Here is a 56,852-nt window from a genome sequence, read left to right on the forward strand (position 1 = left end):
GTAATAGAAGGACCGAGGTTCAGGTGACGTGAGCCGGGCTATTGCCGACTGACGCTGGTTGGCAGGCCACCGGCCGAAGGGTGTTTGGCTCAGAGCTTGGCGAGGTGGGCGGTGTCGTTGACCGTCCGCACGGCCACACCGCCGTCGGGCCACATGTCGAGCACCGAGATGCCGGCCGCGTCCAGGAAGAGCCGGTGCAGGAAGCCATCGCCGGCCGCCAGGGCGTCGCGCAGCACCAGCTTGATCGGCGAGACGTGCGAGACGACCACCACGGTCTCACCGGGGTACGCGGTGAGCAGCCCACCGACGACGCGGTGCGCGCGCTCGGCGACCTGGGTGAACGACTCCCCGCCCGGCGGCGCGATCCGGGGTGAGGCGAGCCAGGCGTCCATCTCCCCCGGCCACCCCTCGCGCACCTCGGCGAAGGTACGCCCCTCCCACTGGCCGAAGTCGCACTCGATCAGGTCGTCCTCGGTACGCACCGGCACGTCGCCGAGCGCGCCGGCGATCGACGCCGCGGTGGCCGTACACCGGGACAACGGTGAGCTGAGCACGGCCGCGACGGACGGGGCCAGCTCAGCCACCCGGGCGGCCGTGGCCTGCACCTGGGCGCGGCCACGCTCGGAGAGCGGCACGTCGCCGCGCCCGGAGTAGCGCCGCTGCTCGGTGTACGGGGTCTCGCCGTGCCGGACCAGGATCAGCCGGGTGGCGGTGAAGGTCGGCCGGGGCTCCCAGGAGGCCGGCGCGGTCGCCGGGTCGCTGCCGGTAGCGGGCTGCCCAGCGGCAGTCGGCGCAAGGCGGCCGGGGGCAGCAGTCGGCGCCTGACGGTCGGGGGCGGCGGTCGCCGGGGGACGACCGGCGGCGGCGTCCATGGCGGCGTTGGCGAGGGCGTCGGCGTGCCGGTTCTGCTCGCGCGGGATCCAGCTGAACCGGACCGCGGTGAACCGGCCCACAAGCGCGGCGGCCTGGGCGGCGAGGGGACGCAGGCCGGGGTGCTTGATCTGCCACCGGCCGCACATCTGCTCGACCACCAGCTTGGAGTCCATCCGGACGTCCACCTCGGCGGCGCCAAGCTCGGCGGCGGCGGTCAGCCCGGCGATCAGGCCCTGGTACTCGGCGACGTTGTTGGTGGTGGTGCCGAGCGACTCGGAGCGCTCGGCGAGCACCTCGCCGGTCTCCGGGTCGAGCACCACCGCGCCGTAGCCGGCGGGGCCGGGGTTGCCCCGGGACCCACCGTCGGCCTCGACGGAGACGACGCGCGGCGCCACGACCTACAGGCCCGACTCGTTGGTGCGGACCATGATGCGCCGGCAGTCCTCGCAGCGGACCACGTCGTCGGGGGCTGCCTTACGGATCCGGGCCAGGTCGGCGCCGGACAGCTCCAGGCGGCACCCGCCGCAGCGGCCCGCGGTGAGCAGCGCGGCACCCAACCCGGTGTCCTCGCGGATCTTGTCGTAGAGGTTGACCAGATCGCTCGGGAGGTCGGCGGCGAGCGGCTGACGGGCGCCCCGCTTGAACTCCTCCTCCTTGGCGATCTCGGCAAGCGCGTCGTCGCGGCGCTGCTCGGTCGCGGCCCGCTTGTCCCGCGCCTCGGCCAGCCGCGCCTCCACACCGTCGAGGACGCCCTGCGCGGTCTCCCGCTGCTCCATCAGCTCCAACTCGGCGTCCTCCAGGTCGCCCTGGCGCCGCTTCAGCGAGACCAACTCGTGCTGGAGCGCCTCCAGCTCCCGGGCCGGCCCAGTGCCGGCGGCCAGCCGGTTCTCGTCCTTCTCCTTGCGGGCCCGGACCTGCTCGACGTCCTTCTCCAACCGGGCGATGTCCCGGTCCAGGTCGTCGACCGCCACCTGGGCGCGAACCCGTTCGTCCTCCATCGACGACAGCTCGCGGGCCAGCGACTCCAGCTCGGCCCGCTCGGGCAGCGAGCGCCGACGGTGGGCGAGCTGGGCGAGGTTGGTGTCGATCGCCTGGAGGTCGAGCAGGCGGCGCTGCACCTGAGGGTCAGCCTTCACGGTCGGGCTCCTTGTCGTCCACAACTGGTGCGGCGGCGTGCACGGTCCACGGGTCGGTGTCCAGGTCGGACACCAGCGTCTCGACGCCGAGCGCCTCCCGGAGGAAGGCGGCCAGGTCGTCCAGCCACGGTCGTTCGGTCGCCCAGTGGGCGGCGTCGATCAGAGCGGGACCATCGGCGGCGAGGTGCTCGCCGGCCGGGTGGTGCCGCAGGTCGGCGGTGAGGAACGCGTCCACCCCGGCGGCGGTCGCGGCGCCGAGGAAGCTGTCCCCCGACCCGCCGCTGACGGCGAGGGTACGAACCATACGCCCGGGATCCCCCGCCGCGCGAACTCCCCAGGACGTGACGGGGAGCACGGCGGCGGCGTGCCGGGTCAACTCGTCGAGGGTCATCGGCTGGGGCAGCTCGCCGATCCGGCCGAACCCCCGGTCGTCACCGTGCGCGGGCGAGCCGGGCGCGGGCCGCTGGAGCGGGCGTAGGTCGGTGAGCCCGAAGCGGGCGGCGAGGGCGTCCGAGACGCCCGGGGAGGCCACGTCGGCGTTGGTGTGCGCCGCGTAGAGCGCCACGCCGGCCCGGATCATCCGGTGGATGATCCGGCCCTTGAAGGTCGTCGCGGCGACCGACGACACGCCACGTAGCAGCAGTGGGTGATGCGAGACGATCATGTCCGCGTCGGCGGCGAGGGCTTCGTCGACCGTCTCGGGCACCACGTCGACCACGCAGAGCACCCGGCGGACCGGGGCGGTGGGCTCGCCGAGCACCAGGCCGACCCGGTCCCACTCCTCCGCCCAGACCGGCGGAAAGCGCCGTTCCAGCTCGGCCACCACGTCGCTCACCGTGGGGGCTGACCCGCTTGTGCTCATGGCGGGCCAGCTTACCGGCGCGGAGGCTACCGGGCGGTGACACCCGGCCCGGCCGCGTCGGTCAGGGAGAACCGCCGGGTGCGCTAGGCGGCGTTCCAGGAGACCGTCTGCAGCGCGACCAACGGCATCGCCCAGGGGAAGGCGTGCAGGTGCTGTTCCCCCGTCCCGGGCGGGTGCAGAGCGATCACGTCGTCGCCGAAGAGCACCGTGACGCCCCACTCGGCCAACCGGGCCACCCCGGCACGGAACGCCGGGTGGCAGGCCATCGCCTCGTTGGTGTACGGCACCGCGACGATGGGGACGCCCTTGCCCTGGGCCTCGACAAGCAGCCCGAGCGCCAGGGTGTCGGTTATCCCGGCTGCCCACTTGTTGACCGTGTTGACGGTGGCCGGGCAGACGATCATGGCGTCGGCGGGCGGCAGCACGTCCGGGTCACCGGGATTCTTGTAGTGCGTCCGCACCGGGTGGCCGGTCTGCCGGATCAGGGCCGACTGGTCGACGAACTTCGCGCCGTCCGGCGTGGTGACCACGCAGACGTCCCAACCGTCCCGTTGGGCGAGGTCGACCAGCCGACCGACGTGCCGTGCCAGCGGCGAACCGCAGGCGATGACGTAGAGCACCTCCCGGTGCCCGCTGTTGCGCGCTGCACCGGCCATCAGACCGGCTCCGCGCTCATACCCCTACTCCCATGTGCTCAGCCAACTCCGCTACCGGAGAAGGCGGCGCACCACGTGTGCGACGGAGGATGTCGGACATCACCTCGTGCGCGATCGGCCGGCAGCGGATCTCGGACGGGGCGAGCCGATCACCGAGCAGCAGCATCTCGCCGGCGTTCGCCACGTCGCCTATCTGCGCGTACCCGCGGGCGATGTCGAGCAGGTGGTGGGCGCGGCGCTCGGGCAGCAGCGCGTTGAAGGCGGGCTCCTTGATGCGCAGCTGGTGCACCTCCACGGCCCGCCCCCCGTCGCCCAGCTCCACCGCCGCGGCGGCCCGGTGCAGTTCGACGTTGGTCGGGCCGAACGACGTCCAGTAGTGGTTGTGGTCGCCGCCGAGCAGGGTGGCTGCCTCCTGGGCACAGTTGATCAGGTCGTCGACGCTTGCCTGGTCGCCGATGCGGGACGCGGCCATCGCGCCCTGCAGCAGCAGCATCCCGTAGACGGAGAGGCGGGCCGGGGAGACCGTGTTGCCGCCACCCGGTGCCAGCCTGTTGGCGATCTGCACGTTCAGCTCCAACGCCGGACGGGCCCGCCCCATCGCGACCAGGGCGTTGCACACCCGGGTGGTGGCGATCCCGGCCAGCAGCGGGTCGTCGGCCCGCTGCGCCACCGCCATCGACCGGTCGGCGGCCAACCAGGCGAGCTCGCACTCGCCGAGCTTACGCAGCACCGAGGAGGCGATCTGGTAGACCTGGCCGAGCAGGTGGGCCGCCTCGGCGGCCTGGTCACCGCCGTAGGCGGCGTCGGCCGCCTGGGCGTCGCGCAGGAGCTTGGGCAGGGCCCGGGTGAGCATCCCGTAGCGGCCGTACTGGTAGGTGAGCCAGGCATGGTTGACGGCCTTGCGCATGTCGTCCATCGGCGGCGGGAACGGCACCGCGTCGAAGTAGGCGCTCATCGAGTCGTAGCGTTCAAGCGCCGCCCGGATCTCCTGCACCTCGATCTGGTCGATGCAGTTGAGGGCGTCGGCGCGGCGCTCCGGATCCTTGCCCATCAGCAGTTGCACGTCCATCTGGAGGATGTCGGCGATCTCGTAGAGGACGGAGAACTTGTCCAACCGGCGGACGCCGCGTTCGACCTTGTCGACCCAACTCTTGGACTTGCCGAGCCGGTCCGCGAAGACCTGCTGCGACATCTTGCGCCGCCCCCGCCAGTAGGCCACTCGCCGTCCTATGGGTAGCTCGTCCATCTCCCCATCCTCCCCTGCCACCGACGACCGATCGAGTTGCGGCGATGTCCGCGGGTGCGGCGACTGCCGTTCATGTTCAGGTTTCGGCTGGTCGCACAGGATGTGCGTCAGCCGTACAGCTGGTCCTCGTACTTTTCGTGCAAGTTGCACGGGCCGTTCGTCAACCTCAACGATCGTGGGTTACGGCAGTGACGGTGCTCGACATGCGACCTGGCGAATGCCGGGCCCGACGAGAGGATTTGGCACACATGTGGGGGAATGTCGGACCGCGCGTTGCCGAACTGTCGCCGCTGGAAAGGGTCCGGCTGCGCCGGGTCGCCATCCGGTACGCCGTACACGGCTGGGAGGTGACCCCCGGCGCGTGCCTGGCCCGCAGCCGCTTCGTGTGCGGCCGGGCCGGCTGCCCCACAGTGGGCTGTCACCCCGCCCTGGAGAACTGGGAACTCGCCGCAAGCGCCGACCCGGCCCGGGTGGCGACCTGGTGGCGGAGCCGACCACACGGGGTGCTGCTGCCCACCGGCCGGGCCTTCGACGTGCTGGAGGTGCCCGCCCACCTCGGCCGGCACGTGCTCGACGCGGTGCAGACCCACCCGGCCGGCACCGGCGTACGCGGGCCGGTGCTCATCACGCCCACCGGGCGGTGGATGTTCCTGGTCCGCCCCGGTGACCCGCTCCGACCCGAGCTGGAGCACTGCTTCCACGTGGTCCGGCACGGGCCCGGCTCGTGGATTCCCGCACCGCCCACCCGACTGCCGGAGGGCACCGTCCGCTGGGCGGTCGCACCGGAGCAGGCCCGCTGGCAACTACCGGACTCGTACCTCGTGCAGAACACGTTGATCGGGGCGCTACGGGCCGCCGGGGTGACACTCGCCCCCGACCTGCTCCCCGGTCACCTGCCGCTGCCCCGACGAGGCATGTGACACCGCCCGACCGACGATTCGATCCGGTGCCCGACAGCGTCGCCGGGACGCCGGTCCTCGTTGACAGGAGAAGAGCGCCACCGCGCGCCACGAACGGGGGACCGATGTCCAGCAACGACAGAGCGCCTCACCCCGGCGGCACCGAGCCGCCCCGGCGCAGCCACCCACGACACCGCTGGGCCGGCACCCGACCCGCCGGCTCCCGCCCCGGCCGCCCACGCCCCACCGGCTCCCGCCCAGCCGGCACCCACCGCCCCCTCCGCTAACCCCGCCCCGCTCCCCGCTCCCCGCCCCCGCCCCGCTCCCCGCTCCGCCCCGCTCCCGCCCCGCGATCTTGCACTTTCTGTCCCGACAAACTCCACGCAACGGGACGAAGAGGCATCCGAAACTGCAAGATCGCGGGCGCGAGGGGCGCGGGCGCGAGGGGCGCGGGGTCAGTTGGTCAGGGGGAGGTTTGTGGAGTGGTGTTGGCGGGCGTTGTCGGTTATCGCCGCGTGGGTGTGGTCGTCCAGGCGGGCCAGCCAGTTCAGGCCGGGGGTGCCCATGGCGAGGGCGGCGGTGGCGTACGCGTCGGCCACCCCGAGGTCGGTGCCGACCACGGTCACCGAGCGCAGCCCGCGTGCCGGCGCGCCTCTGCGGGGGTCCAGCACGTGCCGGCCGCGCTCGTACACACCGGACGTGGCTACCGCCAGGTCGGTCCCGGTGAGCACCAGGCAGGCGGCCATCGCGTCCCACGGGTGCCGGATGCCGATGCGCCACGGCTCCCGCGACGGTGAGAGGCCCCGCACCCGTACGTCGCCGCCGGCGTTCACGCAGTGGTTGACGGCTCCGGCGGCGACGAGACGGTCCGAGGCGACCTGAGCGGCCCAGCCCTTCACGAAGCCGGACGGGTCGAGCCGACCTGTGGCGTACGCGTCGAAGAACCCGTCGGTGGCGCCCCACAGGTCGGCGCAGGTCTCCAGCACGTACCGCAGGTCCGTGGACGCCTCGGAGAGCAGCACCTCGCCACGGTCGAAGCGGCACACCTCACTGTCGGGCCGGTAGGTGCTGAACCGCGCGTCCACCTCACGCATCCAGGCGAAGACGTCGTCGGCCAGCTCGCGCAGGGTCGCCGGGGGCAGGTCGTCGGCGAGGTCCAGGGTGATCGCCGTACCCATGATCTGCTCGACCCGGCACAGCCCGGGTCGGCTCAGCGTGGCCCGCACGTCAGAACGCCTGCTCGATGGCGGACCGCAGCGACTGCTTGTAGGAGTTGCTGGTCTCGGTGGCCCCGGAGACGGTGTTGAGGTTGGCGTTCTGCTTCTTCACCACCTCGCCGCCGCCGCCGTCGTAGCGGTTGCGGACGTCGCCGCTGTGGATGTCGGACTCACCTCCGCTTGGCAGCGACAGGGCGACGGCCTCGACGATCCGGTTACCCGAGACGACGATCTGGACCTGCACGTACCCGTACTCGTTCTCGAAGCCGTTGCCGGTGACCCGGCGGGTGGTCGACTGGGGTGCCTTGGTGGTGGTCCGCGGAGCGCTGGGGGCCTTCGTCGTCTTGGTGCCCGATGGACGGGCGGTGCTCTTGCCGGGCTTGGGTGACGTCGACGGCCCGGCGCTCGCCGACGCGGTCGGCGTGCCGCCCGCCGGCTCGGTGTCCGGCGCGCCGGGGGCGGCGCCGGGATCGGTGCCCGGCCCGGAGGGGTCGACAGGTTGGGTGGTGGGCAGGTTCTGGGCGACCTGGGTGGGGGCCGGTGAGCCCTTGAACACCACAAGCGCTGTGGTGCTGGCGGCCAGGCCGGTGATCGCGAGGAGCGCGCGACGCATGGAATGCCTTCCCTACAGCTCGAACGTGGCCAGGTGGATCTGCCGCCGGGGCACGCCGGCCCGCCGCAGTGCCCGCACCGACTGTTCCACCAACCCGGGCGGCCCGCACAGGTAGACGTCGCGCCGGGCCACGTCGGGCACGAGTTGACGCAGCCCGTCCGGGCTCATGAGCTGGCGGGGGCCGGGGTCGTCGCGGGAGCCGATGACGTACCAGACGGCGGTGTCGCGCTCCTGGGCCAGCCAGTCCAACTCGCGGCTGAGCAGCACGTCGGCCGGGGTGCGGGCCCGGTAGATCAGCGCGGCGCCCGGCGGTAGCTCCTCGAGCATCGCCCGGATCGGCGTGATGCCGCTGCCGCCGGCGATCAGCAGCGCCCGTTCCCGGAGCCGGTGCGCGGCGGTGAAGGTGCCCGACGGGCCTTCGGCCCAGACCCGGGTCCCGGCCTCCAGGTCGCGCAGGTCCGCGGTGTGGGTGCCGACGATCTTGACGGTGATCCGCAGCCAGCGGCCGTTGCCGGCGGCGGAGACGGAGAACGGGTGCGACTGCCACCAGCAGCCCCGGGTGAGGAACCGCCAGCGGAAGTGCTGGCCGCCGAGCATCACCAGCCGGCCGAGCCGCTCGCCGGTGAGGTAGATGGAGATGGTGTCGGTGCTCTCGGCGACCACGTCGGCGACCCGCAGCCGGTAGCGCAGGTTGAACGCCAGCGGCGCGATCACCCGACCCCAGAGCAGCGCGGCGACCACCAGCAGGTAGAGCGCGATCCAGCCGGTGCGCACCGGGCCGGGCTTGTAGAGCTGCGCGCCGTGGGTGAACTGGTGGCCGTAGCCGAGCAGCAGGATCAGGTAGCTGGACAGGTGCAGCGCGTGCCACAGCTCGTAGGGCAGCGCCCGCCGGATCGCCCGGACGCTTGTGAACCCGACGAGCACCATGATGCCGGTGGCGGCGAACGCCGAGAGCATGTCCTCGTACTCGCCGAGCAACGTGCCGACCTCGGCGAGGATCGACTGGTTACGCAGGTCCGCGTAGCCGACCAGGATCAGCGACATGTGCGCCAGCACGGTAACGAGCAGGGTGGCGCCGATGTCCCGGTGCCAGCGGGCCATGTGCTCGCCGCCGATCCACCGCTCCAGCACCGGCAGCCGGCTCATCATCAGCACCTGCACCAGCAGCAGGTAGCCGGCGACCAGGCCGGTGATCCGGCCGGCCGCGGTGACGGTGGCCGCGGTGGTGCGCAGCGACCCGGCGGGGGTGCCCAGCCACCAGGGCAGCACGCTGACGAGCAGGCCGACCAGGAGCAGCACGCCCAGCAGCCGTCGGCCGCCGGGTCCGCGCCGGGCCGGGATCTGCGGGGGTACGGGTACCGCCGACCGGCCGCCGTGCCGGGACGAGGTCCCGGTACGACGGCCGGCGGCGTGGGTGTGCGAATACGTCACGCGTACAGCTTCATCGGGGCGTACTTCTGGCGGGGGAAGACCTTGTCGACCTCCGCGTTGGTGAGCCCGAACCGGCCCTGCGCCACCGCGCCGTAGACGTTGAACATGTTGTTGTACTCCGGCACGTCACCGGAGTCCAGCTTGTCCAGACCGTTCCAGGTGCCGAGCAGCGAACCGGCGAGCTTCTTGCCGGACAGCAGGGTGACCACGCCACCGTGCCCGTGGTCGGTGCCGTTGTTGTTGGAGCCGACCCGACGCCCGAACTCGCTGGACACCATGATCGTCACGTCGGCGGCCTTCGGGCCGAGGTCGGTGAAGAAGGCGGCCATCGCGTTGGCCAGCTCGTTCAGCCGTCGGTGCAGTTGGCCGCCCTCGCGGGTGCCCTGGTTCTCGTGGGTGTCGTAGCCGCCCATGCCGACGGTGGCGACCCGGACGTTGGCGCCGCCCTTGATCAGCTGGGCGAGTTGCTGGAACGCGTTGCCGACGCCCTCGTACTTGACGCCCTCGGCGGGCTGGTACGGCTTGGCGGCGAGCTTCTGCGCGGTGGCGAGCGCGCCCATGCCCTCCTGCACGGCTTCCTCGACCGGGTGGTTGATCCCGGTGAAGAGCCCCTTGATGGCCTTCTCGGTCGCGGCCCGGAACCGCTCGTCGCCGTTGAGCCGCAGGGAGCCGACGTTGTTCAGGGACAGTGCGCCGTTGTTGCCGACGAGCGAGCGGGGCAGCGTGCTGCCGATGCCGACGCTGCGGAACGCGGTGCCCTTGCCCAGGTTGTCGACCAGACCGTCGAGCCAACCCCGACCGCCGGTCTCGTTGGGCAGCCCGCCCAGGTTGCAGGCGTCGGCCGCCTGGAAGTGGCTGCGGGACAGCCGCTCGTCGGAGACCGCCGGGATGAAGCCCAGCTGACCGGCGGTGAGCCACTTCTCCAGCGGCTTGAACGCGCTCGTCAGCTTGAAGCCGCGGCCCAGGGCCAGCGAGTCGTTGCCGAGCAGCAGGTCGGGCCGGGCCTTGTTGAGCACCGCGTCGTTGTCCGGCGCGATCAGGCTCAGACCGTCCAGCCCGCCGTAGAGGAAGACGTGGATCAGGGTGCCGGTCTTGGTCGCCGCGAACGACGCCGAGGTGGTGACGAACTGGGCGGTGGCTAGCGCGGTGGCGGTGGCCGCGGCACCGGCGACGAAGGTCCGCCGGGTCACGCCGCGACCGTCCTGCTGGGCCTCCTCCAGGTCCTCCAGGGTGCGGTACCTGTCGAACTCGGCGGCGTTCTCGGCGGCGACGATGTCCGCCTCGGCGCGCAGCAGGGCCTCGGCCGGGTTGTCGGCCAGCCGCCGCACGTCGGGGCATTCGGGGTGCAGGGGGAAAGAGTTGTACACAGTCTTCTCCATCGGGTGCCTCACCGGAGGTGGTGCTGGGGGGAAGCGAGGATCGCCCGCGCGACGGCGGTGATGGCCCCGTTGAACGTGGCGTCGACCTTGGCGGTCGCCGCCACACCGGCCACGCCGAGGATGAGGTTCTTCTCCCGCGTGCTCAACTTCTGGCCCACCAGCCGCTGGGAGAGCGCGTCCACGTACGCCCCGGCCGTCGCCGGTGGCTTGGCGACAAGCTTCTCCGCCGCCGTGTACGTGAAGGTGGTGCGGTAGCCGGCGAGGATCTCGCCCGCCTCGTTCCAACCGTTGACCATGGTGCCGGCCGAGGTCCAGGCGACGTAGACGTCCGGGTAGCCGTCCGGGGTCGGGTGACCCATCGGGGACTGGCCCAGCTCCCGCATCTTGTCGTGGATCTGGCGCAGCCCCCGGGCGTACGCGGTGCGCTTGCTGTCGCCGTTGTTGTGCTTCGGCGACGCCTCCGGCGAGACGCCCAGGGTGCGGTACGTGGCGACGAGGTACTCCATCGGCCGGCGCACCTTCTGCCCCACACCGGCCCAGAACTCCGAGGAGCAGAAGAGCGTCATCAGGACCGGCTTGATCATGCCCTTGTTCGTGGTGTACGTCTTGGCCAGCCGGTCCACCAGGGACTTCGGCGGGGTGTCCGAGACGAACCGGGTGGCCAGGCTCTGCGCCACGTACTTCGCGGTCGACGGGTGCGTCGCGATGTAGGTGATGTACGCGTCGATCGCCGCTTCGGCCTTCTTCGGGTCGGACGAGTTGTTCGGGTGGGTGAAACCGAGGATCTTCACCTTGCCGACGTAGTGCTGCTCGGGGCGGAAGACGTACTTGCCCTTGTCGTCGACGCCGCGGCCGGTCTGCAACATGGCGGCCTGCCGGACGTCCGGCTCCTTGTATCCGCCGTCGACGCCGACCGAGTAGAGCTCGAGGTTCTCCCGGGCGAGGTTCTCGTTGATCGCGTCCTTGCGGGAGTCCTTCTGGTTCAGGTAGATCAGCAGCGCCGGGTGCTTGTTCGCGGCGACGAGCATCTCCGGGTAGCTGCCCAGGGCGTGCTTGCGAATGACGTCCTGGTCGAAGGAGTTGCGGAACGACTCGCCGCCGTCGAAGTCCGCGGCGACGTGCAGGAAGTCGTTCCAGAAGTCGACCATGACCTCGAACAGTTGACGCTTGGACCAGATCTGCCGGGCGATGGTGGCGTCCACCATCTCCCGCTCCGGCTGGGCGTCCTGCTCGTTGAGCTTGTCCCGCTGGTCGCGCAACTGCTGCACGGAGAGCTTCTGGGTCGGCAGCTCGGCGAGCTTCAGCTCACCCTTGCTCGGCTCCAACTTCTCCGGGTCGAGCTGGGCGCGGATCCAGGCGTCCATGCCCTCGCGCTTGATGTCGGCGACGACTGCGGGCGTCACGCCGAAGGTGGCGCGCCGGGCCAGGTGCAGGATCGGGTCCTTGGCCAGCACCGTCTTCACGGTCACCTTGGTCGCCGCCGCGGCCGCGGCCGGGCCGGAGAAGCTCCGCCCACCGGCCGGCGCGTTCTTCTTCAGCGCCTCACCGGCCCGCGAGCCCATGTAGCTCTCGTTCTGCTCGGTGTAGGTACGCACCGTGCTGGGCTGCTGGCCGCTGGGCCGCGCCGCGGTGCCGTCGGTCACCGTGCTGCCGGTCGCGTCGCCGGCCGCCGCCTCGTCGCCGAAGAGGCCACGGATCTGCGGGGTCATGGCGAGCGCCGCGCCACCGGCGACGACGGCGGCGGTGCCACCGAGGGCCACCATCGCCTTACGTCGACCGACCTTGCGACCCGGCTCGTCGTCATCGTCGATGGTGGGCAGTCCGGTGCCGGCCGGGCGCGCCGGGGCCGGGCGGCCGAGGCCCTCCGGGCCGACCCACTGCGGACCGCGCGGGGCGGGCGCGGGCTGCCCGGCGTACTGCTCGCGCGGGTCGGCCTGCGCGGCGTAGCCGCCCTGGTAGGGGTGGGGCGAGTCGTAGCCGTAGGGCGCCGGCGTGTGGGGGTCGCCGTAGCCGTCCGCGCTGGGGTTCTGGCGTCCGTCCCAACCGCGGTCGTCCCGCGGTCGACGTGGTGGCACATTCTGGTCGGCCATGTACCAATCCCGATTTCTGATGAGCGCCGAAGACTGCTGCCGGGCAGGTGCGGCAGGTGCGGCGACTGTTGCCTGAGGGGGTTGCTACGGCAAGGTAACCAAGCCCCCAGGGCCCTTCAAGGTGGGCGGAACACCCCCGTGAGGGCACTTAAGACAGCGTTCAGTGCCAGCTCGGCGGCGGGCGGTCGGCTGGGCCTGCCCGCAGACCTTCCCAGCAGGGCGTACGCGCGGCACCCGGGGACGGATGGGACCACGCCCCCGTACGCGACGCTTTCGGCGGCGTTCACCACCAAAGGCAAACTTAAGGTGGGAGTAAGCCGGACATGAAGCGCGCTCGCGTGGCGGGAAAAGTAGCAGCAGCGGGTGAGCGTGAGCCGCCACCGTTGCGGGTATGCCGCCGAACCGCTGAACGCGTGAGGGGAAGGCAGCGCCATGCTCAGCAAAGAGGATCAGCGCAGATTCGACCAGATCACCCGTCAGCTCCGCGAGAGTGACCCGGCCTTCTTCAAGCGGCTGGATCACCGGGTCCGGGCCCGCCGAGGCCGCTACCTGATGTTGTTGACCATCGTGCTGTGGGCGTCGCTGCCGGCGATAGCCGTCTTCGCCGGTCGGATGACCGGAGCGATCTGCGCGGTGGTGCTGGTGGTCAATGCCGCGATCATGTGGCGGTTCCGCCGCCGCTGGACGTGACGGCTCGACCGCTCGACGTGACCGCTCACCTGTCGGTCGGACCGAACGCCCGGTACGCGCGGCGCAACCGTTCGAGCAGTCCCGGCCCACCGATGGCCGGGGCCGGCGCTCCGAGCTGGCGCAGCAGCAGGTCGGTGCCGGTCACCAGTCGGGGCGGCCGATCCGGCAACGGCACCGGCGCCGACCAGAACCGGTCCGCCGCTTCCGCGAGAGGCGTCGCGGACAGGCCGGCGAGCGCACGGGCGGCACCGACCGGCGCAGCGATGTCCACCACCGACGCCGCACCGTCCGGTTCGGACGGTGGTTCGACAGACGGCGGCGGTGGGGTGGCCCCGGTGGTGGCCGCGCGCCGGGCGCGGAGTTCGTCGAGCAACTCCGCACGGGACCGACCGCGCCAGTGCAGCAGCTCGAACGGGTCCGCGTCGAACGCCTCGGCCAGCAGGTAGAACGTCGCCGCGAGGTGCTTGCACGGCACCGCGAAGTCGGGGCAGTTGCAGCGCTGGGTCAGCTCGTCCACACCGGCCGGGAAGAGCGGCGCGCCGGCGGCGGCGAACAGCTCCTCCAACTCGTCGGGGAGGTCCCCGGCGAGCAGTCGGGCGCTGAAGAACGCCTGCCCGGCCAGCTCGTCCTCGATCCGGGACCAGAGCGCGGCCGGGAACGGCTTCAGCGCGATCGACACCTGGTACGGCTTCGGCCGGGAGCCCTGCACGACGGCGCTGACCCGCCCGGGTGCGATGTCGAGGGTGAGCACCTGGCCGGCCCGCGCGTACGACCGGCCCCGGGTCAACCGGGTGCCGAGCGCGAACGACTCCAGCACCTCCAGGAACCGCCGCGACCACCAGGACCTGCCGATCGCGCCCCGGGCGCTGCGCGCTCGCAGACCCCCGTCGACCCGACGGGGACGCCCGTAGTCGGCGAACCGGTCGGTGCGCTGGTCGCTCACGACGGCACTCCGCTGCGCTCCGTGCCGACGTGAGGCACCACGCGGCTGTGCCAGATGGTTCGCTCGCTCACTCCACCACCGCCCCGGCCTCCAGGGCGAACAGGTCCCGCAACTGGCCGGTGGACAGCTCGGTGATCCACTGCTCACCCGTGCCGACGACCCGCTCGGCGAGGCTGCGCTTGTCGGCGATCAGCGCGGCCACCTTCTCCTCGACCGTGCCGGCGCAGACGAACTTGCGGACCTGCACCCGTCGACGCTGCCCGATCCGGAACGCCCGGTCGGTGGCCTGGTCCTCGACCGCCGGGTTCCACCACCGGTCCACATGCACCACGTGGTTCGCGGCGGTCAGGGTCAGCCCGGTGCCGCCAGCCTTGAGGGACAGGACGAACAGCGGCGGACCCTCCGCCGACTGGAAGCGCTGCACCAGGGCGTCCCGCTCGGCCTTGCCGAGGCCGCCGTGCAGGAACAGCACCTCCCGACCGAAGCGCGCCGACAGGTGACCGCGCAGCATCGCACCGAACTCGGCGTACTGGGTGAAGAGCAGCGCCCGCTCCCCCGCCGCCAGCACCTCCTCCAGGATCTCGGTGAGCCGGGCCAGCTTGCCGGAGCGGCCCTCCAACGGTGAGCCGTCGCGCAGCAACTGGGCGGGATGGTTGCAGACCTGCTTGAGCCGGGTCATGGTGGCCAACACCAGGCCGCGTCGCTCGATGCCGTCGCTTGTCTCGATCCGGGCGAGCATGTCGTCGACCACCACCCGGTACAGCGCGGCCTGCTCGGCGGTGAGGTTGCAGAGCACCTCCATCTCCAGCTTCTCCGGCAGGTCCGAGATGATCGACGAGTCGGTCTTGAGCCGGCGCAACACGAACGGGCCGGTGATCCGGCGCAGCCGCTCGGCGGCCTCCGCGTCGCCGTGCCGCTCGATCGGCTCGGCGAACCGCTTGCGGAACGTCGCGGCCGGCCCGAGCAGACCCGGGTTGGCGAACTGCATGATCGACCAGAGGTCGGCGAGGCGGTTCTCCACAGGCGTACCGGTCACCGCCACCCGCTGCCGGGCGGGCAGCGCGCGAACCGCCTCGGCCTGCCGCGTCGACGCGTTCTTGATCGCCTGCGCCTCGTCCACCACCACCCGGTGCCAGTCGATGCCGGCCAGGTCGGCGGCGTCGCGGGCGGCCACCGAGTAGGTGGTGAGGACCAGGTCCGCGCCGTGCGCGGCCGCGGTGAAGTCCGCCCCCCGAGCCCGCTCCGCACCATGGTGTACGTGCACCCGCAGCTGCGGCGTGAACCGTGCCGCCTCCCGCTGCCAGTTGCCGACGAGCGACATCGGACAGACCAGCAGGGTCGGCCCGGCCTCCGGTGGGTCCCCGGCGAGCAGCGCGAGCAGTTGCACCGTCTTGCCCAGCCCCATGTCGTCGGCGAGCACACCGCCCAGGCCCAGCGAACGAAGGAAGGCCAACCAGGCCAGCCCGCGCTGCTGGTACGGCCGCAGCGTCCCGGTGAAACCCGGCGGCGGTTCCAGCGGGGCGAGCCGCCGCTCGACCGAGCCGGCGAGCAGATCACCGAGCGCCCCGTCGGCGGTCACCTCAAGCACCGGCAGCGCGCCGGTGGCCTCACCGTCGGCCAGACCGAGGCGGAGCAGGTCGGCGACGCTCAACTCGCCCGTGGAGCGGAGCAGGCGCAGGCCGGCGGCGAGCCGCCCCGGGTCCAGCTCGACCCACCGGCCGCGGAGCCGCACCAGCGGGGTCTTCATCTCGGCGAGCGCCGCCATCTCCTCGGCGGTCAGCGGATGGTCGCCGAGCGCGATCTCCCAGCGGTAGTCGACAAGGGCGTCCAGACCGACACCGGCATCGGTGCCGCCCACCGTGCCGGGCGCGGTGCGGCTGCGGGCCCGCAACCGGGCGCCCAGTCGCGCCGACGGCCGCTGCCACCAGGACGGCAGTAGCACCCCGAAACCCGCAGCGTGCAGCACCGGGGCGCCCGCACTGAGGAATCGGTGGGCACCCTCGACGTCCAGCTCCATCACCTCCGGTGCCGCGGTACGCAGCGCGGCGTCCAGGTCCGGCCAGAGGCGGCTGGCCCGGCCCAGCTCGGCGAGGAGTGTCTCCTGCGGACTTGTCGTACGGCCGGCCAGGCCGCCGAGCGTCTGCGGCGCGCGCCAGACCTCTCCGGCGTCGACGTGCAGGCCGGGCTCGTCGGCGGCCTGCAACCCGAACTCCAGCCGCCAGCGCCCGCCACCTGTCGACTCGACCGGCACCGGCGCGCTGTCGGCGGGCACGGCCCGGGTGGCCAGGATCGGTTCGGTGACCTCGTCGGGGGCCGGTTCGACAAGCCGGAAACTGGCCCGCACCGGGCCACCGGCGGCGTCGCGCTGCCAGGCGTCCAGTTCGGAGGAGAGGGTGGCCAGCCCGACCGGGTCGATGGTGAAGTCCCGTTGTGGGCCGGCGAGCGCGGCCAACCAGGCCGGTGCCGGGCCACCCGGGCGCAGCCCCCGGGCCAGGGTGGTGGTTGCAAGCGCGGCCCGCGCGGCGGCGTCGGTGAGCGCGTCGAGCGCATCCGCGACCAGCTCGGCCGCGCTCAGCTCGCGAGGGCCCGAACCGGTGGCCGTGGCGGCCCCGGTGGGTGGCGAACCAGCGGCGGCTGGGGACGCCGACAGCGGGGCAGCGGGGGCCCGACCAGGGAGGGCGGCGGGCGCCGACAGCGCGGCGCTGGCCGGCGAACCAGCACCGGCGCTGGGCACCGACAGGATGGCGGCGCGGGCAGCGGGTGGCAGGGCCAGCGCCAGCGACCGCGCCCAGGCGGCGTCGGTGCCGGTCAGCAACGGACGCCAGACCGCCTGAGCGGACACCGACACGGCATCGTCCGACGCGGTGACGTCACCAGTCGTCGTGTGGACGCCGGGGAGGGTGCGGCCACGGGTCACCAGATCGGCGGCGAAGTCGGCAAGTTCGGCGAGGTGTCGCAGGGTGGCCCCGGGTGCCGCCGGGATGTCGTCCAGGGAGTGCAGCAGCGGCAGGGCGGCGTCCGGGGCGTACACCAGGGTGGGGACCCGCCACCCGGCCAGGGTGAGCCGGCCGCGGGCCATGGGTGCGACGGTGGTCCGGATCAGCTCGGGTGAGTCGGTCGGTGCGCCGGCCAGGGTGGGCAGGGTGAGCAGCGCGGTGTCCAGCCGGGTCGGCTCGGCGGCCTCGGCCAGGAGCGCGGCCAGGTCGGTGTGCCCGGCGGCGAAGGGGTGCGGGCGTTCCCGGGCCGGCCGGCCCGAACGCGGCGCGGGGAGAGGTGCGGCGCTGTCCTCGGCCCAGACGGCGAGGCCGCCGGTAGAGCTGCCGCCGGGCAACCACAGCCCGTGGATGACCAGCACCTGCTCCCCCTAGTCGCCGCCCGCCCCCAGGATAGGCGGCCCGCCCGGCGAGGCCCGCGCACCCGCCGCCACCCCTGCGCGATCTTGCAGTTTGTGGTGACGTTCTGTAACGAGTGCACCTTTTGTCACCGCAGAAAATGCAAGATCGGCGGGATGGTGCGGGAGCCCTCAGATCGCGCCGCACTCGCCGTCGGTCAGCTCGCGCAGGATGTCGGCGTGACCCACGTGCCGGGCCGTCTCCTCGATCATGTGCACCAGAATCCAGCGCACCGACACCTCGCCGAGCTGCGGGTGCGGCACCACGTGGTCGAGGTCGACGCTCGCGGCGACCTCGCGGGACCGGGCACAGGCCCGCTCGTACGCCTCGACGAGCCCCACGATGGTCTCCTGCTCGCCGAGCGCGAAGCTGGCAAGCGCGTCCTCCTCCGAGGTCAGGTAGACGTCGCCGGGCTCGGGGGCCAACAGGGTCGGGAACCAGTTCCGCTCGACCATGGTCAGGTGCTTGACCAGGCCGACAAGTGTGGTCGCCGAGGGCACCAGGCGGCGGCGTGCATCGGCGTCGGAGAGGCCCCGCAGCTTGCGCAGCAGCACGCCCCGGTGGAAGTCGAGGAACGAGGTCAGGACGGCACGTTCGTCGCCGGTGCGGGCGAGCAGCGGCGCGGGCGTCGGATCGATCGTCTGCTCCATCCGCCGACCCTAGTCACGGGACGGATCCCCCGCTGCCCCGCTATCCGCTGCGGGCCGGCGCTGTGACGGGCAGGATGGGCGCATGGCTTCATCCGTGCAGATCCTTCTCGTCGGCGGCACGGCGGACGGGCAGACCATCACCGTCGAACTGGACAGCAACGGCCGCCCACCGCTGACCCACCACCACCTCGGGTCCGGCGGCCTGGCCGACGCGCAGATCTACGAGTTGGAGACCGCCCGCGAGGAGTCCCGCGACTGGCGCTACCGATGGACCGGCCCGGCGGTGTGACAGCCCACTCAGACCCGGGTGAGGGTCTGGCTGCGCAGGCTCTCCAACACGCCGCGGGTGACCTCCGAGGTGCCCCGCGCCTGGTCGCACACCTCCGCCACCCGACGTGCGGTGGCCTCGGCGCGTTGCTCACGCTCGTCCCAGAGTCGGTCGACCTCCGCCAGCAACGGCCCCTCGACCTCCCGCTCCACGCCGCGTAGCGCCGGCACACCGAGCCGTTGGGCCAGGTCGAAGACCTTACCGGCGTACGGCAGGGGCAGGAACGGCGTACCGACCATCGCCGCGAAGATCAGGAAGTGCAGGCGCATCCCGACGGCCAGGTCGAAGTGGCGCATCAGCCCGAGCACCTGCTGAGGCGAGTACGTGCCGTGCAGGATCCGACCCCGGTCGGCCGCGACCATGTGCGACAGCACCCCGTGGGCGTGCCGGATGTCGTCGCGCTCCATCGGCACGAACAGCACACACGCGTCGATCCGGTGCACCAGGAAGTCACCGATCTGGGCCAGCAACCGGTGGTAGCCGTCCACGTCGAGGCGTTCTGCGGCCCGGCCCGGCTCCCGCACGCTGATCCCGACCAGCCGCTGACCGACCGGCACACCCTCCTCGGCCAGCAGGTGGGCCGGGAACTCCTCGGGTTGCAGGAGGAACGCCGGGTCGGCGGTGACGGTGATGGGGTTGAGCAACCCGGCCTCCTCGAGCACCATCCGGGACTCCTGGTCCCGGACGGTCACCTGGGTCGCGCTGGAGAGGGTCTCCCGCACCATGCCGGTGTCCACCGCCTCGCTGAGCGGCCCCACCCCCACCGCGTACGTGATCAGCGGCAGGCCCCGCTCCTGGGCGACCCGGACGACTCGTAGGTAACGGCGGGCCTCCCGGTCGTAGAGGATGCCGCCACCGCCCAGGATGAGCAGGTCGAGCTGGGCCAGGACCAGGGCCGAGTCGGTCCGGCTCACGCCCTCCCACGGCACCGCCTCGACGTGCGGGTGGGCGGCCCGGGTGTGCTCCGGGTTCCGCGAGAAGACGATGATCCGGGCGTTCGGTTCCTGCGTGCGAAGATCGGTGAGCAGGCCGGTGAGGATCGCCTCGTCACCGAGGTTTCGCCCACCGTACGAGCCGAGCACACCGATGGTCAGTCCGGCGCCGTGCGTCATCCGTCGCTCCTCCCCAGGTGCGGTCCGCGCCGGTTTCCCGCTCGGCAGGTGAACAGTCCTGCCGAGGGGACCGTCCCGCCGTCGTCGCCGCCGGTCAGCTCGCCGGGGTCAGTGGCTTCGCCATCTGCTGCGAGGTGACCTCGAAGCCCAGACTGCGGTAGAGGCCGATCGCCACGGTGTTCGTACCGAAGACGTTCAGCCCCAGCTCGGCTACGCCGTGGTGGGCGAGTTCGACCTCGATGAGCTGGATCATCCGCCGGGCGTACCCGTGTCCCCGGTGTTCCTCGTGCACCTCGATGTTGTGGATCCACGCCTGGTTCGGGGCGGTGGCCGTCGGCAGCGTCACCCAGATCCAGCCGACCTCGGTGTCACCGACCCGCGCCACTCGCAGCAGCGCCCTCTCGGTGGCCGCGCCCGCCGGGAGCGACTCCCGGATCTGGTCGACCGACCGCTCGAGTGCCGCCTCCGGAGTCATCCCCCGGTGGGCCACCAGATCCTCGGCGTACCCCTGCTCCAGTGGCCCCCGCAGGCTGGCAAGTTCCTCAGCCGTCATCGGCGTCAACGTCAACTCCACGGCGTCCTCCCCTTCGTCGTCGCAAGCGGGTAGTGCAGCAGAACCGACCCCGAGGGTGCCACCCGGGACCCGCGCCCTTGCGGGCGCGACAGCGGGGGTGCGCGGCCCGGCGATGATGGCGACGTGCGCATCGCCCACGTCAGCGACAGCCACCTCGACAACCCGGAGGGGGTGGCGACCTCGGTCGGCACCACGGTGGCGCTGCTGCGCGCCGCCGGGCACCGGGTCGTGCTGCACTGCCCGGGCCCGCTGCTGCGGCGTCGCCGCAGGCCGGGTGAGGTGCCCTCGCTGGCGATGCCGACCCGGCCGTACCGGCTGGCTCTGCCCCGGCTACCGAGCGCGTCGGCGGACGTGGTGCACGTGCACACCACCGGCCCGCTCGGCGTCGCCGGCCTGCGGTGGGCCGCCGCGCGGGGCGTACCGACCGTGCTGACCTGGCACACCGACCTGATCGCGTACGCGGCGCACTACCCGGAGATCCCAGTCGGGGCCGCGTACGCGGGTCTGCGGCTGGGCCTGCGGTGGCGCGTGCGGGACCTGTGGGCGCTCGGCCGCCCCGGCCCGGACCGACAGGCCCGCCTGGCGGAACTCGGGCGGTGCCTGCTGGCGCACACGAGTTTCCTGGTCGCGCCGTCGGCGAAGACCGCGACGATGATGGCGGCGATGGCCGGGCGTACCCCGATCGTGGTCCTGCCGACCCCGGCCGCCGCGCCGCACGCGGACACCGACGACCGGCGGCGGCTGCGGGCCCGGCTGGGCATCGAGACGGATGCGCCGGTGCTGCTCGCGGTGGGCCGCGCCACGCCGGAGAAGAACCCGGAGCTGCTGCTGGCCGCGTTCGCCGAGGTCCGCCGGGCGTTGCCGGCGGCCCACCTGGTGCTGCTCGGGGCCCGCCGGCACCGGATCGCGATCCGCCGGATGGCCCAGCGGTACGGGGTCACCGGCGCGCTGCACCTGCTGCGCCCGGTCCCGCACGACCGGGTGGGTGCCCACTACCGGGCGGCGGACGTGCTCGCCTTCACCTCCATCACCGACACCCAGGGGCTGGTGCTCTCCGAGGCCGAGGCGTACGGACTACCGGTGGCCATGGTGGACACCACGCTGGTCGAGCGGCCCGGCACCGGGACCACCCGACCTGTCGCCGAACCCACCCCGGCGGCGTTCGGCGCGTTGCTGACCCGGCTGCTGACCGAACGGGAGCTGCGCGCTGGCGTGGTCCGCGACGGTCAAGCGTCGGTGACTGCCTGGTCCGGGGAGCGCTACCTGGCCGAGTTGGTCAGGCTGTACGCGACACTGACCCCAGCGGAGGCGACGCCGTGACGGCGGAACCGGGCCGGGACGTTCGTCGGGTCCTCCGGGTGGGCACCGCGGCGGTGGTCGCCGTCGGGCTGGTCCTCGCCTTCGTGGCCGCCCGGGACGACCCCGTCGAGCTGCTCTGCTACTTCACCGTGCAGGTCAGCCTGGCCTACCTCGTGGTGTTGCTTGCCGGTGGCGGTGACGTGTTGCGCACCGCGCTCACCGTCTACCTCGTCGGCACCGCTCTGGTCTTCGTCCTGGTGCTGGCCAACCCGTGGAGCCGCTACGCCATGGTGGCGGACGCCGACGCCCGGGGAACGATCTCCGACGCCGGCAACCTGCTGCTGCACGTCGTGGCACCACCGCTTGCCGCTGCCCACTGGCTCAGCCACCGACCCCGGGCCGTGCTGCGCCCGGTCCACGCGGTCAGCCTGCTCGGCTATCCGCTGCTGTGGCTGACCGTGATCCTGGTCCGGGGCGCGCTCGACGGTGACGAAGACCGCTACCTCTACCCGTTCCTCGACGTGCCCCGACTCGGCTATCCCACAGTCGCCCTCAACGCCCTGCTCTTCGCCGCCAGCCTGCTCGTGATCGCCCTGACCGCCGTCCGCCTGACCCGCCGACCTGCACGGTGAGGCCGCCGCCGGTCAGGGTGCCGCGAGCGCCGCCTCCAACTGGCCCGCCAACTGCGCCAGGTCGTGCAGACGCAGGTCGCCGTCGAGCCCCTTCAGCGCGGCGGTCATCGCACCGGCCGCCCGCCCGGCCCGCAGGCCGACCTCGGCGTCCTCGACGACCAGGCACCGCGCCACGGGTACGCCCAGAAGCGCCGCGCCCCGCAGGTAGCCCTCCGGGTCCGGTTTGCCGACGCTGACGTCGTCGACCGTGACGAGCACCTGCGCCCTGACGCCGGCGGCACCGAGCCGAGCCTCGGCGAGCCGCGCGTCGGCGCTGGTCACCACCGCCCAGGGCAGACCCAGCCGGGCCAGCACGTCCAGCAGGTCGTGTGCCCCGGGGGTGGCCGTCACGTCGGACAGGTCGTCGTACTGCAACGCCAACTGCCGGGCTGCGGCGGCGGTGACCGCGCTGTCATCGAGCGCGGGCAGCAGCCGACGGATGGTCCGGTCGGCGGGGCTGCCATGTGCGATCGCCAGTGCCGCCGCCGGATCGACGGCGTACTCGGCCGCCCACCGCTCCCAGGCCCGCACCACGGCGGCGTCGGAGTCGACAAGGGTGCCGTCCATGTCGAACAGCACCGCACCAATGCCCGCCAGTCCCACGACACCACTCCCCTCGCCGGCCAGGCCGGACACCCTCCCCCACCCGCCATGATCCGCGCAACCTCGGTGATCCTGCTGCCTGCCCGGCCGTTGAGGCAGCAAGATCCGCGAAGTTGCGCGGATCATGGGGGACACCGACGCCAACCCGGCGGACGGACCGAACGCGACGGCAATCGCCGGGTTCACCGCCCTCGGCCGCTACGCTCGCCCGCCGTCCCTCGATTCGTGGCAGCTCAGCAGGTCGACACGCCGAGTGCTGCCCTGCTGAGCTGCCACGGATCGCCCGCACATGTCGTGCTGCCGCCCCAGCGCGGGCAACCTGGCGTCGGAGCAGCGAAGGCCGACAACTCGATCGGTGGTGGTGGGCGCGGCAGGTTTCGAACCTGCGACCCCCCGCTTGTAAGGCGGGTGCTCTCCCACTGAGCTACGCGCCCGGATCGCCCGTGTGGCGGGCCGGTGGCTGGCAAGCTTACCTGCCCGCCACCGACCCGGGCGCACGGCGTACCCCGGTCAGCTGGCCGCTTCGGCGAGGGCCTTGCGCCAGCTCTGCTGGTCGCGGGCCTCGCCCGGGCCGTTCATCTCGGCGAAGCGAACCACGCCGGTCTTGTCGATGACGAAGGTGCCCCGGTTGGCGAAGCCGGCCACCTCGTTGAACACCCCGTACGCCTGGGCGACGCCGCCGTGCGGCCAGAAGTCGGCAAGCATCGGGAACTGGTAGCCCTCACGGTCGGCCCAGACCTTGTGGCTGTAGGCCGAGTCGACGCTGACCGTCAGCACCTGGACGTCGTCGTTCACGTACTCGCCGAGGTTGTCCCGCACCTCGCTCAACTCGCCCTGGCAGGTGCCGGTGAAGGCGAGCGGGTAGAAGACCAGCAGCACGGTGCGCCTGCCCCGGAAGTCCGAGAGTCGGACCTCCTGGTTGTTCTGGTTCTTCAGCACGAAGTCCGGCGCTTCGGCGCCAACCTCGATGGGCATGCGAACTCTCCTCGCTGCTCGGCCTCGCCGACGACGGCGTCGGGGCGGGGGGACGGCACCAGCGTGCCACCCGGCGGTGGGCGGACCGTCGGGTGAGCGGAGCGGCGCTGGCTACTTCTTGGCCTTGGCCCCTCGACGCAGCACCAGACGTGCGCCGCTCCAGTCCCGACCGGCGTTGACGGTCGAGGTCTGCTGAAGGCCGGCGGTGGGCGCGGACTCCGCGACCTCGCTCGGCTCGACGTGCCCCTCGCGCCCCGCCTTCGGGGTGAGCAGCCACACGACACCGTTGTCGGCCAGCGGGCCGAGGGCATCGACGAGTAGCTCGAAGAGGTCGCCGTCGCCGTCCCGGTACCACACCAGCACCGCGTCGACCACCTCGTCGGTGTCCTCGTCGACCAGATCTCCACAGCGGTCGGTCAGGGCGTCTCGGAGATCCTGGTCGACGTCGTCGTCGTACCCCATCTCCATGACGACCATCCCCGGTTCGATCCCGAACCGGTCCGCCAGGCTGCGTACCCCGTCGGCGGCCTGACCAGCGGTCGCGCTCACTGTCGCGTGCCTCCTCATCTCGTCCCTGCTCGCGGCGTCGGTGCGACGCCGTCAGGCAAAGTCCACACACTTGTGGGTCTGCGCGCAAGTGGCGCACCGGGTGGAACGGAATTTACCGTGCCAGCAGCGTACGGGCACCGTCGGTAATGGCTTCCGCGGAGACCAGTACGTGACGTGCTGCCGGACCTAATGGTACAAACGAGTCAACTCCCGCCACCCGTCGTGCCGCGCCGACATATCCCGCGTCGACAAGCGCGGCGATCACGCCCTCACCGAACCCGCCGGAGCGGCGCGTCTCGTCCACCACCAGCACCCGGCCGGTCGCCGAGGCCTCCCGGATGATGTCGGCCACCGGCAGCGGGGCAAGCCAGCGAAGATCCACGACACGGGTGCCAACCCCCTCCTCGGCAAGGAGGGCCGCGGCCCGCAGGGACATCCGCACCCCGTTACCGAACGTGATGATGGTGAGGTCGTCGGCCGAGCCGACCGGATAGACCCGGGCCCGCCCGATCGGCACGTGCCCGGCCACCCACCCGCCCGGCTCCGGATAGCCGGCCAACCACTCTCCGTCACCCTCCGTGTACAGATCGCGGCTGTGATAGAGCGCGATCGGCTCCAGGAACACGCAGACACTGCCGTCCACCGCCGCGCTCGCCAGGCAGGTCCGCAGCATGGGCGCGGCGTCGTCCGGCCGCGCCGGCACCGCGACCACAAGACCGGGCACATCCCGGAGTACGGCGACCGAGTTGTCGTTGTGGAAGTGCCCGCCGAACCCCTCCTGGTACGCCAGGCCGGCCACCCGCACCACCATCGGGTTGCGGAACGCCCCCTGCGAGAAGAACCGCATGGTGGCCGCCTCACCGCGCAACTGGTCCTCGGCGTTGTGCAGGTACGCCAGGTACTGGATCTCCGGCACCGGCAGCATCCCGGCGAGCCCGGCGCCGAGGCCCAGCCCGAGCACCGACGTCTCGTCGAGAAGGGTGTCGAAGACCCGGGCCGCCCCGAACCGGTCCCGCAGTCCCTTGGTCACCCCGTACACGCCGCCCTTGGCCGCCACGTCCTCCCCGAAGACCGCCATCTGCGGGTGGTCGAGCATTCCGTCGGCGAGTGCGGCGTTGATGCTCTGCGCCAGGGTCATCGGCCCGGCCAGCTCCGGCGGCTTGCCGCCGAACGCCTCCGCCCGCGCGCCAGCGCCCGGCCCGCTGGCCCGCGCCGCGGCGTCGGCCACCGCCCGCGCCACCCGCACCGGACGGCGGGGCGCCAGCGCCGACACCACGTCGGCCGCGGACGCCAACTTCGGCTCGCCAAGCACCTCCTCGGCCAGCCGACGCACCTGCCAGCCGGTCTCGTCGTAGCGGGCCAGCAGCTCCTCACCCGTCGCCACACCGGCCTCGACGAGCAGCCGCGCGGTGGCGGCCACCGGGTCCCGGTCGAGGTCCGCGGCCAGCTCGGCCGGGCTGCGGTACGCCGACTCCGCGTCCGCTCCGGCGTGCCCCATCAGCCGTACCGTGCGCAGGTGCAGCACGGCCGGCCGTCGGTTCCGGCGTACCCAGGCCGCGGCCTCGGCCGCCACCGCGTACGTCCGGACCGGGTCGGCCCCGTCCGCGCTGAAGTAGCGGATGCCGGGCTTCGCCCGCAGGGTCGCCTCCACCCAGCCCTCCGGCGAGCGGACGCTGATGCCCAGCCCGTTGTCCTCGCAGACGAAGAGCACCGGGATGCGCAGCCCCGCGTGGTCGTACCACCCGGCGGTGTTGAAGGCCGCGGTGGCGCTGGCGTGGTTGACCGAGGCGTCGCCGAAGGAGCAGACCACTATCGCGTCCGTCGGCCACGGGGCGTGTGCCGCGCCCGCGCCGCTGCCGACCCGCACCCCCGCTCCGGTACGCCGGCCGGCGCTGTCCAGCCGACGCAGCCGCTCCACGGCCAGCCCCATCCCCACCGCGCGGGGCAGGTGCGAGGCGATCGTGGAGGTCGTCGGCACGATGGCCAGGTCGGCGCGGCCGAACACCTTGTGCCGGCCCCCGGCGATCGGCTCCTCGCTCGATGCGACCATCCCGCGCAGCACGTCGCGGGCCGCGTCCGCGTACGCCGCGAACCCGTTGGCGGCCACTGTCGCCGAACTCTGTCCCGGCCCGGACGGCTCCGATTCGGACACCAGAGGATCGGTGGTCGAGTGGCGGTCGCGGGTCGACGCACCGTCCACCGACGACCCGGGCTCGGCGGATGGCGCCTGGTCGCTGCTCAGCGTTCGGTCGGTGATCCGCGCCCGGTCGGAGCCGGCGGTCGGCGCCCGGTCGGTGATCAGTGCCGGGTCGGCCGACAGGTCGGCGTCGGCGGCCGGTGCCGGGTCGGCCGACGGGACCGCGTCGGCGGTCAGGACTGGGTCGGCGGTCAGGGCTGGATCGGCGGTCAGGGCCGGGTCGGCGGCGGCTTGGGCTGCGCGGAGGCAGTAGAAGGCGCCGGAGCGGTAGTGCAACAGCGCCGGATCGGTGGGGCGCAGCGCAGCGGCGACCGCGGCGTTGCCCTCGTGCCCGGCCGAGCCGATGGTGTAGAAACCCTCCCCGAAGCTGCGCAACCAGCGGCTGGCCAGGTCGAGCTGCCGGCTTGTCACCTGCGCGTCGAACAGGTCCAGCACCTGCGCGCCAGTCAGTGGGGCGTCGTCGGTGACCGGGTCGGCGGGGTCACGCCGTCGCTCGGCGGCAGGCAGCGCCGCCAGCGTCTCCCGGAACCGGTCGTCGAGATCTTGCGGGGTGGTCACGTCGGACAGCATTACCGACGGAAGCCCTGCTCGCCCAGTGGGACACGGCCGACGGGGATACGGTCACGCCGGGTCGAGCGACTCCGGGCAGCCGCCGTCGGACACGTTCCACAGCAGGTCACGAAGGGTGCTCAACTCCTCGTCGCTCAGTCCGGACAGGAGTCGGGAGTCGGACATCACCTCGATCACCCCGGCCCGCACGACGCGGCCCTTCTCGGTCACCACCAACGTCTTCTGCCGGCGGTCCCCCGGGTCGGTGCGGCGCTCGACCAGCCCGGTCTGTTCCAGCTTGTCGACGAGCACCGTCACGTTCGACCTGTCGCAGCCCAGTTGGCCGGCCAGATCACGAGCCGGCAGGGGGCGGTCCGGGTCCAGTTCGTGCAACGCCCGCGCCGTGGCCGGAGTCAGCCCCAACTCGGCGAACGCGGCACCCTGCCGGTGTCGCAGGGCGTCGCTGACGTGGGCCATCCGGCGCAGCACATCGGCGGTGAGACCAGCCCGATCCACCGGCCTGCCCGCCGCGGAACCCACCTGCCCCGTCACGACCACATCGTACGCAGCACCCCGTTCACGCAGTTCAGCGATCAGGTCCGGGCGTACCGGCCGGACAGACCACGACCCGACCCTGAGTTCGCAGCCCGAGCCGGGCTGGGTGGGCCCGGCCCGCGCATCATCAGGGAAACTGCTGCCTGAACCTCTGCCGAGGCAGCAGTTTCCCTGATGTTGCGCAGATCATGAAGGGGACGGCCACGCCTGGGCGCGACTGGCAGGCAGCCCCGAAGGGCCGCCCGCTTGCGCCAAGATCGCACTCGTTCCTGGATGTAGTGGCCTCCCACGCCCCGGACACCACTACATCCAGGTTCGAGCAGGATCTTGGCGCAAGCGGGCGGCGCGAGGCGGACCGGCGAGGCGGACGGAGGGTGGTCAGCCGGGGAGGAAGGAGAAGCGGACCTGACGGGTCGGGTTGTCGCCGTTGGTGTCGACGAGACAGACCGACTGCCAGGTGCCCAGCGCCAGCCGGCCGCCCAGCACCGGCAGCGTGGCGTACGGCGGGACGAACGCCGGCAGCACGTGGTCGCGGCCGTGGCCGGGCGAGCCGTGCCGGTGCCGCCAGCGGTCCTGGGTCGGTAGCAGGTCGTCCAGGGCGCTGAGCAGATCGTCGTCGGATCCCGAGCCGGTCTCGATGATCGCCAGGCCGGCGGTGGCGTGCGGCACGAAGACGTGCAGCAGTCCGTCGCCCTCGCCGGAGACGAACTGCTGGGCCTCGGCGGTGATGTCCCGGACTGTCGGTCGGGACCCGGTCTGGACGGTGATCACGTCACTGCGCATACGTCGCATTCTGCCTCAGTGCGCGCTTACGAGCCGCTACCGCCGCCGGAGTCGCCACCGGACCAGCCGCCACCGGAGTCACCGCCGCCGGACCAGCCGCCGCCGGAGTCGCCGCCGGACCAGCCCCAGCCGGACCAGCCTCTCCCGGAGTCGCCACCGGCGCTGCCGCCGACAGGTTCCGTACCGCCGGAGCTGTCATGGCCGCCGTCGCGCTGACGGTCGCCGCGCCAACTGCTGCCGGCGTCCCCGGACGGCCCCGGGTAGAAGCCGTACCCGGCGCTGTCGCTCTCCGGAGAGTGCCGGCGTTCGGTCCGACGGGCCGCGCGTCTCGTGTCGCGCAGCAGGACCGCGCCGACCACGACCAGCAGGACGCCGATGGCCACCAGTCCCACCGACGGCCAGTACCCGGAGGAGGCGAGTCGGATCGCGCCGAGGACCAGGCCCACCGTCCCGACAACGATCACGCTCGCGGCGAGCGCGACAGGGCGTCCGTTCATGGAGGTGACGGTAGGAGTAGCGGTCAAACCACTCAGGTTTCCTCCGCCCGTCGCGCTAAGTTACCGACGAGTACCTGTGTTCAGCATCGCGTCGGGGGGACCTAGACGTGACGACGGGTGCCACTAGGGGGCAGGATGGCGCTAGAGACCTATCCCACACACAACCGAGGGAACGCCTGTGGCTACGGAACGCAAGCGCCCGGTGATCAGCGACGGCCTACCGAGCCAGCTTCCGGACATCGACCCTGAAGAGACAAGCGAATGGGTCGAGTCGCTTGACGGTGTCATCGACGAACGCGGCGCCAAACGCGCCCGTTACGTCATGCTGCGCCTGCTGGAGCGGGCCCGTGAACGCCAGGTCGGGGTTCCGCCCCTGACCACCACCGACTACATCAACACCATCCCGTCCGAGCGCGAGCCCTGGTTCCCGGGTGACGAGCACGTCGAGCGGCGGATCCGGGCGTACGTCAGGTGGAACGCCGCCATGCTGGTGCACCGGGCGCAGCGCCCGGAGATCGGCGTCGGCGGGCACATCTCCACCTTCGCCAGCTCGGCGTCGCTCTACGAGGTGGGCTTCAACCACTTCTTCCGGGGCAAGAACCACCCGGGCGGTGGGGACCAGATCTTCTACCAGGGCCACGCCTCCCCCGGCATGTACGCGCGGGCGTTCCTGGAGGGGCGGCTCAGCGAGCACCAGCTCGACGGGTTCCGCCAGGAGCTGTCGCACCCCGGTGGTGGGCTGCCCTCGTACCCGCACCCTCGGCTGATGCCGGACTTCTGGGAGTTCCCCACCGTCTCGATGGGTCTCGGCGGTCTGAACGCGATCTACCAGGCCCGGTTCAACCGGTACCTGCAGCACCGCGGCATCAAGGACACCTCCCAGCAGCACGTCTGGGCGTTCCTCGGCGACGGCGAGATGGACGAGCCGGAGACGCTCGGCGCGATCGGTGTGGCCGCCCGCGAGGAGCTGGACAACCTCACCTTCGTGATCAACTGCAACCTCCAGCGGCTGGACGGCCCGGTCCGGGGCAACGGCAAGGTCATGCAGGAGTTGGAGGCGTTCTTCCGGGGCGCCGGCTGGAACGTGATCAAGGTCGTCTGGGGCCGCGAGTGGGACCCGCTGCTCGCCGCGGACACCGACGGCGCGTTGGTCAACCTGATGAACACCACGACCGACGGCGACTACCAGACCTACAAGGCGGAGTCGGGCGCGTACGTGCGGGAGCACTTCTTCGGCCGTGACGCACGGACCCGCAAGATGGTCGACCCGCTCAGCGACGACGAGATCTGGAACCTCAAGCGGGGTGGGCACGACTACCGCAAGCTCTACGCGGCCTACAAGGCGGCGACCGAGCACACCGGTCAGCCCACAGTCATCCTGGCGAAGACGATCAAGGGCTGGACCCTCGGCTCGCACTTCGAGGGCCGCAACGCGACCCACCAGATGAAGAAGTTGACGCTGGAGGACCTGAAGACCTTCCGCGACCGGCTCTACCTGGACATCCCGGACTCGGCGCTGGAGGAGAATCCCTACCTGCCGCCGTACTTCCACCCGGGCGAGAAGTCCGAGGAGCTGGCGTACCTCAAGGAGCGGCGCGAGCAGCTCGGCGGCTACCTGCCGTCCCGGCGGACCAGCACGAAGCGGCTTGCCATCCCCGGTCCCGAGCGCTTCGCCGACATCAAGCGCGGCTCGGGCAAGCAGAAGGTGGCCACCACGCAGGCCTTCGTCCGTCTACTCAAGGACGTGATGAAGGACAAGGAGTTCGGCAAGCGCTGGGTGCCGATCATCCCGGACGAGGCGCGCACCTTCGGTCTCGACTCGATCTTCCCGACCGCGAAGATCTACTCGCCGCACGGCCAGCGCTACACCTCGGTCGACCGGGAGCTGTTCCTGTCGTACAAGGAGTCGACCTCCGGGCAGATCCTGCACGAGGGGATCAACGAGGCCGGTTCGGTGGCCTCGTTCACCGCGGCCGGCTCGGCGTACGCCACGCACGACGAGCCGATGATCCCGATGTACATCTTCTACTCGATGTTCGGGTTCCAGCGGACCGCCGACGGGCTGTGGGCTGCGGCCGACCAGATGGCCCGGGGCTTCCTGCTCGGCGCCACCGCCGGTCGGACCACGCTCAACGGTGAGGGCCTGCAGCACGAGGACGGGCACTCGCTGCTGATCGCCGCCACCAACCCGGCAGTGGTCGCGTACGACCCGGCGTTCGCGTACGAGATCGCGCACATCCTGGAGCAGGGTCTGCACCGGATGTACGGGGAGGCCCAGGAGAACGTCTTCTACTACCTGACGGTCTACAACGAGCCGACCCTGCAGCCGGCCGAGCCGGCCGACGTGGACGTGGAGGGCCTGCTCAAGGGCATCTACCACTATGCGCCGGCACCGCAGGTCGACGGTCCGAAGGCCAACCTGCTCGCGTCGGGCACCGGGATGCAGTGGGCGCTCAAGGCCCAGCAGCTGCTCGCCCAGGACTGGGGGGTGGGCGCCGACGTCTGGTCGGTGACCTCCTGGACCGAGCTGCGCCGTGACGCGGTCGAGGCCGAGGAGTACAACCTGCTCAACCCGGGCGCCGAGGCGAAGGTTCCGTACATCCAGCAGAAGCTTGCCGACGCGGACGGCCCGAAGGTCGCGGTCAGCGACTTCATGCGTGCGGTACCGGACCTGATCGCCCGCTGGGTCCCCGGCGACTACACGTCGCTCGGCACCGACGGTTTCGGCATGTCGGACACCCGGCACGCGCTGCGGCGGCACTTCCACGTCGACGCGGAGTCGATCGTGGTGGCCACGCTGCGGCAGCTCGCCCGCAGCGGCGCGGTGGCGACCACGGTGCCGGCCGAGGCCGCCAAGAAGTACGCGATCGACGACGTCAACGCCGCCCCGGTCGGCGAGACCGGCGGCGACAGCTAACCCAGCACGACCCACGGAGGGCCCGGGCGCATCCGCGCCCGGGCCCTCCGTCACGCTCGACCCACCCCCACCGCCCGCCCCCACGCCGCCCCGCCCCGCCCTCACCAACGTCGATCATGGAGTTGTGGTGGGGGACGAAGCGGTTGGACCACCGCGAACCAGGCACCACAAGTCCATGATCGACGCTGGTGAGGGCGGGCCGCGAGGCGCGAGGCCGGGGCCGAGGGCCGGGGCCGAGGGCCGGGGCCGGGGCCGGGGCGGGACGGGAGCGGCGGTGGGCCGGCGTTCCTGGTGAGAACGCCGGACCACCGCCGTCGCGGGTGACGCCGGGAGGATGGGCGCTCGTCAGCCGACGGCGGCCAGGTCGGTGAGCCGGGCCAGCGAGTCCTCCAGGTCGGCGCCGACCCGACGCAGTCCGAGGCGCAGCAGGGCCGCCTTGACCGGGCCGGCCGGCCAGCGGACCACGATGAGGCGCACGATCGTCCCGCCCTCCTCCTCGTCTCCGGTGAGCTGGACGTAGATCTCGGTGCGTGCCTCCGCCCGAGATCCGGCGCCCTTGGCCCGTTCCCGCCAGCCGATGAGCGTCGGCTCCTGGTAGGCGATCACCTCGGCCTCGTGCGCCGAGCCGCGCCCCGCCTGGACAAGTTGTCGCCGCCCGAAGCCCTCTCCCGAGAGCACCTCGGCCGCGCGGACCCCGGCCAGCCAGGCTGGCAACTGCTCGGCCCGCTGCACGACATCCCAGACCACTTCAATTGGCGCCGCCACGTGCGCACTGCGTTCAACGAGGATCATTTCCGTCTTTCCTCCGGTGAGGACATCCCACGATATCGGCACTCTATGCGCTAAATCGGACTTACCTGGACGGGTTCGGAAAAAGACACGCCGATCAACCATTGCGGAATGCGCCAGCCCGGCCTATGGCGCATTCATCGAGAGCGCTTTAAAGTCCCGAACACGTTTCACGTTGACCGGGAGGGCGCATGTCGACCGCACCACTGCCCCAGTTCCCCACCGGCTTCCGCTGGGGCGTCTCCACATCGGCCCACCAGATCGAGGGCGCCACGACGGCCGACGGACGGGGTCCGTCCATCTGGGACACCTTCGCGCGCTCCCCCGGGCGGATCAGCGACGGCAGCAGCGGCGAGGTGGCCTGCGACCACTACCACCGGCACAGTGAGGACGTGGCGCTGCTGGCCGGGCTGGGAGTCTCCGCGTACCGGTTCTCCATCGCCTGGCCCCGGATCCAGCCCACCGGCACCGGCCCGGCCAACGCGGCCGGCCTGGACTTCTACGACCGCCTGGTGGACGAGTTGCTGGCCACCGACGTCGACCCGGTCGCCACCCTCTACCACTGGGACCTGCCGCAACCCCTCGAAGACGCCGGCGGCTGGCTGCACCGCGACACCGCCGCCCGGTTCGCCGACTACGCCGAGCTGACCGCCGCCCGGCTCGGCGACCGGGTCCGGCTCTGGATCACCCTGAACGAGCCGTTCGTCCACATGAGCATGGGGTACGGGATGGGCGTACACGCCCCCGGCCGGATGCTGCTCTTCGACGCCTTCCCGGTCGCCCACCACCAACTGCTCGGGCACGGGCTCGCGGTCGCCGCGCTGCGGGCGCACAGCACCAGCCCGGTGGCGATCGCCAACAACTACTCCCCGGTGCGGGTGCTCGGCGACCGGGACGCCGACCGGGACGCCGGGATGGCGTACGAGGCGCTGCACAACCGGCTCTTCACCGACCCGCTGCTCGGCCGTGGCTACCCGGAGCTGCCCGGCCTCGACACGAGCGTCGTCCGCCCCGGCGACCTCGACACCATCGCCACGCCGATCGACGTGCTCGGGGTCAACTACTACAACCCCACCGGGGTACGCGCTGCCGAGGAGGGCTCGCCCCTGCCGTTCGACCTCGTGCCGTTGGACGGCTACCCGCGTACCGCCTTCGACTGGCCGGTCGCCCCCGACGGGCTGCACGAACTGCTCGGCTGGCTCCGTGACACCTACGGCGACGCGCTGCCGCCCATCGAGATCACCGAGAGCGGCTGCGCGTACGACGACGCACCCGACGCCGACGGGCAGGTGGCGGACGCGGAGCGGATCGCGTACCTCGACGGGCACCTGCGCGCGGTCCGGGCCGCCATCGACGACGGGGTGGACGTCCGCGGGTACTTCGTCTGGTCACTGCTCGACAACTGGGAGTGGGCCGAGGGGTTCACCAAGCGGTTCGGTCTGGTGCACGTCGACTACCCCACCCAGACCCGTACGCCGAAGTCGTCGTACACCTGGTTGCGCGACGTGATCGCGGCCAGCCGGCCGGGGTCGGCGCGGTGACCACCCTCGACCCGACGCCGGCATCGCTGCCGGCGGCGCTTGCCGAGCCGACGGTGCCGGTGCGGCGCGGCTGGATCGGTCTGATCTTCGCGGCCAACCTGGGTGTCTGGATGGCGTTCTTCACGCCCATCCAGGTGCTGCTGCCGCAGCAGATCGAGCAGATCGCGCCCGGCGACAAGGAGAACATGCTTGCCGTGGTCACCGGGCTCGGTGCGCTGGCCGCAGTGCTGGCCAACCCCCTCGCGGGCGCGTTCTCCGACCGGACCTGCCTGCGGATCGCCGGCCGCGAACTGGGCCGCCGGCACGTCTGGACGGCGGGCGGGGCCGTGCTCGGCGCGGCGGCCCTGGTGCTGCTGGCCCAGCAGCGGACCATCCTCGGGGTCGCCCTCGGCTGGGTCGCCGCGCAGGTCTGCTTCAACGCGATGCTGGCGAGCCTCACCGCGGCCATCCCGGACCGGGTTCCGGTACGGCAGCGCGGCGGTGTCTCGGGCTGGGTGGGCATCCCGCAGGCGCTCGGGCTGGTGCTCGGCGCGGTGCTGGTCACCGCCCTGGTCACCGGCAACGCGGCCGGCTATCTGGCCATCGCCGTGGCCATCCTGCTGCTGTCGCTGCCGTTCGCGCTGCTCACCCCCGACGAGCCGCTGCCGCGTACCCATCGGCCGGTGTTGCGGACGCGGACGCTGCTGGCCTCGATGTGGATCAGCCCCCGACGGCACCCGGATTTCGCCTGGGCCTGGATCACCCGGTTCCTGGTCCAGTTGGGCAACGCGCTCGGCACCCTCTACCTGCTGTACTTCCTCAGCGACGGGGTGCGCCACCCCGACCCCGAGGGCGGCCTGCTGGTGCTGATCCTGCTCTACACGCTCGGGATGATGCTGACCGCGGTGGTCGCCGGCCGACTGTCCGACCGTTCCGGCCGCCGCAAGATCTACGTGATCGCCTCCGGGCTGATCATGGCGGTGGCGGCGCTGCTGCTCGCGGTCGCGCCGGTCTGGCCGATGGCCGTCGTCGCGGCGCTGCTGCTCGGCGCCGGCTACGGCGTCTACCTCTCGGTGGACGCCGCGTTGATCACCCAGGTGCTGCCCCAGGCCACCGACCGGGCCAAGGACCTGGGCGTCATCAACATCGCCAACTCGGCACCGCAGGTGCTCGGCCCGGCGCTCTCCGCCCCGCTCGTGGTGTACCTGGGCGGCTATCCCACGCTCTACGCGGTCACCGCCGTGGTCACCCTGCTCGGCAGCGCCCTGGTGGTCAAGATCCGCTCGGTGCCGTGAGTCAGGGGGCCGTGGCGGAATCCTGTCGACGGTCGCCGTAGGCTGGTGGCGTGACAGTACGTGTGCGCTTCGCCCCCTCCCCGACCGGTATGTTCCACGTCGGCGGCGCCCGCTCGGCGCTGCAGAACTGGATCTACGCCAAGCAACAGGGCGGCGTGTTCGTGCTGCGCATCGAGGACACCGATGCGGCGCGCAACAAGCCCGAGTGGACCGAGGGCATCCTCTCCGCGCTGGACTGGATCGGGATCTCCCGGGGCAGCTACGAGGGCCCGTACTTCCAGTCGGCGAACGCCGGCGAGCACCGGGCCGCCGCCGCGCGCCTCTACGAGTCGGGCCGCGCCTACTACTGCGACTGCACCCGCGAGGACGTGCAGGCCCGCACCGGCTCGCAGTACCAGGGCTACGACGGCTACCACCGCGACCGGGGCCTCGGCCCCGGCCCGGGGCACGCGCTGCGCTTCCGTACGCCGGACGAGGGCGCCACGGTGGTGGTCGACCTGATCCGTGGTGAACCCACCTTCGAGAACAAGCTCATCGAGGACTTCGTCATCGCCCGGGGCGACGGCTCGCCGGTCTTCCTGCTGGCAAACGTCGTCGACGACATGACCATGGGCATCACCCACGTGATCCGGGCCGAGGAGCACCTGCCCAACACCCCCAAGCAGCAGCTGCTCTGGGACGCCCTCGGGGTCAAGCCGCCGGTGTGGGCGCACGTGCCCGTGGTCGTCAACGAGAAGCGGCAGAAGCTCTCCAAGCGCCGGGACAAGGTCGCCCTGGAGGCGTACCGCGAGGAGGGTTACCTCGCCGGCGCGATGCGCAACTACCTGATGCTGCTCGGCTGGGCGCCCTCCAACGACCGGGAGATCGTCCCCTGGTCCGTCATCGAGGACGAGTTCCGGCTGGAGGAGGTCAACCCGTCCCCGGCGTTCTTCGACGAGAAGAAGCTGCGCGCGTTCAACGGCGAGTACATTCGCGCGCTCCCGGTGGCCGAGTTCATCGACGCCTGCCAGCCATGGCTGACCGGCACCGAGACCATCGCGCCGCCGCCGTGGCAGCCGGAGGAGTTCGACGCCGACGCGTTCGCCGCCGTGGCGGCGCTGGCGCAGACGCGGATCGCGGTGCTCAGCGAGATCGTGCCGAACGTCGACTTCCTCTTCCTGGCCTCGCCGCTTATCGACGAGGCCGCCTGGACCAAGACGATGAAGGACGGCTCGGCCGAGCTGCTCGACGACGCCGTCACGGCGTTCGAGGCGCTGGAGTCCTGGGATGCCGAGTCGCTGAAGTCGACGCTGGAGGCGGTCGGCGCCGAACGGGGCCTGAAGCTTGGCAAGACGCAGGCGCCGGTACGGGTCGCGGTCACCGGCCGCACCGTGGGCCTGCCGCTGTTCGAGTCCCTGGAGGTGCTCGGTCGCGAGCGCACCCTGACCCGAATCCGCGCAGCCCGCCTACGCCTGGTCTAACCCCCCACGCCCCCGCACCCCCGCCCCGCGCCCCCGCCGCCCCAGCGCGTCGATCTTGCAGTTTCGGTTGTCGATATGAGTGGGATGCCCCATCTGTCGGGACAGAAAGTGCAAGATCGCGTGCCGGGGGCGGGGCAGGGTCGGTTACGCGCTTCGGCGGCGGCGGAACAGCAGGCCGGCGGTGAGTGCGGCTAGGAGCAGCAGCCCGCCGAGAGCCCAGATCCACCAGCGACCGCCGGAGTCGGACTGCTCCGACGCCGCCGGCACCGTGGACGCCGTCGAGCTGCCGGGCGTGGCCGACGGCGAGCCGGCGGAGGGTACGCCGACGGCCGACGCGTCAGCCGAGGGTGCACCGGCCGGGCTGGTGCCGACGGTGGCCGACGGTGCGGCGGACGGGTCTGCGGCGGTCCCGGCGGTGAGGGTGAACCGCACCTCGCCCTTCACCGGATGCCCGTCGGACGACGCGAGCTGGTAGCCGACGATGTAGAGCCCCGCGGCGGCCGGCTTGAACGGCACCCGGACGCGGCTGCCGTCGAAAGCGGGCGTCCCGCCAGCGACCACATTGTCCGGTCCGGTTATTGTGATCTTCGTCGTGGTCGGCGACGGCTTGGCGAGGAACCGCAGCTCGACCCGGGCGGGTGCCGTCGCCAGGCGAGCGCCGTCGCGAGGGTTGCTGCCGGTCAGCTGGTTGTGGGCGGCGGCTGGTGTCGCCGGCACCAAAAAAGACACACCGAACGCCACGCCGAGCACCACTGGCACGACCCGCACCGCACGTGTAACCCTGCCCCCCATGAACCCCTCCGTAAGGGTACGATCCGCCCGCTGATCAAACGGCTCCTCATTAGTCGGGCAGAGATCGCAGATAGTTCCAATTACTGTTCCAAAAGCTGCAACTCACCGACGTTCTACGGAGTCTGTAGGAGTGGACGCGACCATCTGGTCGATGCCGCACCCGGCAGGTCGGTCCGGACGTCACGACGAAGCCATCCATCGAACGGGGCGAGGAGGCGGGATGGTCCGACACATGAGGCGGTTGGCCGCCGTGTTGGCGGGCACCCTGGCGGCAGCGCTGCTGTCGCTCGGCACCGCCGGCTCGGCCTCGGCGGCGCCGAAGCCGGCACCCGCCGGAGTGGACATCACCGGCACGGGGCTGTCCGCGCCGCTGCGGATGCACGCGGACAAGGAACCGACCCTCGTGGGCGCGGTCATCGATCAGGTCAACTTCCTCGCTCGCACCGGCATGCCCACCGGCCCGAAGGCGGCGAACCTCGGTCCGAAATACACGGTCGTGGTGCTCGCCGGCGAGACGCCGAAGCAGACGTACGACCTCTACCCCAAGGCGGTCGGCGGCCCTCGCGTCTACCGGCCGGCGAAGCAGCCGGACGGCCGCAAGACCAGCGCCGGCTGGTTCCTGGGTCGGCTCAGCATGTCCGAGACTCTGCGCACCGCCGGTGTGCCGCTGGAGCGGCAGTTCGACACGGTCAGCGGTGGCGCGGGCGGCGGCGAGCGGGTGCTCCCGGAGGACACGCTCGACCCGGCGAAGGACCTCGACGAGGCGCTCGGTGACCTGCAACGCCTGCTGCTGCTCAACGTCGGCGTGATGCTGACCATCACGGTCGGCCTCGCCGGCATCGCCCTGCTGATCCGCCGCCGCACGCGCTGAGCCGGCGCAGGCCCGGGTCAGCACGCAGGCCCACGGTCCGCGCAGGCCCAGGTCAACGCAGGCCCGGGTCAACGCAGGCCCGGGTCAGCACGCAGGCCCACGGTCCGCGCAGGCCCGGGTCAACGCAGGCCCACGGTCCGCGCAGGCTCGGGTCAACGCAGGCTCGGGTCAGCACCAGCGGGGCGGCGGGCGCTCGCGGCGGGTTGCCCGTGGACGCGGCCGGACCGGGCCGTGCCGATGCGCCCCGGCCCAGCCGGGAAGTTCGCTGAGGCAACCAGCGGGAACGTCCGGGTCGGCTTCGGTGAGACCGGCGGGCTCGGCGGAGCGCTGACGTGGCAGCACGGGCTCGTCGTCGGCACGCCCGGCGAGCGGGTCCACCGGGTGCGCCGGCGCGCCGCCGACCGCCCGGCGGTGCTTGCCAGCCGCCTGCGGGTCGTGGTGCCCCGGCCGGCAGGGCTCGCCCTGGGCGCAGCCGTGCTCGGCCTCCCCGTGCGCCATCCCCGGTCTCCTCACGCTCGCCTCACCCGCGGGTGCTCCCCCGACGTGCCCTGTCACCGTACTGGCCGGGACCGACGGGCCGCGCGCAGCGTACCCGGGGTCCGGACCGCCGGGTGCTCGAAGACGCCGCTGAGCGCGGGAGCCGGTTGCGCAGTTCACAGCTTCTTTCCGCACCGTTCACCGTGGGGCTCACCGACGGGGCGGACCGACGCTCAGCGGGCCCGGTGCGCCTCCAGGTCGGCTCGACTGAGGAGCGCCCGCAGTGTCACGCCGTGACGGGCGAGCGCCTGCGCCCCTCCTTCGGCCCGGTCGATGACGCAGAGTGCGTGCTCCACCCGGGCCCCCAGGTCGCGTAGTTGCCCGGTGGAGATGACCACCTGACCACCCGAGGTGACCACGTCCTCGACCACAAGCACCCGCCGACCGGCCAGTTCCGCGCCTTCGGCAAGCCGGGCCGTGCCGTACGCCTTGGCGCTCTTGCGGACGAAGGCGCAGGGCAGCCCGGTGTGCCGGCCGAGTGCGGTCACCACCGGGATGCCCCCCATCTCCAGCCCGGCCAGCACCTCGATGCCCGGCGGGACCAGGTGCGCCAGTTCGGCGGCCACCCGGTCCAGCAGACGGGGGTCGGCCTCGAAGCGGTACTTGTCGAAGTACTCGTCGGCGGTCCGTCCGGAGCGGAGCACGAACGTGCCGGTCAGCCGGCAGGTGGTGTCGATCTCGCGAGCCAGCGCGGCCAGGGTATCCACATCGGTCATGATGATCATTGTCGCCGAGGCGGGGCGCTGTCCGCGTACCTCTTTCGGCGCATGTCGGAGGCGGCGGCGTCCTCCCCCGGTCGGACTCCGACCTGGTGCGGCTGTGGTGGGATCGAGGCATGCGTCCGCCACCGTGGCTCGGCCCCGGCACCCGCGGCCGGGACCTGGCGCTGGCCGGGGCGTCGCTGGCCGGCGGTCTGGTGCTGTGGACCCTGGGTTGGCAACCGCAGATCCGTCCGCACCCGGACGTGCCCCCGGTTCTGTTCCTGCCACCGCTGCTGGCGATGTGCGTCGCCGTGGGCCTGCGCCTCGTAGCCCCGCGTGCAAGCCTGGCCGTCGGCACCGCGGCGGTGGTGGTGGACATCGCGCTCGGCGGTTCGCTGGGCGCGATCCTGATCTACACGCAGGTCCTCTACGACGCCTGCGTCTACGGCCCGCCCCGGCTGTGGCGGTGGTTGCTGCGGGCGACAATCGGGCTGAGCGTGGTCGGTGCGATCGTCGGGGTGCTCCTCACCGACAGGTGGAGCGGGGTGGCCATCGGGGTGCTGGTGGTGCTCGTCGGCCTGCTGCCGGTGCTGACCGGGATCAGCGTGCGGCAGTACCGCGACCAGGCTGTCGCCGAGCGGGCCCGGGCCGAGCAGACCGCCCGGCTCGTCGAGTTGGATCGGCGGCAGGCGGTCAGCGCGGAACGGGCCCGGATGGCCCGGGAACTGCACGACGTGATCGCCAACCACCTCAGCGCGGTGGCAATCCACGCCACCGCCGTGCTGTCCGTGCCCGGGCTGGATCGCGGCCAGGTCGAGTCCGCGTTGCGGGTCATCCGAGAGAGCAGTGTGCAGGGCCTGGCGGAGATGCGTCAGATGATCGAGGTGCTGCGCGAGCCCGGAACGGATGACGGCGGTTCGGCCACGGCTGAGGTGGTCACCGCGCGGCTGGCCGAGGCGGACGGACTCGTCGAGCGGATCCGGGCGGCCGGCCTCGCCGTGCGGGTGCGCACCGACGGCGAGCCGGCTCCGCTGCCGGTGGGGGTGGACCTCGCCGCGTACCGGATCGTGCAGGAGTCGCTGACGAACGCCCTCAAGCACGGCACGGGTGAGGCGGAGCTGACGATCGCGTACCGACCGGCCGAGGTGGTGCTGACGGTGGAGAATCCGGTCCGCCGGGGCGGCGCCGGGCTGGCCGGCGCCGGCGCCGGGCTGATCGGCATGCGGGAGCGGGCGACGCTGCTGGCCGGCCGGTTCACCGCCGGGCCGCACGACGGCCGCTGGCAGGTGCGGGCGGCGCTGCCCACCGGGGAGGCCGGGTGACCGGGCCAGCGCGGTCTCCGGGCGACGCGGGCCCGGCGACGGTACGGGTGGTGCTCGCCGACGACCAGCCGGCGGTACGGGCCGGACTGGCCCTGATCCTGAACGGCTCGGCGGGCATCGAGGTGGTCGGTGAGGCGGCCGACGGCGACGAGGCGGTGCGGTTGTGCCGGGAGTTGCGCCCGGACGTGGCGGTGCTCGACGTCCGCATGCCCCGCCGGGACGGGATCTCCGCGACCCGGGCCATCGTCACCGACGAACTCGCCGACGTGCTGGTGCTCACCACCTTCGACCTCGACGAGTACGTCTTCGGGGCGCTACGGGCCGGCGCGGCGGGGTTCCTACTCAAGGACACCGACGCCGACGGCCTGGTCAGCGCCGTGCGGACGGTGGCGCGGGGCGACGGGTTCATCGCGCCCACGGTGACCCGGCGGCTGATCACGGCGTTCGCGGCTACCGCGCCGGGCGCGTCTTCCGACGCCCGGGCCGCGCTGGACACCCTCACGCCGCGCGAGCGCGACGTGCTGGCGTGCCTCGGGTTGGGCCTGTCCAACCAGCAGATCGCCGATCGGCTGACGCTCGCGGAAAGCACCGCCAAGACCCATGTGAGTCGGATCCTCGCGAAGCTGGGCCTGCGCAGCCGGGTGCAGGCCGCGATCCTGGCCCAGGAGGTGGGCCTGCCGCCGCAGGCGTGACAGGTGGCCGGTGGACCGGTGCCGGCGTGGTTGACCTGCTCACGACGTGTCAGGCTAGGGCGGTGAGCACGTCTGGCGGTGGGGAGCTGTCGGCCACGCTGCGCCGGATCGAACGATCGGCGGGGGCGTTGGCCACCTCCAGCGTGGCCCGGATGGACGAGACGCTGCCCTGGTTCCGGGCGCTGCCGGCCGACCAGCGCTCCTGGGTGATGCTTGTCGCGCAGGCCGGCGCCCGGTCGCTCGTGCAGTGGCTGCGCGACGGCGGCGGCACGACTGACAGCACCCAGGAGGTCTCGGACGAGGTCTTCGCCGCCGCCCCGCAGGCACTGGCCCGGTCGATCACACTCCAGCAGACCGTGGCGTTGATCAAGGTGACGATCGACGTGGTCGAGGAGCAGGTGTCGCACCTGGCCGCCGAGGGCGAGGAGCAGCAGCTACGCGAGGCGGTGCTGCGCTTCTCCCGGGAGATCGCGTTCTCCGCCGCCCGGGTCTACGCGCGGGCCGCCGAGTCGCGCGGCGCCTGGGACGCCAGGTTGCAGGCGCTGCTCGTGGACGCGCTGTTGCGTGGCGACTCGCCGGACGTCCTGGCCAGTCGGGCCGCCGCACTCGGCTGGACGGACGCGCCGCCGGTGGCGGTGGCGGTCGGCAGGTCGCCCGGTGGTGAGGTCTCCGCTGTCTTGCACGTGGTCTACCGGCAGGCCCGTCGGATCGGTGTGGAGGTGATCGGCGGTGTCCACGGCGACCGGCTGGTCATCGTGCTTGGCGGCGCGGCGGACCCGCTGACCGCCACGGCGAAGCTGCTGAGCGCGTTCGGCGACGGCCCGGTGGTGGTCGGTCCCGCCGTACCGAGCCTGGACGAGGCCACCGAGTCGGCACGGGCCGCGCTGTCCGGTTTCCGGGCCGCGCCGGCCTGGCCCAGCGCGCCCCGGCCGGTGCCGGCCGCGGACCTGCTGCCGGAGCGGGCCCTCGCCGGCGACGCGGAGGCCCGCCGTCGGCTACGTCACGATGTGTACGCGACACTCGTCCGCGCCGGCGGGGAGCTGCTGGCGACCCTGGACGCCTTCCTGGCCGCAGGTGGCACGCTGGAGAGCGCGGCCCGAGCGCTGTTCGTGCACCCGAACACGGTGCGGTACCGGTTGCGCCGCATCGCCGAGGTGACCGGCTTCTCGCCGCTGGCCCCGCGCGACGCGTTCGCCCTACAGGTCGCGCTGACGGTGGGTCGGTTGGATCCGGTTGTCCCGCCCGTCCCGACTCAGACAATGACCCCGGCTGCCCGGAAATCCGCTCAAACTGAGGATGATCCCCGCCGATCTTTGTAGGAAACCTCCAAAGGTCCTAGTACGGTTTGGTCGTAGGCGGCACAGCGTTGGCCGACTTTATCCGGGAGAGTCATAGGCGTGCTCGCCGTACTTAGTCCCGGCCAGGGTTCTCAGAAACCCGGCTTCCTGACCCCCTGGCTCGACGTGACCGGCACTGAGGCGCGACTGCGCGAGTGGTCGGCGTTGGCCGGGGTCGACCTGCTACACCTGGGCACCGACGCCGACGCCGACGAGATCAAGGACACCGCCCGCACCCAGCCGTTGCTCGTCGCCGCGGCGTTACTGGCTGCCGAGCACCTGCCGCTGGACGGGGTCGCGCTCACCGCCGGCCACAGCGTCGGCGAGTTGGGTGCCGCCGCCCTGGCCGGTGTGCTGTCGGCCGACGCCGCGATCACCCTGGCCGGCGTCCGTGGCCGGGAGATGGCCGCCGCCTGCGCGCTGGAGCCGACCGGCATGGCTGCGGTGCTCGGCGGCGACCCCGACGAGGTGGTCGCCGCGATCGAGGCGAACGGGCTGTACCCGGCCAACCGCAACGGCGCCGGGCAGATCGTCGCCGCGGGCGCTCTGGACGGGCTCGACAAACTCGCCGCCGCGCCGCCCACCCGAGCACGGGTCATCCGACTCCAGGTGGCCGGAGCGTTCCACACCCCGTACATGGCCCCGGCCGAGACCGCGCTCGCCGCGGAGGCCGCCCGGATCACTCCCGCCGACCCGACCCGGACCCTGCTGTCGAACCTCGACGGCACCGCGGTCGACGAGGGCGCGGCCATGGTGCAGCGCCTCGTCCGCCAGGTCACCGCGCCGGTGCGGTGGGACCTGTGCATGCGTACGCTGGCCGACCTCGGGGTCACCGGCGTGATCGAGCTGCCCCCGGCCGGCACCCTCGCCGGTCTGGTCAAGCGGGAACTCAAGGGCGACGGCGCCCCGGAGATCGTCACCCTCAACACCCCGGACGACCTGCCGGCCGCACGGGACCTGATCGCCCGTATCGGAGGTCGTTCATGACTGGCAGTCGCATCGTCTCGATGGGGCACTACCAGCCTTCCCGGGTGGTGACCAACGACGACATCGCCCAACTCGTCGACACCAACGACGAGTGGATCCGGGACCGGGTCGGCATCGTCAGCCGGCGGATCGCCGACAGCGAGACGGTGGCCGACATGGCCGCCGCGGCTGCCGGCAAGGCCCTGGCCAACTCGGGTCTGACCGCCGCCGACATCGATCTGGTCGTGGTCGCCACCTGCTCCTCCATCGACCGCAGCCCCAACGTTGCCTGCCGGGTCGCCGCGAAGCTGGGCATCACCGCGCCGGGCGCGTTCGACCTCAACACCGCATGCTCGGGCTTCGCGTACGCGCTTGGCACCGTCGACCACGCCATCCGGGCTGGCGCGTCGCGCAACGCGATCGTCATCGGTGCGGAGAAGCTGTCCGACTTCACCGACTGGACCGACCGCTCCACCTGCATCATCTTCGCGGACGGGGCCGGTGCCGCGGTGGTCTCCGCCACCGCCGACGACGAGCCGACCGGAATCGGCCCGGTGGTCTGGGGCTCGGTGCCGGACAAGAGCGACGCGGTCCGCATCGAGGGCTGGCGCCCGTACATCCAGCAGGAGGGGCAGGCGGTGTTCCGCTGGGCCACCACCGCGATCGCGCCGCTCGCCCTGCAGGCCTGCGAGCGGGCCGGGGTCGACCCGTCCGAGCTGGCCGCGTTCGTGCCGCACCAGGCCAACGCCCGGATCATCGACGGCATCGCCAAGCGGCTCAACATTCCCGACGCGATCATCGCGAAGGACATCGTCGAGTCCGGCAACACCTCGGCGGCGAGCGTGCCGCTGGCCCTGTCCAAGCTGGTCGAGCGCCGGGAGGTGCCCTCGGGCGCGCCGGTGCTGCTGTTCGGCTTCGGCGGTGGCCTGACCTACGCCGGTCAGGTCGTCCGCTGCCCCTGATGACCCCCTCGGGCGCGTACGCGTCCAGGAGTGGCGGTCGGCGACGCCGACCGCTGGAGAACCCCGATGAAAGGAACCAACCGCAATGACCCGTGACGAGATCACCACCGGCCTCGCCGAGATCCTCGAAGAGGTTGCCGGGGTGAACCCGGACGACGTGGCCGAGGGGAAGTCCTTCACCGACGACCTCGACGTCGACTCGCTCTCCATGGTGGAGGTCGTGGTCGCCGCCGAGGAGAAGTTCGGCGTCAAGATCCCGGACAACGAGGTGCAGAACCTCAAGACCGTCGGTGACGCTGTCAGCTACATCGCGGCGCAGTCCTGATCATGAGTCGTCCTGACGTCGTCGTCACCGGGCTCGGCGCGACGACCCCGCTCGGCGGGGACGTCGCGTCGACCTGGGACGCCATGCTCGCCGGCCGCTCCGGGGTGAGTGCCCTCACCCAGGAGTGGGCCGAGCAACTGCCGGTCCGGATCGCCGCCCAGCTGGCCGTGGAGCCGTCCGAGGTGCTGGACCGGGTCCGCCTGCGCCGCCTGGACCGCTCCGAGGCGATCGCGATCATCGCGGCGCAGCAGGCCTGGGCGGACGCCGGCCTGGCCGACTCCGACCTCGACGGGGAGCGGTTGGCCGTCAGCGTCGGCTCCGGCATCGGCGGGGCCACCACCCTGCTCGCCCAGGACGACATCCTGGAGGCCTCCGGGCCACGGCGGGTCTCCCCGCACACCATCCCGATGCTGATGCCGAACGGTCCGGCCGCCTGGGTCGGGCTGGAGCTGGGCGCCAAGGCCGGCGTGCACTCGGTGGCCAGCGCCTGTGCCACCGGCGCCGAGGCGATCGCCCTCGGGCTGGACATCATCCGCGCCGGCCGGGCCGACGTGGTGGTGGCCGGCGGCACCGAGGCGGTCATCCACCCGCTGCCGATCGCCGGCTTCAGCTCGATGCGGGCCATGTCGACCCGCAACGACGACCCCGAGCGGGCCTCCCGCCCGTGGGACCGGGGCCGGGACGGCTTCGTCCTCGGCGAGGGCGCCGGCATCGTGGTGCTGGAGCGGGCCGAGCACGCCGCGGCCCGGGGCGCCCGGGTGTACGCGCGCCTCGCCGGCGCGGGCATCACCTCCGACGCGTACGACATCGTGCAGCCGCACGCCGAGGGCGAGGGCGCCATCCGGGCCATCGCCAAGGCGATCGCCGACGCGGACATCGCCAAGCGGGACATCGTGCACGTCAACGCGCACGCCACCTCGACCCCGGTCGGGGACATGCTGGAGATCGGCGGGCTGCACAAGGCGCTCGGCGACCACCCGGTGCTGTCCGCGACCAAGTCGATGACCGGTCACCTGCTCGGCGCGGCCGGCGCACTGGAGTCGATCGCCACCATCCTGGCGATCCGCGACAGCGTCGTCCCTCCGACGATCAACCTCGACGACCCGGAGCCCGGCCTCACCCTTGACGTCGCCGCGCACAAGGCCCGCCACATGGAGATCCCGGCCGCGTTGAACAACGCGTTCGGCTTCGGCGGTCACAACGTGGCTCTCGTCTTCGCCCGACCCTGAGTTCCCGCGTAAGGGCCCCTCCTCGACGAGGAGGGGCCCTTACGTCGTTCAGCCTCGGTTGCGCGGGTGCTGTTTCGCGGTGCGCTCGTTGCCGTGGCGGTAGTTGCCGGTCCAGCGGGCCATCACCAACTGCGGGTCGTCGTCGACCTCGGCGAGGAACTCCGCGGCCCGGGCACCGCGCAGCGTGCCGGCCACCCGCCCGTGGTGGGTGATCACCACGGTGCCGTCCGCCCGTTGCACGTGCCGAAATCCTGCTGCCGCTCCCATGCGGAAAGATTGTCAGAGCAGCCGAGGGCGGGGCGACCCGGTTTTCGTCGCCCCGAACGCGCTCGATTGACGTCGGAACACCGCACGGCTTAGATGGGCCGACTGAAGATCGACTGATGGGGATCACCACCGTGGACACTCGTACCCGTGTCGCCGTCTCGGCGGCGCTCACCCTCGGCCTCCTGGCCGGTTGCGGCGACGACGCCGCTCCCGCCGGGCCCGCGGCCGGCGGCCCGGCCCCGCAGGCCACGGGCGAGCCCTGGTACGACGAGCTGACGTCGGCCTCGCCCGGTGGCACGACTGGCGGCGCGGGCTCCCCCTGCCCGGTACCGGTGTCGTTTCCGCTTGCCGATGGATGGACGGCGAAGGCGATCGAGCCGCCCAAGGGCGAGTTGGCCGAACTGGTCGGCGAGACGCTCACCAAGCGCGGCGGCACCACGGTGCGCTGCGAGGTGGACGGCCGGCAGGCCGGCGGCGGATTCCTGCGGGTCTGGGCGGCGGACACGCCGAGCATCGCTCCGCGCGCCGCACTCGAGGGCTTCGCGGCAGGGGCCGGCGAGACGGTACGAGGTCAGCAGTTCCGCGACCTGCGCGCCGGCAGCTTCGACGTCACCGAGATGACCTGGCTCGCCACCAGTCCGTTGACCGAGGAGGAGTCGCGGAACTGGGCGCTTGCCGTCCAGTCGGCGGGGCAGACACTTGTCTTCGCGGTCAACGAGGGGCTGATCACCGAACGGGCCGACGTGCTGCCGGCGTACCGACTCGCGGTGCGCGGGCTCGCGGCCGCCGGCTGAGGTCAGCCCCGGCGGTCAGCTCTTGGCGGCGCAGGTCGTGGCGGGCAGGCCGGGTACCGCGACCGGGGACTGGCCGCCCGGCCGGGCCTTGCCGGCGAGCACGGCGGCCAGGGCGGTCATCGACGCCCGACTGGAGGAGTACGTGGCGAGCAGTGTCGGTGACGTCGCGTCGGCGAGCACGTACGGGGTGTCCATGGCGACCGTGACGGCCGCGTCAGGGCGCAGGTCGCTCTTGCCGTCGCCGTAGCCCACCAGGTGCACGATCGTGCCGCCGCTGGGCTTGACCTGCACCCCGGCGGCTTTCAGCGCGGCGGTGAGGGTGGCCCGGGTGCCGTCCCGACCGCCGGACGAGGTGACGGTGACCGGCCCGCGTGCCACCTTCTCGCAGGCGCCCCGCAGGACGGTGACGGCAGCGGCGGCGAGCGCGTCCGCCGCCGCGCGGTGCCCCGGGGTGTCGAGCGTGGACATCTGCGCCGCCGGCAGCTCCGCGAGCCGGAACTTCATGGTCAGCACCCGGGTGACCGCCTCGACCAGTCGGGTCCGGGGCAGCGACCCGCCGCGCAGCGCGGCGAGCAGCCCGTCGTACGCCTGACCGACGTTCGGGGTCATCAGGATGAGGTCGTTACCGGCGTTGAGCGCCCGGACCGCCGCCTCGCCGGGAGCCCAGCGCTTCGCCGGCGGCATGTTCATCCCATCGGTGATCACCAGGCCCTTGAAGCCGAGTTGGCCGCGCAGCACATCGGTGAGCAGCTTGTGCGAGAAGGTCGCCGGGGTTCCCGGGTCGATCGCGCGCGCGTCCAGGTGACCGGACATCACGGCCATCGCGCCCGCGTCCATCCCGGCGGTGAACGGCGGCCACGCGCCACTCTGCAACGCCGCGGCGGACTGGGTGAGCACCGGAAGGTCCTTGTGCGAGTCGTCGGCGCTGTGGCCGTGCCCCGGGAAGTGCTTCAGGGTGGCGGCCACCCCGACCGCCTGGAGGCCACGGACCGCGCCGCTCACCTGCGCGGCGGCCCGCTTCGGGTCGGTGCCGTACGACCGGGACCCGATCACGGTGCTGCGGGTGGCCAGCACGTCGGCCACCGGAGCGAAGTCGATGTTGATCCCCATCGCGGCCAACTCGGTGCCGGCGGCCCGCCAGGCTGCCTCGGTGAGCTTCGGGTCACCGGCCGCGCCGGCGGCGAGGGCGCTGGGCAGCACGGTGACCCCGTCGGTGACGCGGGTGACGACGCCGTACTCCTGGTCGGTGCCGATCAGCAGCGGCGCGGAACCGGCGGCGAGCCGACCGGCGGCGCTGCGCAGCCCGGTGGTGAGGTCGTGCACCTGCTTCGGGCTGTCGACGTTCGTGGTCTCCTGGTTGCCCTTGGTCGGGTCGTCGGCGCTGAAGCCGACAAGGATCAGGCCACCCAGGCGGTACTTGGCGATCATGTCGGCGGGGGTGTCGACCCCGGCGAGGGCCTGGTTACCGGCCGCCGAGCCGGCGGAGACCTTCGTTGCCGAGTCGCCGTAGGCGTACGGCATCAGCACCTGGCCGACCAGATCCTCGTCGGAAAGCGTCGCGACCAGCGCGGCGGCGCGACTGGCGGGGTCGCCGGCCGGCGGCGCGGCCGGAACGCTCGGGCCGGCGGACGGGGCGGCCGGGCTGGGCGTCGGCGCGGGGCGGGGCGACCCGCCCGAGCATCCGGAGACGAGCAGGGCGGTCAGGGTGGCGGCAGCGACAGAGGCGCGCCACGGGCGATTCGACACGCCGCCCATCCCACCAGTTCCCCCTTATCGGGGCAACTTGACCTTACCGCCCGCACGCTGCGTCGGCGCCGGGCGTGCACGTCGCCGGCGCGCGGACCCGTCGGCTCAGCCGACCCGGGTGAGCAACGTCACCGGCGCACCGTCGCCGGCGTACCGGTACGGCTCCAGGTCGGCGTCCCACGCCGTGCCGAGTGCCTTGTCGAGGGCGTGCGCCAGCGCCTCCGGGGCCCGGGACGCCGCCATCAGCGCCCGGAGTCGGTCCTCGCCGAGCTGGATGTCGCCGGCCACGCCGACAGTTGCCCGGAACAGGCCCCGGGCCGGCACGTACATGAAGCGCTCACCATCGACGCCTGAACTCGGCTCCTCGGTGACCTCGAAACGGATCATGGGCCACTGCCGTAGGGCAGCAGCCAGCTCGGCGCCCGTCCCCGGACGACCGGTCCACCCGCACTCGGCCCGGCGTGCGCCGGGGTCGACGGGCTGAGCCGTCCACTGCAGGTTGACCGGCGCGGCTAGGACGCGCGCGATCGCCCACTCGACGTGCGAGCACACGGCGAGTGGGGTCGAGTGGACGTATACGACGCCACGCGTTGGCACGGTGACCTCCCGGAGAGCGAGGTGCGTCTTCCCCTACGACCTCGTCCACCCAGGTGGCTGCTGCAACACATGATGACTCCTGTGACAGGTGGTGCGCCAGGGAATCGGAAAAAACGCCGGGTGGAATAGCCGGACGGGTGGTCGCCGTTGCCTCTCAGGACACCGCGACGACCAGCATGATGTCGTGGTCCTGTACAGTTCCACCGGCGGCTTATGCCGCGTTACACCTTCGCGGGCCGAGTCAACTGCGACCCGCACACAGCCCCCGGACGTCCAGTCCTCCCGTACGTCTTGCAAGGAGTACCTCCGTGGCGAGCAACACCTCTAAGACCGCGCGCGCGTCCGTCCGGGCCGGCCAGGCTGGCCAGGGTGGCGCCCTCAGCGTGCTGGGCGAGTTCAAGTACCTCATCCCGCTCAACGGCGGCAAGCACGCCTACGTGCGGAACCTGACCAACGGCAAGACCGCGCACCTGCGCACGGACTCCGACGCCTTCGTCGAGGAGATCCGCGTTCTGGCCGCCGCCGGCCACGCCGCCAAGATCCGGGCGGAGATCAACAACCTGGCTGCCACCCACCCGGGTGACGGCTGGGAGGCCACCGAGAAGCGCCTGGTCGCGGCCGGCGTCTTCGAGGGCTGAGCCCTCCCCCACCGCACCAACCGAACCGCCCGTCGGGAGTTCCCGGCGGGCGGTTTCGCGTGCGCGAGGATCGACTTCGTCGATCATGGACTTGTGGTGCCCGGCTTGGAGTCATCCAGGCCGGTTTGTCACCCACCACAACTCCATGATCGACCGACGGGGACGGCCCTCGGGCCGGGCAGGTCAGCCCGGATCGAGCAGGGCGACCTCGCCGGTGGCCAGGTCGTAGAGGCCACCGACCACGGCCACCCGGCCGACGGCCACCGGCCCGGCCAGCAGGTCGTCCTGGCGCAGGGTGCGCACCGTGCGCCGGACGTGCCGACGGATCGCCAGCGGCAGCACCGCCGGATCGTCGAGCCCCACGTCGGTCACCGCCGGAGCGATCTCGTCCACCAGGTGCGCCAGCGACCCCCCGGGGCGCTGCCCGGCACGCAGCGCCTGCACCGTGGCATCCACCGCGCCGCACCGCTCGTGACCGAGGACCATCACCAGCGGTACGCCGAGCTGGCCGACCACGTACTCGATCGAGCCGCAGACCGCGCGATCGAGCACGTGCCCGCCGGTACGGATCACGCAGATCGCGCCGAAGGTCTGGTCGAAGATCGCCTCCAGGGGCACCCGGGAGTCGATGCACCCGAGCACCACGGCGTACGGCTGCTGGTCGCCGGAGGCAGCGGCGGCGGCCGTGACGTCGTGCCCGTGCACCGGCTGGCCGCTGACGAACCGCCGATTGCCGGCGAGCAGGTCGGCCAGCGCGGCACGAGGTGTACCGCCGGCCTGTCGCCCCTGCCCCGACGTCGCGCCCATGGGCGCTCCCGACGACCCCATGCCGTTCAGCTTGACCCGCCGCCGTTCCGCACGGGCGAGGTCGGGAATGTTCGCTGCGGCGCGATTGGCGTGGTGTCATGGCGGGTAGCCGGTGTTACCGACGGGTATCCGAGGTGCTGGTGGTACCGGGCGGTCCTGGGGGAGGTGGCGATGCCCGAGCGGTTCGAGGTCGGCCTGCCGGACGGCGTACGGCTCAACGTCGAGGTGACGGGTCCGACGGACGCCCAGGTCACCGCCATTCTGCTGCACGGCTGGACGCTCGACGGGCGATCCTGGCACCGGCAGGTCGACGCCCTCACCGCGGCGTCGTTCGGCGGTGCGGTGCGGGTGGTCACCTACGACGCGCGCGGGCACGGCCGGTCCAGCTGCATGGCACTGCGTACGGCGACCCTGGCCCAGTTGGGCGACGACCTGGCCACGCTCATCGACGCCGTGGCACCGAGCGGCCCGGTGGTGCTGGTCGGGCACTCGATGGGCGGAATGACGGTCATGGAGTACGCGCACCGCCACCCCGCGCACTTCGCCGCCCGTACCGCCGGTCTGGTCTTCGTCTCGACCACCGCCGAGGGGCACACGCACACCGTCTACGGGCTCTCGCCGAGGATCGCCCGGTTGATCCGGCTGGCCGAGACGACCGGCGCCGGCGTGCTGGCCCGGTGTGGCTCGTGGCGGGCGCCCCGGGCGCTGCTGAACGCGCTGCAACCGAGCATCCGGTGGATGCTCTTCGGTGACCGCTGCGAGCCGGCCGACATCCGCCTGGTGACGTCGGCGGTGGCGCGGGCCTCGCTGCGCTCGATCGGCGGTTTCCGCGCCTCCATCGGCACCCAGCACCGACTGGACACCCTCGCCGCGTTGGCCCACCTGCCGGCCGCCGCCCTGGTCGGCGACCGGGATCGGCTGACCCCACCGCCGTGCGCCGAGTCGATCGCGGCGGCTCTGCCGGCCACCGAGCTGACCGTCTGCACGGGTGCCGGGCACATGCTGATGATGGAGCGCCCGGACGAGGTCAACGCCGCGCTCACCGGCGTGCTGCGGCAGGTGCTCGCCGAATCGCCGCCGAATCACCGCGACGCGAGCCCCGCCGGAACGGGTGCCTGAGCACGTTCGCGCACCTCGGGCGCACCGCGCCGGGCTCGGGGCCGTACCCTTCTGCGGTTGGCCCGCGCGGTTCCCGCCGCCTGCCGGCGACCTCTGAAGGAGCGTGCGTTGACCGACCAGACCGGCCTGGAGCAGGAGATCGCCGTCGAGCAACGACACCTCGACCGGGTGTACGCCCGACTTGCCGAGCTGCGGCAGTCGGCCGTCCGCGCCGAACGCGACGGCTACCGGATGGCCCGGGTGGGCACGTTCGGCGCCCTGGTCGAACGCGACGCGATGGTCTTCCACGCGGCGCAGCGGCGGCACACCCTGGACGCCGAGCACGAGGGGCTGGTCTTCGGCCGGCTGGACCTGCGCGACCGCCAGGTGCTGCACGTCGGGCGGCTCGGCATCCGCGACGAGGACGCCGTCACGCTTGTCGTCGACTGGCGCGCGCCGGCCGCCGCCGCGTTCTACCAGGCCACCCCGGCGCAGCCGCTGGACGTGGTGCGCCGGCGCACCATCCAGTCCCGTGCCGAACGGGTCACCCGGATCGAGGACGACCTGCTGGACCCGACCGCCGCCCCGGAGGGGATGACCGTCGTCGGCGACGGCGCGTTGCTCGCCACTCTGTCCAAGGCCACCGGCCGGGGCATGCGCGACATCGTGGCGACCATCCAGCGGGAGCAGGACGAGGCGATCCGCTCGCCCGGCTCCGGGGTGACGATCGTCGCCGGCGGCCCCGGCACCGGCAAGACCGCCGTCGCCCTGCACCGGGCCGCGTTCCTGCTCTACAGCGACCGCAGCCGCTACGCGGGGGGCGGCATCCTGGTGGTCGGCCCGTCGTCGGTCTTCGTCGAGTACATCGGCTCGGTGCTGCCGTCGCTCGGTGAGGACACCGCGACCCTGCACTCGCTCGGCACCCTCTTTCCGGGGATGCCCGCCACCCGCCCCGACCCGCCCGAGGTGGCGGCGGTGAAGGGCTCGCTGCGGATGCGTCGGGTGCTCGAACGGGCAGCCCGCGACGCGGTTCCGGGCGGCCCGGGTGAGCTGCGGCTGCTCTACCGGGGCACGCTGCTGCGGCTGGACCGGGCCGCGTTGGACCGGATCCGGGACCGCGCGTTGCACCGCGGCGCGCGACGCAACGAGGTGCGCCGGGCCGGCTTCGACGGGGTGTTCGCCGCGCTCTGGGCCCAGGCGCGTGAGCTGAGCAGCGGTCGGCTGCCGGAGCAACCGGCCTTCGAGGCGGAGATCGCCGAACGGTCGGACTTCCGGGAGTTCCTCAAGGCGTGGTGGCCCCGGCTGCACCCCCGGCACGTGCTCGGCTGGCTGGCGCAGCCGGAGCGGCTGCGCCGCTACGCCGGGGGCATCCTCTCCTCGGCGGAGATCCGGCTACTCAACGCCGCGTACCGGACCCTGGACTCGGCCGGGCTGACCATCGCCGACGTGGCACTGCTGGACGAACTGGACGCGCTGCTCGGCAAGCCCGCGCAGGCGGCCCGCCCGAAACGCGATCCGTTCCAGCTCGCCGGTGGGGTCCGCGAGCTGAGCACCTTCGGCGAACGGCAGCGGGCCGCCCGCGCGGCGGCCCGGGAGCGCCCGGAGGACTACCGGGACTACGCGCACGTGGTCGTGGACGAGGCGCAGGACGTCTCGCCGATGCAGTGGCGGATGATCGGCCGGCGCGGCCGGCTGGCCTCCTGGACCGTGGTGGGCGACCCCGCGCAGACCGCGTGGACCGGCGATCCGGAGGAGCTGACCCGGGCCCGCGACCAGGCGCTGGGCCGGCGCAAGCGACACGACTTCACGCTCACCACGAACTACCGCAACTCGGCGGAGATCTTCGCGGTGGCGGCGGCGGAGATCCGTCGGCTCTACCCCGACCTGCCGCTGCCGACCGCCGTGCGCTCCACCGGAGTCGCGCCGGTCGAGCTGGTGGTGCCCGCGACGGGGTTGGAGACCGCGACCGTGGAGGCCGCCGCCGGCCTGCTGGCCGAGGTGGAGGGCACGGTCGGGGTGATCACGCCGGTCCCCCGCCGCGACGAGGTCGCCGGGTGGCTCGGCGCGCTCGGCGCGCCGAGGTTGCAGGTGGTGACCAGCCTGGAGGCCAAGGGCATGGAGTACGACGGGGTCGTGCTTGTCGCCCCGAGCGAGATCCGGGCGGATCCGGGCGCCGGGGTACGCACCCTGTACGTGGCGCTCTCCCGGGCCACCCAGCGCCTCACCACCATCGACCCGACCGGCTGACGTGTGCGGACTGCCGCCGGCGGGAGGCCCGGCACGTACACTTGCACACATAGCGATGTGAACATACATTTGACCGGGTCCCGATCGGCGGCGGAAGGTGATTCTCGTGGGCGCAGGTCATGACCACCACCACGGGTCCGTCGCCAATGCCGCACATCAACACCGGGGTCGGCTCTGGGCGGCGTTCGGCCTGCTCGCCACCCTGATGGTGGTCGAGGCGGTGGTGGCCCTGCGCACCGGCTCGCTCGCCCTGCTCTCCGACGCCGGGCACATGTTCACCGACGTGCTCGGCATCGGGATGGCGCTGGCCGCGATCACGGCGACCCGGCGGGCCACCGGCGACCCGCAGCGCACCTTCGGGCTCTACCGACTCGAGGTGCTCGCCGCCCTTGCCAACGCCGTCCTGCTCTCCGGTGTCGCCATCTACGTGGTGATCGAGGCCATCCGCCGCTTCGGCGACCCACACGAGATCATCACCGGGCCGATGCTCGTGGTGGCCGTGCTCGGTCTGCTCGCCAACATCGCCGCCTTCGCCCTGCTGCGCGCCGGGGCACGGGAGAGCATCAACCTCCAGGGCGCCTACCTGGAGGTGCTCGGCGACCTGCTCGGCTCGGTCGGCGTCATCGGCGCGGCACTGCTCATCATGGTCACCGACTGGTGGTGGGCAGACCCACTGGTCGCCGTCGCCATCGGCGTGTTCATCCTGCCGCGCACCTGGCGGCTGGCCCGCGCCGCCATCCGCATCCTGGTGCAGGCCGCCCCGGAGCACCTCCAGGTGACCGCCGTGCACGACCGGCTGGCCGCCGTCCCCGGCGTGGTCGAGGTGCACGACCTGCACGTCTGGACGCTCACCTCGGGCATGGACGTGGCCTCCGCACACCTGACGATGGAGCCCGGCGCGGAGGTCGGCGCGGTGCTCACCGCGGCGCGTACCGCCCTGCACGACGACTTCCGCATCGAGCACGCGACGTTGCAGATCGAGCCCGGTGCGGCATCCGGCGCGTGTGGCTCCATCGAATGGTGAAGAACTCTTCACGACCGCGCCCTGATTTTCCGTGGTGACGCACGCACCGTCCGTCACATCGGCTGCAGCAGCCCCACCTGCCCCGGTAGGCTCGGTCCCGGCCTCCACCAGGCGGCGCCCTCCCGGCGCCGGTGGTGGTCGCCGCCTAATCGCCCACCTGGGCGAACCGGGGAACCATGTTCCTGGGGTGCATCCGCGTCAGCGGTAGGGATCTTCCGTCCCGAACCCGTCAGCTAACCCGGTCGGCGGCTGACGGAAGGACATGCGCAGTGGCACCAGCACGACCACCCGCCGCCCGACTGGCGGCCCTGATCGTCGCGATGTTCGCCCTCGGCGTCGCGCTCCCGGCCGGCACCGCCTCGGCCGCTCCCCCGACCGGCCTGCGGGCCGCCGCACCCGACTCCGACGAGGAGGGCGGCACCCCTGCGTTGCGCGCCCAACTGGAGGCGGCGAGCAAGGGCTACCTGGACGCCAAGCGCGCCCTGGACACCTCGATACAACGACAGCAGCAGCTGACCACCCAGCTGAAGACCACCGAGGTCGAGATCGAGCAGCGCACCGGCAAGGTCGGCGAGATCGCCGAGGTGGCGTACCGCACCGGGCGGCTCGGCGCGATGTCGGCGCTGCTCAACAGCAACACCCCGGAAGGCTTCATGGACCGGGCGGCCGCGCTGGACGCGGTGGCCGCCAACGAGGACCGGGTGCTGCGCGACCTGCTGGACAGCAAGGACAAGGGCAACCGCACCCGGGTCGCGCTGAACGGCGAGATCAACGAACAGCGCAAGCAGGTCGCGGTGATGGCCAAGCGCAAGGAACAGGCCGAACGGGCGCTGACCGTGGCCACCGCACCCAAGCCGCAGACCGCCTCCGACAGCGACTCCAACCGCGGCACCTCCACCGCCAACGCGAAGCCTGCGCCCCGCAACTCCGACGGCTCCTGGCCCTCGGAGTCGTGCAGCGTCAACGACCCCACGCCGGCCAACGGCTGCATCACCCCGCGCACCCTGCACGCGCTCAACCAGGCCAAGGCCGCGGGCTTCACCAGGTACGTCTCGTGCCACCGCCCCAGCGGCTCCGGTGAGCACCCCAAGGGCCGGGCCTGCGACTTCGCGGCACAGAAGAACGGCTTCGGCGGGAACGCCACCGGCGG

General features: G+C 72.4%; 52 protein-coding genes, 1 tRNA gene, 1 pseudogene and 1 riboswitch (1 of these 55 running past the window's edge). Of the genes and pseudogenes, 23 read left to right on the plus strand and 31 right to left on the minus strand.

The features are described 5' to 3' along the window. Positions 1-89 precede the first annotated feature (89 nt). From ACWER9_RS21780 to ACWER9_RS21800, 5 genes are all read right to left on the minus strand, one after another. Complete coding sequence (locus tag ACWER9_RS21780; RefSeq protein WP_452303579.1) at positions 90-1,268, minus strand: bifunctional RNase H/acid phosphatase; 1,179 nt, start codon at positions 1,266-1,268, stop codon at positions 90-92. Between the two features lie 3 nt (positions 1,269-1,271). Beyond that, positions 1,272-2,009 carry a zinc ribbon domain-containing protein gene (locus ACWER9_RS21785; protein WP_452303580.1) on the minus strand — a complete coding sequence of 246 codons (738 nt, stop codon included), beginning with the start codon at positions 2,007-2,009 and terminating at the stop codon, positions 1,272-1,274. Next, on the minus strand, positions 1,999-2,871 hold the full coding sequence (locus ACWER9_RS21790) for a Nif3-like dinuclear metal center hexameric protein (RefSeq protein ID WP_452303581.1): 873 nt from the start codon (positions 2,869-2,871) through the stop codon (positions 1,999-2,001). Before ACWER9_RS21790 ends, ACWER9_RS21785 begins: the two co-directional genes overlap by 11 nt. A gap of 83 nt (positions 2,872-2,954) precedes the next feature. Beyond that, entirely contained in the window at positions 2,955-3,527 is a 573-nt protein-coding gene (locus ACWER9_RS21795; protein ID WP_452303582.1) for a flavoprotein, read from the minus strand. 16 nt (positions 3,528-3,543) lie between these two features. Then, the gene (locus ACWER9_RS21800; protein WP_452303583.1) at positions 3,544-4,773 is read right to left on the minus strand and encodes a helix-turn-helix domain-containing protein; all 1,230 of its coding nucleotides are present in this window, start codon (positions 4,771-4,773) and stop codon (positions 3,544-3,546) included. Positions 4,774-5,021: 248 nt separating this feature from the next. On the opposite strand from ACWER9_RS21800, the gene ACWER9_RS21805 reads away from it, so the two are divergent. Then, a complete protein-coding gene (locus ACWER9_RS21805) occupies positions 5,022-5,693 on the plus strand; it encodes a bifunctional DNA primase/polymerase (RefSeq protein WP_452303584.1) in 672 nt (223 codons plus the stop codon). A 434-nt stretch (positions 5,694-6,127) separates the two neighbouring features. Here the strand turns inward: ACWER9_RS21805 and ACWER9_RS21810 are convergent, their stop codons facing one another. From ACWER9_RS21810 to ACWER9_RS21830, 5 genes are read right to left on the minus strand one after another with little or no spacing between them, the layout of a single operon-like run. Beyond that, positions 6,128-6,850 carry an FAD:protein FMN transferase gene (locus tag ACWER9_RS21810; RefSeq protein ID WP_452303620.1) on the minus strand — a complete coding sequence of 241 codons (723 nt, stop codon included), beginning with the start codon at positions 6,848-6,850 and terminating at the stop codon, positions 6,128-6,130. A 49-nt stretch (positions 6,851-6,899) separates the two neighbouring features. Then, on the minus strand, positions 6,900-7,502 hold the full coding sequence (locus ACWER9_RS21815) for an FMN-binding protein (protein ID WP_452303585.1): 603 nt from the start codon (positions 7,500-7,502) through the stop codon (positions 6,900-6,902). A 12-nt stretch (positions 7,503-7,514) separates the two neighbouring features. Next, entirely contained in the window at positions 7,515-8,933 is a 1,419-nt protein-coding gene (locus ACWER9_RS21820; protein ID WP_452303586.1) for a ferredoxin reductase family protein, read from the minus strand. Continuing rightward, entirely contained in the window at positions 8,930-10,312 is a 1,383-nt protein-coding gene (locus tag ACWER9_RS21825) for a DUF1501 domain-containing protein (RefSeq protein ID WP_238671470.1), read from the minus strand. Before ACWER9_RS21825 ends, ACWER9_RS21820 begins: the two co-directional genes overlap by 4 nt. A gap of 8 nt (positions 10,313-10,320) precedes the next feature. Beyond that, the gene (locus ACWER9_RS21830) at positions 10,321-12,402 is read right to left on the minus strand and encodes a DUF1800 family protein (RefSeq protein ID WP_452303587.1); all 2,082 of its coding nucleotides are present in this window, start codon (positions 12,400-12,402) and stop codon (positions 10,321-10,323) included. 432 nt (positions 12,403-12,834) lie between these two features. Between ACWER9_RS21830 and ACWER9_RS21835 the strand changes: the two genes are divergently transcribed. Next, positions 12,835-13,092, plus strand: a complete 258-nt coding sequence (locus tag ACWER9_RS21835; RefSeq protein ID WP_452303588.1) for a DUF3040 domain-containing protein — start codon at positions 12,835-12,837, stop codon at positions 13,090-13,092. A gap of 25 nt (positions 13,093-13,117) precedes the next feature. Here ACWER9_RS21835 and ACWER9_RS21840 read toward each other — a convergent pair whose 3' ends face one another. From ACWER9_RS21840 to ACWER9_RS21850, 3 genes are all read right to left on the minus strand, one after another. Then, complete coding sequence (locus ACWER9_RS21840) at positions 13,118-14,035, minus strand: SWIM zinc finger family protein (protein ID WP_452303589.1); 918 nt, start codon at positions 14,033-14,035, stop codon at positions 13,118-13,120. 67 nt (positions 14,036-14,102) lie between these two features. Continuing rightward, on the minus strand, positions 14,103-17,390 hold the full coding sequence (locus tag ACWER9_RS21845) for an SNF2-related protein (RefSeq protein WP_452303590.1): 3,288 nt from the start codon (positions 17,388-17,390) through the stop codon (positions 14,103-14,105). Positions 17,391-17,558: 168 nt separating this feature from the next. Then, positions 17,559-18,077, minus strand: coding sequence for a DinB family protein (locus ACWER9_RS21850; RefSeq protein WP_452303591.1), 519 nt, complete (start codon positions 18,075-18,077; stop codon positions 17,559-17,561). A gap of 82 nt (positions 18,078-18,159) precedes the next feature. On the opposite strand from ACWER9_RS21850, the gene ACWER9_RS21855 reads away from it, so the two are divergent. Continuing rightward, positions 18,160-18,366 carry a hypothetical protein gene (locus ACWER9_RS21855; protein ID WP_452303592.1) on the plus strand — a complete coding sequence of 69 codons (207 nt, stop codon included), beginning with the start codon at positions 18,160-18,162 and terminating at the stop codon, positions 18,364-18,366. An 8-nt stretch (positions 18,367-18,374) separates the two neighbouring features. On the opposite strand, the gene ACWER9_RS21860 is transcribed toward ACWER9_RS21855, so the two are convergent. Further along, entirely contained in the window at positions 18,375-19,517 is a 1,143-nt protein-coding gene (locus tag ACWER9_RS21860; protein ID WP_452303593.1) for a polysaccharide pyruvyl transferase family protein, read from the minus strand. Positions 19,518-19,611: 94 nt separating this feature from the next. Then, a complete protein-coding gene (locus tag ACWER9_RS21865) occupies positions 19,612-20,070 on the minus strand; it encodes a GNAT family N-acetyltransferase (RefSeq protein WP_452303594.1) in 459 nt (152 codons plus the stop codon). Positions 20,071-20,214: 144 nt separating this feature from the next. Between ACWER9_RS21865 and ACWER9_RS21870 the strand changes: the two genes are divergently transcribed. After that, positions 20,215-21,411, plus strand: a complete 1,197-nt coding sequence (locus tag ACWER9_RS21870; RefSeq protein ID WP_452303595.1) for a glycosyltransferase — start codon at positions 20,215-20,217, stop codon at positions 21,409-21,411. Further along, positions 21,408-22,022, plus strand: a complete 615-nt coding sequence (locus ACWER9_RS21875; RefSeq protein WP_452303596.1) for a Pr6Pr family membrane protein — start codon at positions 21,408-21,410, stop codon at positions 22,020-22,022. Before ACWER9_RS21870 ends, ACWER9_RS21875 begins: the two co-directional genes overlap by 4 nt. Before the next feature lie 12 nt (positions 22,023-22,034). Here ACWER9_RS21875 and ACWER9_RS21880 read toward each other — a convergent pair whose 3' ends face one another. The 8 genes from ACWER9_RS21880 to ACWER9_RS21915 form a co-directional block, all read right to left on the minus strand. Then, entirely contained in the window at positions 22,035-22,664 is a 630-nt protein-coding gene (locus ACWER9_RS21880; protein WP_452303597.1) for an HAD-IA family hydrolase, read from the minus strand. 359 nt (positions 22,665-23,023) lie between these two features. After that, a tRNA-Val gene (locus ACWER9_RS21885) sits at positions 23,024-23,098 on the minus strand. A gap of 76 nt (positions 23,099-23,174) precedes the next feature. After that, the gene (locus tag ACWER9_RS21890) at positions 23,175-23,639 is read right to left on the minus strand and encodes a peroxiredoxin (protein WP_452303598.1); all 465 of its coding nucleotides are present in this window, start codon (positions 23,637-23,639) and stop codon (positions 23,175-23,177) included. A gap of 111 nt (positions 23,640-23,750) precedes the next feature. Then, positions 23,751-24,188 (minus strand): DUF3052 domain-containing protein, encoded by a 438-nt coding sequence (locus ACWER9_RS21895; protein ID WP_030330240.1) that lies wholly within the window; start codon positions 24,186-24,188, stop codon positions 23,751-23,753. Positions 24,189-24,300: 112 nt separating this feature from the next. After that, positions 24,301-26,955: a thiamine pyrophosphate-dependent enzyme gene (locus ACWER9_RS21900; RefSeq protein ID WP_452303599.1), complete on the minus strand. Its 2,655-nt coding sequence runs from the start codon at positions 26,953-26,955 to the stop codon at positions 24,301-24,303. Between the two features lie 51 nt (positions 26,956-27,006). Further along, positions 27,007-27,411, minus strand: coding sequence for a MarR family winged helix-turn-helix transcriptional regulator (locus tag ACWER9_RS21905; RefSeq protein WP_452303621.1), 405 nt, complete (start codon positions 27,409-27,411; stop codon positions 27,007-27,009). 456 nt (positions 27,412-27,867) lie between these two features. Beyond that, positions 27,868-28,272, minus strand: a complete 405-nt coding sequence (locus ACWER9_RS21910) for a YjbQ family protein (protein WP_452303600.1) — start codon at positions 28,270-28,272, stop codon at positions 27,868-27,870. A 26-nt stretch (positions 28,273-28,298) separates the two neighbouring features. Then, entirely contained in the window at positions 28,299-28,769 is a 471-nt protein-coding gene (locus tag ACWER9_RS21915; protein WP_452303601.1) for a hypothetical protein, read from the minus strand. Between the two features lie 178 nt (positions 28,770-28,947). Here ACWER9_RS21915 and aceE point away from each other — a divergent pair, with 178 nt between their 5' ends. Further along, a complete protein-coding gene (gene aceE / locus ACWER9_RS21920; RefSeq protein ID WP_452303602.1) occupies positions 28,948-31,686 on the plus strand; it encodes a pyruvate dehydrogenase (acetyl-transferring), homodimeric type in 2,739 nt (912 codons plus the stop codon). Between the two features lie 345 nt (positions 31,687-32,031). Here aceE and ACWER9_RS21925 read toward each other — a convergent pair whose 3' ends face one another. Continuing rightward, entirely contained in the window at positions 32,032-32,478 is a 447-nt protein-coding gene (locus ACWER9_RS21925) for an SRPBCC family protein (RefSeq protein WP_030488771.1), read from the minus strand. A gap of 188 nt (positions 32,479-32,666) precedes the next feature. On the opposite strand from ACWER9_RS21925, the gene ACWER9_RS21930 reads away from it, so the two are divergent. Genes ACWER9_RS21930 through gltX form a run of 3 tightly spaced genes read left to right on the plus strand, consistent with a single transcriptional unit; the run spans position 32,667 to position 36,750 of the window. Beyond that, the gene (locus ACWER9_RS21930; protein ID WP_452303603.1) at positions 32,667-34,016 is read left to right on the plus strand and encodes a GH1 family beta-glucosidase; all 1,350 of its coding nucleotides are present in this window, start codon (positions 32,667-32,669) and stop codon (positions 34,014-34,016) included. After that, positions 34,013-35,290 (plus strand): MFS transporter, encoded by a 1,278-nt coding sequence (locus ACWER9_RS21935; protein ID WP_452303604.1) that lies wholly within the window; start codon positions 34,013-34,015, stop codon positions 35,288-35,290. Before ACWER9_RS21930 ends, ACWER9_RS21935 begins: the two co-directional genes overlap by 4 nt. A 50-nt stretch (positions 35,291-35,340) precedes the next feature. After that, positions 35,341-36,750, plus strand: coding sequence for a glutamate--tRNA ligase (gltX, locus tag ACWER9_RS21940; protein ID WP_452303605.1), 1,410 nt, complete (start codon positions 35,341-35,343; stop codon positions 36,748-36,750). A 144-nt stretch (positions 36,751-36,894) separates the two neighbouring features. On the opposite strand, the gene ACWER9_RS21945 is transcribed toward gltX, so the two are convergent. Continuing rightward, positions 36,895-37,518 carry a copper resistance CopC family protein gene (locus ACWER9_RS21945; protein ID WP_452303606.1) on the minus strand — a complete coding sequence of 208 codons (624 nt, stop codon included), beginning with the start codon at positions 37,516-37,518 and terminating at the stop codon, positions 36,895-36,897. Between the two features lie 244 nt (positions 37,519-37,762). Here ACWER9_RS21945 and ACWER9_RS21950 point away from each other — a divergent pair, with 244 nt between their 5' ends. After that, entirely contained in the window at positions 37,763-38,413 is a 651-nt protein-coding gene (locus ACWER9_RS21950) for a hypothetical protein (protein ID WP_357353788.1), read from the plus strand. Positions 38,414-38,581: 168 nt separating this feature from the next. Here ACWER9_RS21950 and ACWER9_RS21955 read toward each other — a convergent pair whose 3' ends face one another. Both ACWER9_RS21955 and pyrE read right to left on the minus strand, forming a co-directional pair. After that, positions 38,582-38,911, minus strand: a complete 330-nt coding sequence (locus ACWER9_RS21955; protein WP_452303607.1) for a hypothetical protein — start codon at positions 38,909-38,911, stop codon at positions 38,582-38,584. Positions 38,912-39,123: 212 nt separating this feature from the next. After that, positions 39,124-39,666 (minus strand): orotate phosphoribosyltransferase, encoded by a 543-nt coding sequence (gene pyrE / locus ACWER9_RS21960; RefSeq protein ID WP_452303608.1) that lies wholly within the window; start codon positions 39,664-39,666, stop codon positions 39,124-39,126. A 119-nt stretch (positions 39,667-39,785) separates the two neighbouring features. Between pyrE and ACWER9_RS21965 the strand changes: the two genes are divergently transcribed. From ACWER9_RS21965 to fabF, 7 genes and pseudogenes are all read left to right on the plus strand, one after another. Continuing rightward, the gene (locus ACWER9_RS21965; RefSeq protein WP_452303609.1) at positions 39,786-40,973 is read left to right on the plus strand and encodes a sensor histidine kinase; all 1,188 of its coding nucleotides are present in this window, start codon (positions 39,786-39,788) and stop codon (positions 40,971-40,973) included. Continuing rightward, positions 40,970-41,665: a response regulator gene (locus ACWER9_RS21970; RefSeq protein ID WP_452303610.1), complete on the plus strand. Its 696-nt coding sequence runs from the start codon at positions 40,970-40,972 to the stop codon at positions 41,663-41,665. Before ACWER9_RS21965 ends, ACWER9_RS21970 begins: the two co-directional genes overlap by 4 nt. Further along, positions 41,662-42,984 carry a PucR family transcriptional regulator gene (locus ACWER9_RS21975; protein ID WP_452303611.1) on the plus strand — a complete coding sequence of 441 codons (1,323 nt, stop codon included), beginning with the start codon at positions 41,662-41,664 and terminating at the stop codon, positions 42,982-42,984. The genes ACWER9_RS21970 and ACWER9_RS21975 overlap by 4 nt, the downstream gene beginning before the upstream one ends. A 78-nt stretch (positions 42,985-43,062) precedes the next feature. Further along, positions 43,063-43,980, plus strand: a pseudogene (locus tag ACWER9_RS21980) (ACP S-malonyltransferase); the annotation flags it as partial. A gap of 5 nt (positions 43,981-43,985) precedes the next feature. Next, positions 43,986-44,930 carry a beta-ketoacyl-ACP synthase III gene (locus ACWER9_RS21985; RefSeq protein WP_091409280.1) on the plus strand — a complete coding sequence of 315 codons (945 nt, stop codon included), beginning with the start codon at positions 43,986-43,988 and terminating at the stop codon, positions 44,928-44,930. 85 nt (positions 44,931-45,015) lie between these two features. Further along, positions 45,016-45,255, plus strand: coding sequence for an acyl carrier protein (locus ACWER9_RS21990; RefSeq protein WP_030330276.1), 240 nt, complete (start codon positions 45,016-45,018; stop codon positions 45,253-45,255). 2 nt (positions 45,256-45,257) lie between these two features. Beyond that, positions 45,258-46,484 (plus strand): beta-ketoacyl-ACP synthase II, encoded by a 1,227-nt coding sequence (gene fabF, locus ACWER9_RS21995; RefSeq protein WP_452303612.1) that lies wholly within the window; start codon positions 45,258-45,260, stop codon positions 46,482-46,484. 48 nt (positions 46,485-46,532) lie between these two features. On the opposite strand, the gene ACWER9_RS22000 is transcribed toward fabF, so the two are convergent. After that, entirely contained in the window at positions 46,533-46,724 is a 192-nt protein-coding gene (locus ACWER9_RS22000) for a hypothetical protein (protein ID WP_328533664.1), read from the minus strand. A 149-nt stretch (positions 46,725-46,873) separates the two neighbouring features. On the opposite strand from ACWER9_RS22000, the gene ACWER9_RS22005 reads away from it, so the two are divergent. After that, positions 46,874-47,545 (plus strand): lipoprotein, encoded by a 672-nt coding sequence (locus ACWER9_RS22005; RefSeq protein ID WP_452303622.1) that lies wholly within the window; start codon positions 46,874-46,876, stop codon positions 47,543-47,545. Between the two features lie 15 nt (positions 47,546-47,560). Here ACWER9_RS22005 and ACWER9_RS22010 read toward each other — a convergent pair whose 3' ends face one another. Both ACWER9_RS22010 and ACWER9_RS22015 read right to left on the minus strand, forming a co-directional pair. Further along, a complete protein-coding gene (locus ACWER9_RS22010) occupies positions 47,561-49,300 on the minus strand; it encodes a glycoside hydrolase family 3 protein (RefSeq protein ID WP_452303613.1) in 1,740 nt (579 codons plus the stop codon). Positions 49,301-49,396: 96 nt separating this feature from the next. Continuing rightward, entirely contained in the window at positions 49,397-49,888 is a 492-nt protein-coding gene (locus ACWER9_RS22015; protein ID WP_354973209.1) for a DUF3145 domain-containing protein, read from the minus strand. A 308-nt stretch (positions 49,889-50,196) separates the two neighbouring features. Between ACWER9_RS22015 and ACWER9_RS22020 the strand changes: the two genes are divergently transcribed. Continuing rightward, positions 50,197-50,526 (plus strand): hypothetical protein, encoded by a 330-nt coding sequence (locus ACWER9_RS22020; protein WP_030330285.1) that lies wholly within the window; start codon positions 50,197-50,199, stop codon positions 50,524-50,526. 183 nt (positions 50,527-50,709) lie between these two features. On the opposite strand, the gene ACWER9_RS22025 is transcribed toward ACWER9_RS22020, so the two are convergent. Continuing rightward, positions 50,710-51,333, minus strand: coding sequence for a carbonic anhydrase (locus ACWER9_RS22025; RefSeq protein WP_452303614.1), 624 nt, complete (start codon positions 51,331-51,333; stop codon positions 50,710-50,712). 171 nt (positions 51,334-51,504) lie between these two features. Here ACWER9_RS22025 and ACWER9_RS22030 point away from each other — a divergent pair, with 171 nt between their 5' ends. The 4 genes from ACWER9_RS22030 to ACWER9_RS22045 all read left to right on the plus strand — a co-directional run. Then, positions 51,505-52,452, plus strand: a complete 948-nt coding sequence (locus ACWER9_RS22030) for an alpha/beta fold hydrolase (RefSeq protein ID WP_452303615.1) — start codon at positions 51,505-51,507, stop codon at positions 52,450-52,452. Between the two features lie 108 nt (positions 52,453-52,560). Continuing rightward, positions 52,561-54,678: a HelD family protein gene (locus ACWER9_RS22035; RefSeq protein ID WP_452303616.1), complete on the plus strand. Its 2,118-nt coding sequence runs from the start codon at positions 52,561-52,563 to the stop codon at positions 54,676-54,678. A gap of 106 nt (positions 54,679-54,784) precedes the next feature. Further along, entirely contained in the window at positions 54,785-55,702 is a 918-nt protein-coding gene (locus tag ACWER9_RS22040) for a cation diffusion facilitator family transporter (protein WP_452303617.1), read from the plus strand. 132 nt (positions 55,703-55,834) lie between these two features. Beyond that, a riboswitch (cyclic di-AMP (ydaO/yuaA leader) is annotated at positions 55,835-55,966 on the plus strand. Positions 55,967-55,971: 5 nt separating this feature from the next. After that, on the plus strand, positions 55,972-56,852 hold the 5' portion of the coding sequence (locus tag ACWER9_RS22045; protein ID WP_452303618.1) for a coiled-coil domain-containing protein. Its footprint extends 184 nt past the window's final position; only the first 881 of its 1,065 coding nucleotides appear in the window; its start codon is at positions 55,972-55,974; the stop codon falls past the right edge of the window.

It is taken from the genome of Micromonospora sp. NPDC003944 (genome assembly GCF_053605225.1).

Bases quoted from the DNA above. Each gene is read 5' to 3' on its own strand.
- ACWER9_RS21790 (WP_452303581.1), bottom strand. From the start codon at position 2,871: ATGAGCACAAGCGGGTCAGCCCCCACGGTGAGCGACGTGGTGGCCGAG.
- ACWER9_RS21795 (WP_452303582.1), bottom strand. From the start codon at position 3,527: ATGGCCGGTGCAGCGCGCAACAGCGGGCACCGGGAGGTGCTCTACGTC.
- ACWER9_RS21800 (WP_452303583.1), bottom strand. From the start codon at position 4,773: ATGGACGAGCTACCCATAGGACGGCGAGTGGCCTACTGGCGGGGGCGG.
- ACWER9_RS21805 (WP_452303584.1), top strand. From the start codon at position 5,022: ATGTGGGGGAATGTCGGACCGCGCGTTGCCGAACTGTCGCCGCTGGAA.
- ACWER9_RS21810 (WP_452303620.1), bottom strand. From the start codon at position 6,850: ATGGGTACGGCGATCACCCTGGACCTCGCCGACGACCTGCCCCCGGCG.
- ACWER9_RS21815 (WP_452303585.1), bottom strand. From the start codon at position 7,502: ATGCGTCGCGCGCTCCTCGCGATCACCGGCCTGGCCGCCAGCACCACA.
- ACWER9_RS21825 (WP_238671470.1), bottom strand. From the start codon at position 10,312: ATGGAGAAGACTGTGTACAACTCTTTCCCCCTGCACCCCGAATGCCCC.
- ACWER9_RS21830 (WP_452303587.1), bottom strand. From the start codon at position 12,402: ATGGCCGACCAGAATGTGCCACCACGTCGACCGCGGGACGACCGCGGT.
- ACWER9_RS21835 (WP_452303588.1), top strand. From the start codon at position 12,835: ATGCTCAGCAAAGAGGATCAGCGCAGATTCGACCAGATCACCCGTCAG.
- ACWER9_RS21850 (WP_452303591.1), bottom strand. From the start codon at position 18,077: ATGGAGCAGACGATCGATCCGACGCCCGCGCCGCTGCTCGCCCGCACC.
- ACWER9_RS21855 (WP_452303592.1), top strand. From the start codon at position 18,160: ATGGCTTCATCCGTGCAGATCCTTCTCGTCGGCGGCACGGCGGACGGG.
- ACWER9_RS21860 (WP_452303593.1), bottom strand. From the start codon at position 19,517: ATGACGCACGGCGCCGGACTGACCATCGGTGTGCTCGGCTCGTACGGT.
- ACWER9_RS21865 (WP_452303594.1), bottom strand. From the start codon at position 20,070: ATGACGGCTGAGGAACTTGCCAGCCTGCGGGGGCCACTGGAGCAGGGG.
- ACWER9_RS21890 (WP_452303598.1), bottom strand. From the start codon at position 23,639: ATGCCCATCGAGGTTGGCGCCGAAGCGCCGGACTTCGTGCTGAAGAAC.
- ACWER9_RS21900 (WP_452303599.1), bottom strand. From the start codon at position 26,955: ATGCTGTCCGACGTGACCACCCCGCAAGATCTCGACGACCGGTTCCGG.
- ACWER9_RS21905 (WP_452303621.1), bottom strand. From the start codon at position 27,411: ATGGCCCACGTCAGCGACGCCCTGCGACACCGGCAGGGTGCCGCGTTC.
- ACWER9_RS21910 (WP_452303600.1), bottom strand. From the start codon at position 28,272: ATGCGCAGTGACGTGATCACCGTCCAGACCGGGTCCCGACCGACAGTC.
- ACWER9_RS21915 (WP_452303601.1), bottom strand. From the start codon at position 28,769: ATGAACGGACGCCCTGTCGCGCTCGCCGCGAGCGTGATCGTTGTCGGG.
- ACWER9_RS21925 (WP_030488771.1), bottom strand. From the start codon at position 32,478: ATGATCCTCGTTGAACGCAGTGCGCACGTGGCGGCGCCAATTGAAGTG.
- ACWER9_RS21930 (WP_452303603.1), top strand. From the start codon at position 32,667: ATGTCGACCGCACCACTGCCCCAGTTCCCCACCGGCTTCCGCTGGGGC.
- ACWER9_RS21950 (WP_357353788.1), top strand. From the start codon at position 37,763: ATGGTCCGACACATGAGGCGGTTGGCCGCCGTGTTGGCGGGCACCCTG.
- ACWER9_RS21955 (WP_452303607.1), bottom strand. From the start codon at position 38,911: ATGGCGCACGGGGAGGCCGAGCACGGCTGCGCCCAGGGCGAGCCCTGC.
- pyrE (WP_452303608.1), bottom strand. From the start codon at position 39,666: ATGACCGATGTGGATACCCTGGCCGCGCTGGCTCGCGAGATCGACACC.
- ACWER9_RS21965 (WP_452303609.1), top strand. From the start codon at position 39,786: ATGCGTCCGCCACCGTGGCTCGGCCCCGGCACCCGCGGCCGGGACCTG.
- ACWER9_RS21985 (WP_091409280.1), top strand. From the start codon at position 43,986: ATGACTGGCAGTCGCATCGTCTCGATGGGGCACTACCAGCCTTCCCGG.
- ACWER9_RS21990 (WP_030330276.1), top strand. From the start codon at position 45,016: ATGACCCGTGACGAGATCACCACCGGCCTCGCCGAGATCCTCGAAGAG.
- fabF (WP_452303612.1), top strand. From the start codon at position 45,258: ATGAGTCGTCCTGACGTCGTCGTCACCGGGCTCGGCGCGACGACCCCG.
- ACWER9_RS22010 (WP_452303613.1), bottom strand. From the start codon at position 49,300: ATGGGCGGCGTGTCGAATCGCCCGTGGCGCGCCTCTGTCGCTGCCGCC.
- ACWER9_RS22025 (WP_452303614.1), bottom strand. From the start codon at position 51,333: ATGGGCGCGACGTCGGGGCAGGGGCGACAGGCCGGCGGTACACCTCGT.
- ACWER9_RS22030 (WP_452303615.1), top strand. From the start codon at position 51,505: ATGCCCGAGCGGTTCGAGGTCGGCCTGCCGGACGGCGTACGGCTCAAC.